This is a genomic window from Parabacteroides sp. TM07-1AC (assembly GCF_003480915.1).
In the GTDB taxonomy this organism is placed as follows: domain Bacteria; phylum Bacteroidota; class Bacteroidia; order Bacteroidales; family Tannerellaceae; genus Parabacteroides; species Parabacteroides chongii.
Map to the genome: position 1 here is coordinate 1 of NZ_QUKD01000003.1, position 57,671 is coordinate 57,671.

Here is a 57,671-nt window from a genome sequence, read left to right on the forward strand (position 1 = left end):
ACCATTTCAGATCTTCAACAGATAATTTGTTGTAACCAGCAGTATAAAGCCCCCAGCTGTATGTATTGTTGGCTGTATTTAAATTATTGCCATCTACCTTGAAGTAAACACCATTTTCGCTATAAGGGATATTCTTTTCCGGATTGAAGATACCGTTTTGACCAGTACCGCTACCAGCTGCTACTGTAGATACCAACTTAGTACCTTCCTGGTTTTCAAATTTATACCAAACTGACCCATCCGCATCCTTACCAGAAGTCATCTTCCACAAATAAGCCGGTTGTGTTGCACAATCTACCAAGTTCACAGTAGCCAAGTCTGCAACAACTGCTTTTCCATCCCCATCTGCAGATATAATCCAATTGGCCTTACCGTTATTATTCGTAAGGATAATCATGGCATATTCGCTTGTAGTCCCCGGATTAGTAATCAACTGATAGTTATCTATCGATTTCACCGCAGGAGAAATATTATTTATAACACTAGTTTTCCCGTTGTCAGGATTTTCTGCATCGCCATAAAGTACATTTACATCAGAACAAACAATAGCAACATTTGCAGAAGCAACAGTCTCACCTTCCAAAGCCTTCTTCAAATCAGTACTTGATCCATTGAAAACCATATTTGAAGTTTCAGTAGCACTAGTAACAATAGATTTAATATAAGACTTGTTAAGGTATTCACCTTCCTTATTCTTAATCGGTGTTACCTGAGCAGCCTTATAAGAGCTACTTCCTTTGTCAGTATTCACTCCATCATTTTTATATAAGTAATCAATAGCACAATTTACATAAGTGTTATTGCTGATGGTTGTCACGTCAAAATCCTCTATTGCTTCAGAAGATGTGAAACCTTCTAATGATGATGTCGATTGTCCATTTTCTGCAACTTTAATACCAAATGATTGCCATTTATCAACTACATTACTTGCATTCTCTATGGTATTTCCCTGTACCAAATAATTAACTTTTGTTTTTGTTGGAAAAAGAATGATACCATTGGCTAAATAAGTTTCTGTTCCTTTACATTTAATAGTATTTCCTGTAATAGCCACAGAAGAAGCAAATACTGAAATAGCAGACTTAGTGAAAGTTTCACCACCACCATTGTGTACGATTGTCAAATTCTTTACTGTCACATTCTCTCCAGTAATAACCAAATGGCCAGTAAATGTTTTGTCATTACCATCAATAACCAGATTGTTCTGATCAATTAATAAATAAGGAGTTGTTTCATCCAAAGCTATATCAGCCAGAAAAACAATCTTGTTATCTCCAATATTAGCTACCTGATGAGTTTTCGCATCAGCTTTGAAATCAGCTAATGTCTTCACATCCGTAGCATTCACAGAGATCAACGCACCACTAAGCAGTAACGTTGCTACAAGCGTAGAAAACTTTTTGTTCATAAATCTTTAATTTAATATTAATAATAGTGTTACTTAAAAGCCTTTTAACCTTAGATCAGGAACGTCTCCGAGAGTGAATGACTAATTTAAACGTTCCTTTTTTCTCGTCATTTTTTGGGGATTCGTGAGTTGAAGTGGCTATTTCGTACAAACTTTGCTATTCGGTTGATAAGAAAGGATATAGGAAAAGGAAAATTATTTGGGAAAGTATTGGCGGTTTGGAAAAATGCAGTAACTTTGCTGACGAATTTAAAGGAACGTTAAAATTAGTCATTTCGACCATTTCGTAATAAACTACTTCACAATCCATTATACCTCATTTTACGCCATTTCACCTCCCTGGATTCTAGGGTTTTTAACTTTTGCAGAAAGCTTAATAATCAATACGTAGGATTTCGGCTTCGAGAAAGTAAATGTTAAAAGGCCTTATTCAGCCCTTTTCGGAGAATAAAAAAGGCCATCGCGAACCACGACAGCCTATATATAATAAGAAGAAAATCGAACGATGCAGGATTTGGCAATTTCAGCAGACAACCGCTTTCCATTCTCCGATATTACGGGTAGCAGGATCGAAAGAAGCACCCACTTTCACCAATTGGCGACCATCGGCAGTATAAGGAATCAGATACCCCTTATCGTCAATCTGACTGAGGGCTTCAGCTAAAGAGCCGTTCAGCTTAAATTCAAATACGTAAATACGGTCAGCCGTTTTAACCACCGCATCGGCACGCCCGAAAGCGCTGCGCACCTCCGTTTCGACAAACTGTCCCAACAATTTGAACACAAGATAGAAAATCACTTGATAATGCCGTTCCGTCTGATCGTTCAATTCATAAGGTACGCCTGCAAAGAAAGCACGCAAACGGGTCATAAAGGCTTCAACATCTCCATCACGTAGTTCTCTTGTGAACTTACCGATGTAGAAAGGCGTTTCCAAACTCGATACGGGAGTATAGAACGGAGCGATAAAGTTCAACCAGCCATATTTCACTTCGGCGTTTGGGTAGCCCAATATATAGTAATTCAAATCAGCATCATATCCTTTTATTGTCAGATAACCGCTCTGATAAATTACCGGTATCGGGTTTTTGAAGTCCATCCGGTAGTCGGTCAGCATGGCGGTAGATACTTCCATTCCGTCCAGTTGGCGCAGGTCGTAGTCGGTTTTCTTCAGCATCTCCACCAGCGAAGTAGGGGTACCGGTGGCAAACCAGAAATTCTCAAACTGTTTTTGATCGAGTGCATTCAGTAGGCTGAAGGGGTTGTAAAGACCTTCACTCTGAAACTCGGAAAAATAATACCCGTCGTACCGACGAGTCAGTTCATTCATTGTCTGCTCATAGGTCAACCCATTCATTTCTCCCAATGCGGCTAGGTCGGGTTGGAAGTTCTGCTCGATCTCTTCGTGGGTAAGACCACAGATCAAAGCATATTCGGGAACCATACTGATATCTTTCAGCTGATTGAGATTACCAAATACATCCAGTTGCGAGAACTTGGTCACGCCGGTGATGAAAACAAAACGCAGGTAACGGTCGGCATCTTTCAATACGGTATAGAAACCGGTCAGCATCTCGCGGTAAAGACGGTGCAGGCTGTCGTCGGTCAGGCTACGGAGCAAAGGTTTATCGTATTCGTCGATAAGAACGACTACTTTCTGTCCGGTCTTTTCGTTCGCCTGCCGGATAATCTGCATAAAACGTCCGGCATACCCCAGCTCTTTATCAGTGGCACCATACAGTTTTTCCCACTCGATAAAATGACCTTCAAAGACCTGTTCCAGGCTTCGTCTATCTTCATAAAACTGAGCATTGAGACTCAACAACAACACCGGATATTCCGTCCAGTCCTTTTCGAGCCGTTCCATGGCCAGTCCTTTGAACACCTCTTTTCGACCGAGGAAATAGGCTTCGAGGGTAGAAAGCAGCAAGCTTTTACCGAAACGACGCGGACGGCTCAGAAATATCTGTGCCCCGGTAACCGCCAGACGGTACACCAACGCTGTTTTATCCACGTATAAGAAATCAGCTTCACGCAAAGAGGTGAAGTCCTGTACCCCGATAGGGAATTTTCTGATCGGCATCGTTTCCATATATCCGCTGTTTTAAAAGTATGAATACAAAGATATAAATAATGCGCCAATTAAAGAATGTGCCCATAGGATAATTGGAAAAGAGAAGCCGCGGACGAGTTTGCCTGTAAAAAAGGGTGATCCCTTTTGGAAAGGAACCACCCCGGATAAGATATGTATGTATTATCTTCTTACTTCAAATCAGCCGCTTCCAGTATCCGGTCGACAGCCTGAGCCAGACCATCCGAATTTTTACCTCCGGCAGTTGCGAAGTGAGCCTGGCCGCCACCGCCACCCTGGATCAGTTTGGCAGCATCTTTCACTAACTTGCTTGCATCCAGGCCATCGGCTACGAGCGGTTCGCTCAACATAACCATCAAAGCACATTTGGCACCGTCCTTAATTCCGGCTACGAAGCATACTTTTTCATCCGTATTGCTTTCGCCCTTGATCTGGAATGCCAGGTCCTTGATCGCATCCACATTGGCTTCGCCACGGTAGACAACCACTTTCACTCCGTGACGTTCTACCGCTTTCGCAATCAGTTCTTTCTTCAACGTAGCGACTTTTTCCTTCACATAATCGCCCACCTGTTTTTTCAGTTCCGCATTTTCTTCGATAGATTTGCGGATCGTCTGCGCCAGGTTAGGTACATTATTAAATAAAGCACGCAGTTCACGCATTGAATCCTGTAACATGAATGTATAGTTCTCTGCACCTTCGGCCGTCACCGCTTCGATACGGCGAACACCTGCTGCAATGGAACTTTCTGCCACTACACGCAAGGAACCGATCATACCGGTTGCCGGGATATGCGTACCACCGCACAACTCGATAGAAGAACCGTATTTAACCACACGTACTTCTTCGCCATACTTTTCTCCGAACAGAGCCATAGCACCCAGGGCTTGTGCCTGTGCGATCGGCATATTGCGGTGTTCTTCCAGCGGGAAGTTGGCACGGATCTTTTCACTCACCAGCTTTTCAACCTGGCGGATCTCTTCGTCTGTCACTTTCTGGAAATGAGAGAAGTCGAAACGCAATGCTTCAGGAGAAACATACGAACCTTTCTGCTCGACATGTGTGCCCAGCACCTCGCGCAATGCTTCGTGCAACAAGTGGGTAGCCGAGTGATTGCATTCACACTGGATACGTTTCTTTTCGTTGATCTTAGCAGTGAAAGTAACCGTTACATCTTTCGGCAAGCGAGTGACGAAATGTACCGGCAGGTTGTTTTCACGCTTGGTATCTATTACATCCAGTTTCTCATCGTCAGCGATCAACCATCCGGTATCACCGACCTGTCCGCCCATCTCTGCATAGAACGGAGTCTGGTCCAGGACGATCTGGAAAAGTTCTTTATTCTTCTGTTTGATCTTACGGTAACGCAGGATCTCGGCTTCACATTCGAACAGGTCGTAACCGACGAACTTGGCTTCGCCTTCTTTCAGAACCACCCAGTCGCCTGTCTCGATAGCGGCAGCATTGCGGGCACGTTCTTTCTGTTTCTGCATTTCGGCATTGAACTCTTCGATATTTACCTCCATACCGTTTTCACGCAGGATCAGTTCAGTCAGGTCCAACGGGAATCCGTAAGTATCATATAATGTAAAGGCATCCACACCGCTGATAACGGTTTTACCGGCAGCCTTTGTTTCTTCCATTTTCTTATCCAGCAGACGGATACCTGTTTCCAGGGTGCGCAGGAATGATTCTTCTTCTTCCTTGATCACTTTCTCGATCAGCGTCTTTTGGGCAACCAGTTCAGGATAAGCATCTCCCATCGTTTCGATCAGGACAGGCAGCAAGCTGTACATAAATGCTTCGCGACGTCCGAGGAAGGTATAACCGTAACGAACGGCACGGCGCAGGATACGACGGATCACATAACCGGCTTTGGCATTCGACGGTAACTGACCGTCTGTGATAGAGAATGCGATCGTACGGATATGGTCGGCAATCACACGCATAGCGATATCCTGTTGTCTGTTCTCGCCATATTTTGTTCCGGTCTTTCCGGCAATGACCTGGATAATCGGCTGGAAGACATCGGTATCATAGTTGGAAGTCTTGCCCTGCAGGGACATACACAGACGTTCGAATCCCATACCGGTATCGATCACCTTGGCAGGCAGCGGTTCCAGCGAACCGTCCGCTTTACGGTTGAACTGCATGAACACCAGGTTCCAGATTTCGATCACCTGCGGATGATCTTTATTGACCATTTCGGCACCGCTCTTGGCAGCACGTTCTTCGTCCGAACGGAGGTCTATATGGATTTCAGAGCAGGGACCGCAAGGACCGGTATCACCCATTTCCCAGAAATTATCATGTTTATTACCGTTGATGATATGATCTTTCGGCAGGAACTGCTCCCAGTATCCGGCAGCTTCATCGTCACGCGACAAACCTTCGGCGGGACTTCCTTCAAATACGGTTGCATACAAACGTTTCGGGTCCAACTTCAGAACATCTACCAGATATTCCCATGCCCATCCGATCGCTTCCTTCTTGAAATAATCACCAAACGACCAGTTTCCCAACATCTCAAACATGGTGTGATGATAGGTATCGTGTCCTACCTCTTCCAGGTCGTTATGCTTTCCGCTTACACGAAGACATTTCTGCGAGTCCGCGACGCGAGAATACTTAATAGGTACATTTCCCAGGATTATATCTTTAAACTGGTTCATGCCCGCATTGGTGAACATCAATGTCGGGTCACCCTTCACTACCATTGGAGCAGACGGTACAATCTGGTGCTGCTTGGAAGCGAAGAACTCTTTAAACGATTCACGGATTTCTTTTGCTGTCAACATAATCTATTTATATAGTTCTCGTTAATATTCTGAAAAACAATTTGCAAAAGTACTGCAAATTATTATTTTTGCACGTATCCAAGCAATAAAATATTCAATGAAACTGTTTAAAACAAGAAAAACATATTACTTATATAACCCGAACACGCTCAGTTATGAGCGCGTTTACCCCTCCGCCAAAGACCGTTTCTTCATTGTGCTCCGTCATTTGAGTATCGGTGCGGCAATCGGTATCGGTGTCTTTTTTATCCTGATGTACACGATCGACTCGCCGGTCGAATCACTGCTGAAGAAAGAGAACAAACTGCTGCAAACCCAATACGAAGTACTCTCCCTGCGTCTGACGAATGCCCTGGATGTACTGGACGACATCCAGCAACGCGATGAAAATCTGTATCGCGCGATCTTCCAGGCGGAATCCATTCCGGAATCGGTGCGCAAGTCCGGTTTCGGAGGAACCAACCGTTACGAACATCTGATGAGCCTGCCCAACCCGGAACTGGTAGTCTCTACCGCACAGAAGATGGATATGCTGTCCAAGCAGCTATATATACAGTCCAACTCCCTGGAGGAACTGATCAAGCTGGGAAAGAACCAGGAAGAACGCAGCCGGTGTATACCTGCCATACAGCCCATATCCAATAAGGACCTGCGCCGTACGGCTTCCGGTTACGGAGTGCGTATCGACCCGATCTACCGTACCCCCCGTTTCCACTCGGGGATGGACTTCTCTGCCAAAGTCGGAACGGAGATTTATGCAACCGGTGACGGCGTGGTTACTTTTGCTGCCTGGAAACAAGGATACGGAAACTGTCTGATGATCGATCACGGCTACGGATTCCAGACTCTTTACGGACACATGAGCAAATTCAAAAAACGTGTCGGCCAGAAGGTGACGCGCGGAGAAGTGATCGGCGAAGTCGGAAACACCGGAAAATCAACCGGTCCACACCTGCATTACGAAGTGATAGTACGTGGCAAACATGATAACCCGTCCAGATATTACTATATGGATCTTACTCCGGAAGAATACGACCGTATGATCCAAATCGCAGAAAACCATGGACAGGTAATGGATTAAACATCTTTAAGACGATGGCATTAAATAAAGATAAAAATCTGAAGCTGTATTTCTCCATCAGCGAGGTGGCACAGATGTTCGACGTGAACGAATCGACCCTGCGCTTCTGGGAGAAAGAATTCGATATTATCCGCCCGCGCAAGACGGCCAAAGGCACCCGTTTCTACAAGCAGGAAGATATCGACGCGGTACGTCTGATCTTCCATCTGGTCAAGGAACGGGGCATGACGCTGGCGGGTGCCCGGCAAAAACTGAAAGATAACAGGGAGACAACGATCCGGCAGGAAGAGATCGTCAATAAACTGAAACAAATAAAGGAAGAGCTATTGTCGATGAAAGCCGCGTTCGATGCCCTCGACCCTTCCGAAATCCCCCAGGAAGAGAAAATCTAAGCCAAACAATTAGCAGGTTACGCCGGAAAAGTGTACCTTCGCCGACAATTTAATAGAACAATAAATATGGAAATTACGGGAAAGATTATTGCCGTACTGCCAGTACAGGGCGGCACAAGTAAAAACGGAAACGAGTGGAAAAAACAGGAGTACGTATTAGAAACACATGACCAATACCCTAAGAAAGTTTGCTTCCAGATCTTCGGTGCCGACCGCATCGAACAGGCAGCGATACAACCCGGAGAAGAATTGACCGTATCATTCGATATAGATAGCCGTGAATATCAGGGACGTTGGTTCACAAATATCAACGCATGGAAGGTAGACCGTCCGATGACGATGGCTCCTCAGTCTGCACCGGGTGCTATGACTCCGGATAATTTTGCACCGGCTTCTGCACCGACAGCACCGGCTGCTCCTGATTTCGGTCCGGCTAATCCGATCGACGACCTGCCATTTTAGGTGACAGGTGACAGTTGACAGTTATTTCGGCTTTCAGCCGATTTATTTCGAAGCTAAAATTGTCACTTGTCAACTATCAACTGTCACCTGTCAACTGTTAGAACGGATACCCGATTGCCAGGTGCCAGCCCGGAGTATATTTGGGAACATTGAAATAACCGTTTTTATCCGTTTCGTAAGGGACATGCAGAGGGATACCCATATCCAGACGGATAACGATAAAGGTCAGGTCGTAACGCAAACCGACACCGGCATCGAGTGCCAGGTCTTTCAGGAAACGGCCCCATTTCAACTGACCGCCGGGACGTTGATCGTCGTTACGGATCAGCCAGATATTACCGGTATCGATAAAAGCCGCCCCGTGCAGGTCGCCCAGGATCGGGAAACGGTATTCGAGATTGGCTTCGAACTTCAGGTCGCCGGTCTGATCCAAATAACTGTATGCATTCTTTTCCTCCGGACGATAGCGGCCCGGACCAATCGAACGGATCGTGAAAGCACGCAGGCTGTTCGCCCCACCAATATAGAACTGCTCGTTGTAAGGAGATATGCGGGCATTTCCGTAACTATAGATAGCTCCCGCCATCATACGGCCGACCAGGTGCTGGTTATGACCGATCTTATAATTGTAACGGACCTCCGCCGTTCCTTTCACGAACTGGGCGAATTTATTCCCCAACAAATGCTTTCCTTCCTCATTGAATTTCTGTCCGGCAATAGCATAACCGGCAGCCAACAAGTTACCCGCCTGTGAAACGGACAGCTGCAGCCAGGTATGATTCCGCTTGGAAGTGATCGGGGCATCATCGTAGGTATAGGTATACCCCATTGCTGGTACGAACTGATTCTCCAAACTCAGCTTCAGGGCACGGTTATATTGCGTTATACTGTCAAACTCATGCGTCGTCGACTGGAGCAGATTGTATGTCAGCTTGAACGGCGTGATCGAATGGTGGCTGGTGGCAGACGACTGGTAATCGTACGAAGCATTCCCACCAAAGGCCAGCATCTTAAAGAAACGCGCCCGGTTCAATTGGTCGACATACAGGCGGAACGAGGTACTCGAAGGATACAAGCCATCCTTTTTCATCATTCCGGGGAACAACAACTGCGGGAATGTCAGCGTCCCGCTCAATCCCATCTCCCAGCTATTGATAGCCGATTTGGCACCGTCCACCCGCTTACCGGTCTGCCATTCATAGGAACCGCGCAAACGTACGCCGAAGGTCTCACCTCCACCGAACACGTTTCGCTTGGTCACACTGAAGATAGCTCCCGGACCTAGCTGGTCGTTACTTTTCGATGTCACGTTCACTTCCAGCTCGCCATCGAGCGGCAGGTCGTAAACGGTGTTGATCTTCAGGTCGAGGGTATCCTGGCGACGAGCCGTATCGCGCGGGGTATATTGCATTTCGGAATACCGGAAAATGCCGAGACGCGAATAACTGGTCTGCGTCCGCTGCTGACTCTCCTGCGAATAGAGGTCGCCGGAATGGAAACGCAGGCGGTTGTAAAGTACCGACGGGCGGACACGCAGTTTGCCTTCGTAATAGACCGTCATATCTTTATAACGGATCGAATCGGTCGGCGGCTCGTTATTATAGCCGTTCAGCCAGACGGAAATATCACCGATCGTCCACGGACGGAGAGCCGCACGCGGCAGACCCGGCTTCGTCATGACACGGAGTGCCACTTTACCGGGGTTCATGATCGTATCCGCCTGGTAAGTGATGAACTCGGGACGGAAATAATAGAATCCGTTGTTACGCAGCAGAGAGGTGATACGCTGCCGCTCGGCTTCCAAATTCGTTACGTTGAAGTTATCCCCATCACGGAGCAGGCGGTCGCCTATCGTATTTTGTACCAGCGTATCCATCTTATGACGCATCCTGACATAACGGATACTGTCATAGGTATAAGGCTGGTTCATCTCCACCTGGTAGACCAGTTTGGCTTTCTTTGCATTCTTCGGGTTGGTATCCACCTGGAAAGAAGTCGTACCGTTGAAGTAGCCGTATTCTTTCAGCAGGTTCTGCGCCACTTTGATACGCACGTCGGGATTCACCGTCGAGATGAATACCGGCTTGGCTGCCAGCTTGTCGAAAATCCATTTTCCGACCTTTCCTTTCCTATTGACAAAAGCGTTATAGACCCACAGGCCGAAAGGGAACGGCACGCGGATGGACGAACTTCCCAACAGGGCATTGTTGGGAGGGTAGGCAAGAGCGCCCTCCACTTCAGCAAGGGCATCCTCGCCGGCGGTCGTCTGATCGTCGTGGGTAACGTCGATCTTTTTGATTCCGGTATAAAGGACTTCACCCTCGGGGAGGTTTTTGGTAGTTGAGCAGGAGGCTAATAAGAACAAGAGAAGGGAGAAGATGACACACCCCCTACCCCCTCTCAAGAGGGGAAATGAATACTGTTTGTTACGGGAACAAATGGTAACTTCCAACAATCTATATAGTATATCTTTCTTTTTCATCATTCCTCCTCATAAACCGGTTTAGGTTTATTCTTCTTAAAGTTGAACAACTCCCGCATATGAAGCATCTTGCGGCGCAGGACGATACCGACACCTGTCTCCGTGATCTCCCCTTCCAACAGACTTTCGTAGTTCTTGTCGTGGAACAACTTCACATAGCGCGTTCCGCTGGCATCCAAACGGTACTCGATCGAAACATTGTCGATAAATGCCTGTGTCTGGTTGCTGTTGCTTGCATTTTCGCCGGTCGAGATACGGCCGCCCAGCACGATACGGATACGGTCGTTCCAAAAACGTTTGGCAAAGCTGAAATTATAATCGGTCCGCTGTCCGCCTGTTCCGTCGCCATTCTCGTCGTAGCTATCCATACCGAAGGAGATATCGACCGTCTTCAGGGCACTTCCGGCAATATTACTGATCTCGCTGTTCAGGAAACTGTTCAGGGCGGCCCCCATATTCAAGTTCTGCTTTCCACCGCTGCTGTTTGCCAAATACATTCCGGTAATAATCATACCGACAGCCAGTTTCGTCCGTTCATCCTCACCCATACTGTTCAGACTCGTCTGCATGGACTGATCTTCGGGAGCCGTCAAGACAAACTGCAAGCCCAAATTCTCCAGTTGTTGCTTCAGGGCAATACCCACATCGAAGTTCACCATACGCGAACCGCTACCATCCTGGGTTACATTAGTACGGATGCGTTCGGTAGCCGTCAGATCCAAATACGGGTCCATCGGATCGCCGCTCCATTGCACATAACTGCCGTCCTGTATATTAAATTCCTTCAACGGGATGATCGGCAAAGCATATTTCACAATACCGCCCGAAAGCGTATAACGTCCGTTCAGGATCATATCACCCTGCGGGGTATACTGGAAAGAGAGGTCGCCCCCACCTTCGAGTTCCACTTTGCTGGAGCGGTCAGGAGTGATATCCGCATTCAGCCGTACGGACTGGTCGATGCGTATCGTCAGCAACATATCCAGACCGCCCAAAGGTAACGGAGCTTCCTGCCGGCGGCGGTTCACCAGTGTATCTTCAAAAGAGGTGAAAGTCACCAGGTCGGAAAGGCGGTCCTGCACAGTCAGCGGAGAATCCTTCATGACATAAGTCACGTTCGTTCCGCCCAACAGTTGCAGGCTGCCACGCATCATCAGCGCATCGAGCGGACCTTTCACCGTCGATGCCAGGTTGACGAGCAACTTGCCATACACCATACTTTCCTTATTCCGTTTCACATCGAGCAACTGCATATGGTCAGCGGTCAGTTTCAAGTCTGCCATCATCCGTGACGGATTCCGGAAATCGACCGTACCGTCTATCACAAACGGGTTCTTTCCCGCGGCATGGATATGGTATTCGTCGAACAGGATCTTGTTGTCCTTCACCACGATCTGCTTATCATCCACCCGGAAACTGGTTCCCACGGCGGTCACGAACATCGAGGTCGAATCCATCTCGATATATCCGTTCACTTCGGGCGCCTTACTGCTGCCCTTTATCGTCATATTTCCTTCCAGTACACCGTTCAATGATGCCATATTATCGGGGATAAACGGGTTCACCATATCCAGCGGCAGATGCGTCACGTCGAGCGTTCCGTCCAAATGATCTTCTTTCCCCATCTTATAAAGGGCAGTCGCCGACATCACTTCGTTCTGATCGCGAAAGAAGTGCATATCGACCTGATGCTTATTATCCGCCAGCGGGAGATAAACGGTACTGAACATCAGTTCCCCTACCCGTCCGCCTTCGTAGATCAGATTGTCGATATTCGCATCGACCACCACCAGGAATGAACTGTCCGACGGCGCGTACTGCATATCCGCACTCAGTATCCCCTGCATGGCCGGTATCTCCATAAATGCTTTCGAGATAACGTCCAGGTTGATCTGGCTCAATTCGAGATGCAGTTCCTCCATCTTATCCTTTTCGGGCAGCGAATGGATCCACAAAGAGGCATTCTCATCGCCCGACAGGCGAACGTTGGCAGCAATATCTTTCTCATTCTTATAAAGAATATAATTATCCGGATTCAGTTTGAAAGGACGGAAAGCCAGGATCGGATTGTCCGGGAAGAGATGCAGGTTGATCCCCTCCTCCACCTTGTCGGCACGCAATCCGAGCAGAATACCCGTATCCCCTCTTCCATCTGTGTACAGCACTTCGGCATCGGCAAACGTATTCCGTATTTTCCCCTTGACTCCGGCTGTGAAAGGAGCCTGCTGGCGGAATTTCGTCTTGATCACCCCGGCATCATACAGCAGACCGAGTGAGTCCTGACGGATGGCAAAACTGATCGTATCGATCCGTGTCGTGTCCTGCATCAGATTATAAACGCCCGCATCCAGCCGGAAACCCTCTTCAGGAGAGGTAAAAGCTTCCAGGCTCAGGTTATTGAACGAGATGTTCGCCTGCTGCAATATATTATAGATCGGATTATCCTTTCCCGCCGACACCGCCAGATGCATATCCGGCAACAACGGTTTGAAAGCAGGGATATTGATCATTGAATCTTTTTCAAGCTGTTTGTTCAGCCCCTCGGAAATCTTGTTGAACTTGCCGGTCATCGTTTCCAGGTCGGAGTTACCAGTCAGCACGATCCCCAGGTCGCCCGCATGAAAGGAGACACGGGTGGTATCCTTCGTGCTCTGGGCATGCAGGGTAAGCGTTTTCGGCTTATACGTGCCTGTGGTGGTGATCAGTTCCCAGTTTCCCAACGTGACATCGACCAGGTTGTTCTTCCCCATATCCGTTTCCGCCTCCGCAAAAAGCTGGAAAGAGGTAGCCAGCGAATCATTCATAAGATGCATGCCGTAGAGGTCTAAATTCGTGACATCGGCAATCACCATCGCCTGGATCTCTTTCTTCAACAACGTGGCATTCAGTGTCAGGTCCATTTCCGCCAGCGGGTATTTACTCAACAGGTCGAACTTCAGGAAATTCTTTTCCAGCGAACCGTCCATCGTCACATCGGATACATTATAATTTCCGTAGCGGATATCCGTCAGTTTCCCGTCCAGCTTCGCCCACGAAGAACTCTTGAAGGGATCGAAACCCTTTCCTTCCGCCTGTATGGAAGCGGTCAGATAATACAGCGAATCGAGCGGCATAAAATGGACCGGCTCCAAGCTATCGACTTTCAAGTCGGCTTTGTAGGCCTCCTTGCCCGGATCAAAGCTGGCGGTCAGCAGCACCTTCCCTTTATCCTCCCGCAACAGGAGGTCTGCCTGGTACTCATTATTCTTCAAGGCAGCCTCACCGGTCAGCGTCATACCGGAAGGGATATTATACCGGTGGCGTTCGGCAACCGGAAGCATACTCAAAAGGAACTCCAGGTTTCCCGTCTCCGCTTTCAGGTTCAGTTTTCCCGAACGGCGGATATTGTCGGTAAGCGACTTCATCGTACCGGAAACATCCATCCGGAAAGTACCCGGCAATTCGCCCTTCAACTGACGGAGAAGCATAGAAGATAAGTTTCCTTCCACACCTGCCGTCAACGATAGCGGTTTCTGCGGATAGGCTTTCTGAAAATCGACGGGCAGTTCACCGGCAAAGGTCATAACGTCTTCTTTTCCCACCGAAGCGGTCAGCAATACCCGCATGTTCCCTTCCGGATCCGCATCGAAAGAGCTCCAGGGAACCATCGCCAGCAAGCGAACTTCCGACGACGGGGTTTTCAACAAAAGCTGCGGAACATTGATATTCGTGCTATCGCTATGGAGACTACCGGTCAGCGACGAAATAGTCAGTCCCGAACGGTCCTCGGCAGACAGTTCGCGGATACGCGCCTTGATATCCCGTCCGCCGTAGAAAAGCGAATCGAGCGAGATCGTGACGTTGCTTAAAGCGATATGTGAAGGATCGAAACCGGCAACCGGATCCTGATAGTCGGCATCGTATCCGAGGGTGGAACCGGTCAGCGTGAACAGGTCCGCCCCGTAATGCGAAGCTCCCAGGTCGACGATACCGTCTTTCAGACTCGCCTTATCGATATAGGTTGACAGACGCAACGAATCCGCAGGCATCTGCATGGCAAACGCTACGCGGTCGAGATTGATCTTTTGCAGGCTCAAAATCCAATTGACGGCGGCAGAGGTCGTATCCGCCTTTGTCGTCGTATCGTTCAGCAACAAAGTGATTGCCGTATCCGACAGGTCGATCGTATTAAGTGTCACCTTCTCCTTCGACAGGTTAATACGGTCGGCTTTGGCATACAAGCGCCCGAGTACCCCTTTTATCTCCATGCCTTCGATAAAGGTACCCGTATTTACTTTCACGCCTTCCAGATCGATCGCGTCTACCAGCACTTCCTTTTTCAGCAAAGGCAGCGCCCGCACATTTACGGTCAGGCTTTTCAATGTCAAAAGCGTATCGGCAGGGGTAGTCAATACCTCTACACCGCGAACCGTCAGGTTCAATGGGAAAGAAAGGCGTATCCGTTCTATCCCTATCTGCATCCCGGTAGCTTTACCGGCATAGTAGGCCGCTTTTTTCACGGCAAAGTTCTGAACAGGCGGTATGTATAAAAGTACAGAGACCAACAAAACCAATACCACCGGTATCAGGCATACGATCCCTATTCGTTTCAACCAAATCCTCATTTGTTATATTTGTGTATTCTTTTTTATAATCATAACGGTTAAATACCCTGTTTTGTTTGAAAATTCTTTAACAAATATAGAAAAGAAATTCAAGAATAAAAAGCTTAACCTTCTATCTGCCGGATAACGGAGTAAGCATCCTCGATCAATGAAGCCGGATAGTCATTGATCTCCAAGATCCGTATCGCATTTCGCTGGTATAAATTTCCGGATTTTAGCTTATAATCGAACGAAAGCATCCCTTCGGATATTGTCTCGCAAAAATGGTACAAGTCGTATTCATTTGCAAGGAATGTACCCAGTTCGGTATCGTGGGTGGAGACCACCACGATATTGCGGGAAGTATTCAGGAATGACAGCACAGCCTTAGCTGCCGCTATCCGTTCAGTCGTGTTCGTCCCTTTAAATATCTCATCCAGCAGGAAGAGGTTGGTGTGCTCGCTTTGACTGTAAGAAAGCATGTCACGGATCGATTCCACCTCCTTCATATAAAAGCTCTTGCCATCGGACAGGCTGTCGGATAACATCAGGGCGGCATGTATCATAACGGGCATCTGTAGCTGCATCTGCCGGGCAAAAGCTGTATTCAATGTCTGTGCCGCAAGAATATTCACGCCTAAAGTCCGGATAAAGGTTGTCTTGCCCGACATATTCGAACCGGTAAACAGGATGGAACGTCCTTTTATGCTGATGGTATTCGAAACACAATTTTCCACCAGCGGATGATACATCTCGTCTGCTTCCATGCGCACCTCAACGTCCGGTTGTCCCGGCAGGCAATAATAAGGAAGCCCTTTGCGAAGAAAAGCCACCGACGAAAGGCTGTCGGTCAACCCGACAAAACGGAATACGGTCTCGATGGCCGCATTTTTATCTTTCAGCAAACGGACCATCTTATTATATGCCAAAGGTTCTATCAGAAAGAATATCTTTATCATCTCCGTGATAGACCACAGGATCACAGCCAGGTCGTTATCCAGCCTCGACTCTATCCGCAGGGATTTACTCGACCGCCTCAACGTCTCCAGCGAAGCCAGTGCCCCAGGCACATTCCTGCTTATCGCCGATAACAACGGATCGACAGCCAGTTTTCCTGCTGCGTCCAGCATCTTTATCAGCTGGGGCATCGATACCAGATAGCCGAGTCCGTTATGTTTGTTCCGGTAATGGAGCCCTCCATTCACCAAAAGGGCGGCAAACAACAGCAGCAACGCCGGTACCAGCTTATAAAACAGAAACAACAAAAGGAAAAACGCCGGCAGAAGGCTGCAGACCCGGAGCACAAACTGCCACCAGGCAGATACAGGCGGATGTTCGGTCTGCAACAAAGGAGCGATACTATACGCTTCCACAGCCTGCAGAATTTGCAGCTCTTTTACTACAGAGACATGTTCTTCAGAATCGGCAGAGAGCTTTTCAATGATAGCCTCGTTCGCCTTAATCTCCCCATCCTTTTCCGGGATCGTACGCATCAGGTTATAAAGGTACTGTTGTCCCACCCGAGAGGCGGTACGGTCGGTAAACATGAACAGATCATCCAGTCCCAGGTCGGAGCATGTTTGCTCAGACAGCACTCCCAAAGCCTGTTTATGGGTATCACAACGGAAGAAAGCAGCTATCTCAGAGAAATCATAAGTCTCTGCCTTCTCCTCACCGCCATAAGCGGCAGGACGTTTCCGGAAGTTAAAGATGCTCATAGGACGATCGTTTTTCAATTTGTCAAAAGTATATCTTTTTCATTAATATTCAGTACAACTCATCTTATTTAGTTCCAAAATGTGTATGTTTGTCAGACCAAAAAGAGAATATAAAGATATGTTGAACTTAGAAGAACTTTGTACCCAGGTACAACAGATAGCCCGGAAAGCCGGGGCTTTCCTGAAAGAGGAACGACGTAAATTCGACCGCGCACGAGTAGAAGAAAAAAGTGCCCACAACTATGTATCGTATGTCGACAAGGAATCGGAAAAATGGCTGATCGCACAACTCTCCGCCCTGCTTCCCGAAGCCGGTTTCATCGCCGAAGAGGGTAGCGGAAGCCTGACAGACGAAAACTACTGCTGGCTGGTCGACCCGCTGGACGGGACTTCCAACTATATCCATGATCTTGCCCCTTATTGTGTCAGCATCGCTCTGCGCAACAAAGAGGAGTTATTGCTCGGCGTAGTCTATGAAGTCTGCCGCGACGAATGTTTCTATGCCTGGAAAGGCAGCAAAGCCTATCTCGACGGTAAAGAGATACATGTATCCGACGTGTCCGACCTCGACAAAGCTTTTATCGATCTGGGATTTCCTTACAACTCGGATGCTTATCGCCCGGTAGCCCTCCGCCTCGTCGACAGGCTGTACGGCTTTGCCGGAGGAACCCGTCTGATGGGAGCGGCCGCAGCCGAAGTATGCTATATCGCAGCCGGACGGTTCGAAGCCCGTATCGAGGCTTATATCGGTCCCTGGGACATTGCCGCCGGTGCCCTGATCCTGATGCAGGCAGGTGGTAAAGTGACCGACTTCAGCGGTGGCGACAACTGGCAGTCGGGCGACGAAGTGCTTGCCACCAATGGGGCGATGCATGAAACGCTGATACGGCTGATCAGGGAATAAGCCGTTGACAAAGTGATATTTTTACTCTATAGGGTACCTTAATATTCCCTATAGAGTATCCGTTTGCACCCTATAGAGTACCTGTTTATTCCCTATACCCTGTTGCACGACAAGACATAGAACACCCTACTGTTTATCAGCTGATTAGATACAAGAAGGACACAAAAGGACAAAAAGGACACCGTCACAATTTCAAAACGGGAATGAAAATACCAGGCATTCTGCGTAGTATATATCTTTAGGAAAGTTATTTACAAACCGAATAAACTATGCCTAATATTTACCAACAAAAACCGGAAGAAAGACGAATAATATGCAGCCTTTTAAGACTGACTGCATACCCCCTCATCTCAAAATTGTGACGGTGTCCTTTTTGTCCTTTCGTGTCCTTCGCCTGTTTAGGAGATCGTTCACCAGCGATCTATACAACTGATAAACAACAAGTAACACTCATAAAACATCTTCACACATAAGAGGGGGCACGTGCAACTAGGGTATGCAAAAAGGGAGCATTTATTTCCCAAATTCTTCTGCATCTTCCGACATATAATAGTAACGTTTCACGGTAGCGGCATCGACCTTAAAGTCGAAAATAGCATACATCAGATGGTGAAGGCGACCATCGGGATGTGCCGTGTTACCGCCTTTCAGCATCCGGTCGATATGCTTCATGCCGAAAGCCACCTGCTGATGCCGTCGCACGGGTACCGGCTGGCGATCTTCAGGATAAATCACCGCAGCCCCCAGGCGTTCGGCAAGGTGCTTTTTATAGCTTTTCAGCTTTCGTTCGTTACGGAGCGACAGACCTCTATCGCTTTCTTTCTCACGACGCAACCGTTCGATCTCGTCATGCAACGCATCCAGTGAAAGGGATGCGGGGGATTCTTCTTTTTTTTCATTTGATGTTTATTTATTATATATTCATTGCCAATGAAGATGGCAACAGATTCAGTGTTTATCTACAACGAAGCCCCGAAAGACGAATCCCCCGGGGCTTGTTTTTGTCTGTTGTTGCTCTTCACAGAGATCGAACAGAAGAACTTTATTTCATTACTTTAGTATTAATACTGACTGCTTATTCACCCATCGCGGGGTACTTAGTTCGATATCACCGCGCAGTCAATTTAAATTTATTGATTATAAATAGTTTCTTATTTTACGATTGCTTTTACAGCAGCTTCACCTTCTACGGCTACTACAACTACACCCTGAGGAGCAGCGATTGTAGCGTTATCGGAAGAAAGAACTGTGTTGGCAATTGTCTGGCCAAGAACGTTGCTGATAGTAACTTTCTTACCAGCTGCACCGTTGATAACAACTTCACCTTCCTTAGCGATTACAGATACTTCAGAAGCGTTGATACCTTCATTTGCTGTCGGGTTGCCTTTTTCGTCTTCGTTCATGTTGTAAACGTCAGCATTCTTAATATTATCGACAACTACGATCACACCGTTCATCCATTTCAGATAACCCGGAGTTGTTTTGATCTTACCGTCTGCCAGGTTATAATCAGCTGTTTCGATCACGAACGACTTAGCTTCGGCATCTACATAACGGAATGCGAATTTAGCTTCGTTGAATGCAGTAGTGTTTACTGTCAGTTTTTTATTATCACTCTTGATGATCAATGTATCACCGATATGTTTAGCAGGAACGAACGCCAACTTCACATAACCTTCAGAGTTTGTATACGGATTGATACCACCATGTTTGTTAGCATCTACCCATGCACGGGCTGTATCTTTCAGGTTCACCAGGTAACGGCCTTCAGTGTAAGCCTTAATCGGTTGAGCGTGTGAACAACCAGGATTGAATCCGTGTTCCGGACACCATGTGCCAGCCGGTACGTAGTTAGGTTCAACCATCAGCATATACTGAGGACGATATGTTTCAGCAGGAGCATAAGCGCTGTCGACAACCATTGCGGGGGCGATAGCAGGGAACTGAACCTGATTGTTCATACCCAAGAACTGACCGTTTTCGAACAATACTTCCTTGTTGTTGCCTTCGCGGAAGATAGAGATCGTATCCAAAGTGGCATCCTTTACATTGTCCAGACGACGATACATTTCATAAGCTAACGGAGCTACTACAAAGCGGTCGTTTTCTTCTCTTTCATACAGGTCAGTAGAAGAAACCAAACCTTTGTTCAATGAAGAACCTGCATAGGCTTTGTTGAAGTCTTTTGTAACATCGAATGTGTTGTAACCTGTTGTTGCATCTAACACAACCGGACGTAAGTTCAATGTATTGTCTGTATCCAAACGCAGTGTGAACTGAGTAGCTTTAGTAGGATCTGCTGCATTTGCATTGGCAGAAGATACATAAGTGATCTTAGAGAAGTCTGCATCAGCTGCTTTAACATACAACGGTTCGTTATACTGGTTCTTGAATGTGTAAGAAACCACTTTCAACGTATCGAGCACTTCTGCGTAGTTGCTGATAGTTGCGTCATAATAACCGATTGTGCTAACTACATAGATAGAGTCGGTAACAGCATGGTCTTTATCGCGTTTCTGATTGTGAGCGATTGCTTCGTAGATCAAACCTTCTTCCTGGTCGATGTTCAAACCGATTACGTGGTAGCCGGCATCTTTGTCTTCACCGTGGTTTTCAGTAAACCAAGCCGTATTGTCGTAAACACCTGCATAAGAACCGATGTTGAAACGAGACATTTCCAGCTGATCCAATGTTTTGTAACCGTCTGTTGCTGCATGAGCGGCAACCGGAGTGATGATGTATTTGTCTGCACCGCTTACGTAAGTGTACGGAGAAGTTGTTGTATACAGTGCGTTTACACCAACAAATTCAAATGTAACTTCCGGAGTTTCACGGTTAGTAAGTACATACTTTGATTTATCTGCATTCAATGTCAACGCCCATTCGCCTTCCAATACGTTGCGAACTGTTTTGTTGTATGCGTGGTCAGTAGTTGTTTTTCCTGTTGCTACCAGGTAACCTTCTGCTTTTGCATTATCCGTTGAATAATCTTTGATCTTTTCTACCGTGAAGAATTTACCTTTCTGAAGAACATCCTGCCATTTAGCCAATGTACCTGTACCCAGAGAGAATGTAACAGTTTTAGGAGTAGCACCTGCACCCATATATACTGCATCCGGCACTTTGTAGTAACCTACCGTTCCTGCACTAGTCAGAGTCAAAACTACTTCAGAAGGATTTACTTCGCCTGCATACGTCTGTGCCGTGAATACAGCTAAGTCGCCATCTTTCATATCTGAAAGTTTATCAACAGTAGTGAAGCCCCAAGCCACAGTTGCAGCGCCTTCAATCATATCCTTTCTACCGATGATAAATTTGTTGCCTGATTTCAGGTTGAAATTATTACCACCCAGATCAACAACAGTCAGGAAGCCAGTAAACGGATTTCCTTTGATATCTGTTTTACCATTATCGTAAGAAGCAGCTAATGTGATACCACCGTTTTCAATTTTAGCTAAGTTTTCAGCTGTGATATCTTGCAGAGTACCTTTTGAGAAGCTAAGAACGGCTACGGATTTTTCAGCACTCAGAGATCCATCTGTAGCTTCCCATGACAGGGTAGTTCCGGTAATAGACAACACTTTACCATCAGCAGCCTTTGCTATAAAGCCATTTCCTACCTTTACAATAGAGAAAGAAGCTTCATCCTTCAAAGCAACCTGAGCATCACCGTCGAACAGCGAGTAAGTACCACTTGAATTCAGTTTGATTGTCAGGGCTGTGTTTGTTGTAGCAGCAGCTTCTGCACCTGTTCCGTCAGCTTTAACAGCATTTACTGTAGTAGCATCTCCAGCCGGAGTAACATACAACACGCCTGTTGTTCCGTTAGTCCATGCCAGTGCACCGGCAGGAACCTGGGGAGCTACAGAAGGAGCAGTTGTTATCAAAGCGAACTTCGAAGCATCGGTAGCAGCAGTTGCTGTACCATCATCAGCTGTTAAATAAAGAACTTTATTCGCAGCATTGTTTGCATCTTTATCGATAGAGGGAATGGAGCTACCAGCAAGAGTGATAGCACTAGCAGCAATCTGACTGATACCATTAGAGCCTTTCATAATCTGACCCTCAGCATTCACCGTAAACTGTGCTTTATCCTGCAAGCCCAACATAGCGATAGTTGTTCCGTCCAGATAAATAACAGTTGTCCCGGTTGTATTAACCGCATACTTACCATCGATTGTTACATAAACAAAACTACCATCAGCTGTTTTGCTATAAGCAGGAGTCGTTGCGATGTAAAGGTAAGCATCAGCGCTACCAGTACTTACAAATGCAGGACCATCCGCCAGCTTTAAATCAGGGAGAGATCCATCAGCAGTTTTCAATAAATCAGAAGTAGTGCCTAACGTCACAAACTCCACCCCGGAAGCTCCCAAGCCTACAGTAGCATCAGCTTGTGTAAGCTGGTTATCTTCAGCCAAACCAACATTTGCCAATTTAAATGCGCCAGATTCTTCATCAACAACTTGCCACAGCATTGCATTGCCAAATTCACCAGTGGCAGTAGTTGTAGTAACAGTTGATAATGTTCCTTCAGCAGCAGACAAAGTCTTCGTACCATCAGTAGTTACAATATACTTGTAACCGGCAGTGACGGCACCCGTCACTTTAATGATCCCCGCTTCCGCTGTCACAGAATAGCCGGCTGCCAAAAAAGCAGCCATCATCAGAGATAACTTTTTGTTCATAAATCTTTAATTTAATATTAATAATAGTGTTACTTAAAAAGCCTTTTAACCTTAGACCGGAAACGTTCATCATAGCCACTGACTAGCTAAAACGTTCCTTTTTTCTCGTCATTGTTTCCCGCCTTCGTTGAGTTTGTTTGGAAAACCCCTATTTTTGTACTACCTTTGCTATTCGATTGATAAGAAAGAACATAACAAAGCAAAAAAACTTAGGAAAAGAATTGCCTATTCAAAACTTATCTGTACTTTTGCTGACGAGAAAAAAGGAACGTTTTTTCTAGTCATTACGTAACATTCGTATTAATATATAATACAACACATTAATGCCAATTTAAGCACATAAATAATATAGACAAAAAGCCCTTCTCTCCGTCCCTTAACTAGCTGATAATCAATCACGCATTTTTCATAGTTTTGAGTACATCGAGAAATCTACGTTTTTTTGGCTCTTTTCCGGCACCCCTTATACATTATTATATATAGGCAATCCCCAGGTTGTAACGGAGGCTAATAAAAAACCCCGGTCATCGGTAAAGTACTACTTACCGACGACCGGGGCATTCTGCCTAAAGTTTTCTACATACTATTCTTCACTAGAAATAATATCCCAGACTGATATTGAACCGGGCATGCCACGAATTACTTCCCGTACCCGCACCGAATGCATTCCAGTCCGGCCCGAACCAGGGTTGGTGCAATCCCTGAGCGTAATCGATATAGGCTAGAATCGGCCCGGCAGTAACCAGGCATCCGGTGACATTCTGGAAACTATCGTGGAAGCTCTTGTTCCACTTCTGCATCCATCCGAAGTCATTATAGAACTGGATGCTATTCACAATCCCTTTACTGAAAGGGATCTTATAACCGGCACTGATCGAATAGATATTCGCTTTGGCGGCGACTTCATAAGGTGCATTGAAAGCCGTCATGATAACCAGGTCGCGGTCTTCGCCCGGCTTATCTTTCGGATGCATGGCGTATGTCGATACCTGCGTCTTTACACTCAGACCCCGCCAATACAATTCATGATGGATGGCAAAAGCATAATGCGTACCGTTCTTTTCCGTATCGAGGTTGTAGAGCATTCCGAACTCCGCCGAAACACCCAGTTTTTGCTTTACCTCATCCCCCCAGTTATAAAAGACCTGGCCATTGAACTGGTTTACCTCTTTATTGCGACCCGCCACATCATAACTGTAACGATCGCCCGCTGTCTCCGAATCGGAACCGAACAATTCTTCTTCCGAATTCTTAAAGAATGCCAGGGCATATTCCCATTTATCTCCTGTGTACATATATTTGATACCCATATCCGAATCGTCTTCCAATCCCAGGTAATAGGCTATCTGGAAGAAATAATTATGTGCCCCGTAAGGTTGTATGCCAAAAGGAACGCGGGTCAGTCCGACCTGTAACTGCTGTTTCTCATTGAACTGATACCCGATCCATCCGGATTTAAGCATGGCACCGCCGGAAGCTTTCGCATAGAAACGGAAGTCGACGTCCAATAGGATCTTTTTCCAGGAACCGTTCACACCGAGCTTGAACAGGTCGTATCCAAAGTCGCCCCAACGCTTCTTCGATCCTTCTTTCCAGTCGGAATAGTTGTAATTAAAACGCAGGAATCCGTTAAATTTCAGACGGGGTAATTCTTTCCGGTTAACAACAGAGAGGGTATCAGCACGCAAAGTTTCGGCACGAGCTACGGTTAACGAAAAGAACAGGCAGGCCAATACGGCAAATGTCATTTGTTTCATATCTATAACTGAGTTGAGATGGGTTAAATATATATTATCAGATTATCACTCTTTTTATAGAACTCGCCAGGATGCAAAAAGTTTACGGCAAACCCTAAAAAGTGAAGAACGATTGCAAATTAATGCTTCTGTAAAAAAATACGCAATAAAACAGTCAACCTTTTAAATCCCGCTTTTGTTATTATAAGTAAATAGCGCAACATTGTTTAATCATTTTATCTATACGTACCATGGGGAGGAACACTTTCTGTAAAAAACTGACGGATGCACTCCTGGCATCTGTGATGGCTGCCACGGCCCTTTTCATAATCAATTACTACCTGAACATACCGACAGCAGAAGCCTCAACACCGGCCACCGGAAGCCTGCCGGACAAATCTTTTGTCGCATCTACCCTACCAAACAAACCTTTCCCGGCAGAAAAACAATACTGTCTGACCTGCCACCAGGGAATCGAACCGACCCGTCCGTTGCAATCGGCCATGATGGAACATATCCTGAAGAAAGGGACCGAAATGGGTGATCCCAACGGATGTGTAGTCTGCCACGGAGGGAATCCACATGAAACGATCAATAAGGATAAAGCTCACTCCGGTAAACCAGCCGGGAGCAAACTTGCCGGTTTTACCCCTGTGCCCGGGGCACTACAGGTAAACGATAATACCTGCGGCCTCTGCCACGGTGACCATACATACAATGTACACCTCTCCAACATGAACACCGATGCCGGCAAAATGAAAGCGATCATGTGGAGCTGGGGGATCGGTACGGAAAATCACGACCATCTTTATGCAGACCATCAGGTACAGGACACAGACGGTGCGGCTCCCCGCTTCGGCTCCGATACCTATAAAGCGTATATGCAGGAAATGACGAAGAACTTCCCCGGACAATTCCCTGAAAAGTTGAAACAAGTTCCGGAGATATCATTGGATCAGCTTGACAGTATGCCCGAACAGGCTGCCTATACTTACCTGAGAAATTGTAACGCCTGCCATCTGAGTAACAAGGGGATGCAGGACAGAGGGCATTTCCGTGGAATGGGCTGTGCTGCCTGCCACAACCTTTACAGCAATGAAGGATATTATGAAGGGAACGATCCTTCCATCGATAAAAAAGAGAAAGGTCACCTATTGGTACACTCCATGCAGGGGACTCGTAAATCACCGGTAACAGTAAACGGTAAACAGTTCACCGGCATACAGGTATCTACCTGCGCTGCCTGCCACTCCGCCGGACGCAGGATCGGGCATGCCTACCAGGGATTGATGGCTCTGGATCACGGCGACAACCGCGGGCCGTTCGATGAAAAGGGATTGCCGCAGGAAGCCAACGGCGGATATGTATTCAAGTATATCCGCGACGATGCTCACCATAAGATAGATAAGGACGGCAAGACTGTTACCGGTTTGTTATGCCAGGATTGCCATACCACCAACTCGATGCACGGCAACGGGAATATCGGAACTACCACGTTGGCAACCGTCGAAATAGAATGTGCTGACTGTCATGGTATCCCGGATAAATATCCCTGGGAGTTGCCGATCGGCTACGGGGATGAGTTCGGGAAGGTGCTCGATATGAAAAAGGCTCGTGGCCTGGCAGACCAGCCGATGGATGTCACCGTACAGTTTGCGACCGTTTATCCGAAAGAAGACGGTTACCTGTTATCTGCGCGGGGAAATGCCTTGGGTAATGTCGTAAAAAAAGGGAATAAAGTGATCGTCCATTCCGAAACGGGACTCGACTTTGAGGTTCCTGTGCTCAAACAAGCGGCGAAAGATGAAAGCTGGTCTGATCCTGTCAAGGCAAAAACGGCCATGGTTGCCGTCGGGAAACATATGGAGAAGCTGGAATGTTATGCCTGTCACTCTACCTGGGCGGCACAGTATTACGGTTACAAATATGTGATCGATTACACTCAAAACTCTATCGACTGGCTTACCTCGGCTGAAAAGGTAAATCCGGACGGGACATCTGCCGATCGGAACGGTCGGTATGTCATGCAACCCGGTGCTCCGACCTACGGAGATTACAGTCATATGCGCTGGGAGAATCCGCCGCTGGGCGTTAATGGCGAAGGCCGTGTAACTCCGTTGGTAGGGGTTATACAAACTGTCGGAACGGTGATCGGCCCCGACGGAAAGACAATCACCTGGAACCGGGTAGCCAAAACAGCCGAAGGATACGATGCAATGGAACTGGCTCCTCTGAATCCTCACACTACATCCAAGGCTTCCCGCGATTGTTCCGATTGTCATGGCAGTCAGGTCGCTATGGGTTATGGCATGGATGGAGGCATGTACGATGCTGAACCGCAAACGCCCCGTTATGCGGATGTGGTAACAGCCGACCAGGAGAATGTCAGTCATTTTACCCAAGCACAGATCAGCGCGATCAAAGACTTGCACGGTGACTTTATGCAATTACTTAACGCTGAAGGCAAACAGGTACAGACTATCGATACACACTGGCCCACTTCCATGCCGCTGACTACGGATCAACGCGACCGGCTGGCACGCGGAGGTACTTGCATGGCCTGTCATCAGGATATACCGGACGGTTCCATCCCGATGAAGATGTTGGGCAAAGTAGCCAAGGTTGCCAACCTGACATTCGCTCCGGCAGACGATCACGCTCATTTGCTTAGGGAGAATAATATCCTGATAGCCTGGATAAAAGTGATTGCTATTATATGCGGTATCCTTATTATACCGGTTATTGGCATCTGTTATGCCAAAAGGAAACCGATACTGGCTTGGGTACATAAAATAACGGAGGGCAAATAAAGCCTCTCGTCATCCGAACCTGTTCACCGGATAAGTGAATGTTTCTGTTCTTATCAGAAGAACTATTTATCTGTATTGATAATAGTGAACTATCCAAAACAGTAACCCAACAAAGCTGCACCTTGTTGGGTTACTGCACAAATCGGCTAAAAGTCGAAATAACTGTCTACTGTCACTTGTCAACTGTCAACTTCCTACTACCTACTATCTACTACCTACTACCTATTACCTACATATAGCTACCTTCACCCCCCTTTTCCCCCTCTGTTTTTACCTATAATCGGTGATTGATGCGCTTTTCTTTTCGCCCGACCTTTGCATCGGTTTTTATTAACAGTAAAAAGATTAAATACATTGAAAGCGATTGTAAGAGGATTGATAATAATGTTGACCTTTGTTTTTGTTGCCCTGACAGCAAAAGCACAGAAGGAAGCTATGATCTCGGGGAAAATATTATCTACGGAAAAAGAAATAGTTGATTTTGCAACAGTCTATCTCAAAGGCACAAGCTACGGCGGTACGACGAATAAAGAAGGTATCTACCATCTGAAAGCACCTGCAGGGAATTACACACTGGTAGTATCCGCCATCGGCTATACGACCGTAGAGAAAGCAGTCCGGCTGATCGACGGCGAACGCACGAAACAAAACCTGACCATCTCACCGCAGGTAGAAGAACTGGATGAAGTAGTCGTCGTTTCCAACGGGATAAGCCGTTTGAAACGTTCTGCCTTCAACGCCATCGCGGTAGACACCAAAGAACTCCAGAACTCCACCAAGAGCCTGAGCGATGCCCTTTCGAAAGCACCGGGGATGAAACTCCGTGAGTCGGGCGGTGTCGGATCGGATATGCAATTGATGCTGGACGGTTTCAGCGGAAAGCATGTGAAGGTGTTTATCGACGGCGTGCCGCAGGAAGGAGTCGGCAATTCGTTTGCGCTGAACAATATCCCCGTCAATTTTGCCGAACGCATCGAAGTCTACAAAGGCGTTGTACCCGTCGGCTTCGGGACGGATGCCATCGGCGGCGTGGTCAATATCGTGACGAATAAAAAGCGCCGTAACTGGTTCCTCGATGCCTCCTATTCCTACGGATCGTTCAATACCCATAAATCGTATGTCAACTTCGGGCAGACGCTGGATAACGGTTTCACCTACGAGATCAACGCTTTCCAGAACTATTCGGACAACGATTATTACGTGGATGCCCCGGTGAAGGATTTCGAAACCGGACGGCTCGATACGGAAAACAAAGAACGCGTGAAACGTTTCAACGACACCTACCACAATGAAGCCGTGATCGGAAAGGTCGGCTTCGTGAATAAGAACTGGGCGGACCGCCTGTTATTGGGCTTCACCTATTCGAACATGTACCAGGAGATACAGACCGGGGTACGCCAGAATACGGTCTACGGCGAGAAGCACCGGAAAGGCCATTCGCTGATGCCGTCGCTCGAATACAACAAACGCGACCTGTTGACCAAAGGGCTCGACCTGGTCTTCACCGCCAATTACAATAAGAACCTGACGACCAACATCGACACCTCCGCCTACGAATATAACTGGCGCGGCGAAAAGCACCTGATGAATTCGCGTGGCGAGCAGTCGTACCAGCATACACGGTCGGACAACAATAACTGGAATGGTACGGTAACGGTCAATTACCGTCTGGGCCGCGCCCATTCTTTCACTTTCAACAATGTACTGACCGCCTTCCGCCGTTCCAACACCTCGCTGTTGACCAACGAGGAACTGACGGATGCCATCGACAAACAGACGCGCAAGAACATTGCCGGTCTGTCGTATCGACTGATGCCGTCGGAGCACTGGAACCTCTCCGTCTTCGGCAAGCATTACAACCAGTATGTAGCAGGTCCGATGGCGACCGACAATACGAGTTCCGAATATGTCCGCACTTCCCGCAGCGTCAGCTCCCTGGGATACGGTGCGGCAGGAACTTACTTCGTCCTACCTGGATTGCAGGCGAAACTCTCCTACGAGAAAGCCTACCGCCTCCCCACCATCGAAGAGATGTTCGGTAACGAAGACCTCGAAGTGGGTGACATCGGCATCAAACCGGAGAAGAGCGACAACGTGAACCTGAATATCAGCTACAACAAGACACTCGGCAAGCACGGCGTTTACGTCGAAGGAGGTCTGATCTACCGTAACACCAACGATTATATCCAGCGTAACATCACCGACCTGAGTGGCGGTAAGCAGGCTGCGAGCTACATCAACTACGGTAAAGTGCTGACCAAAGGATACAACCTCTCCGCCCGTTATAGTTTCTCGAACTGGCTGAGCGTAGGAGGAAACTATACGCAAATGAACGTTCGCGACAACCAAAAAACGGCGATCGGCAGCAGCGCGGAAAACATCGCCTACAAAGAGCGTATGCCGAACCTGCCCTACCGTTTTGCCGACTCTGACGTGACGCTCTACTGGCGTAATCTCTGGAAGAAAGGCAATACATTGATCTTTACATACGACAATCAATATCTGCATAGTTTCACGTATTATTCCTCCATCATCGGATCGAATAAAGGTGAATATGTAGTCCCCAACCAGTTCTCTCACAATCTGACTTTGTCTTACAGCCTTCAGAACGGACGTTACAACATCTCTTTCGAGTGCCGCAACTTCACCGATGAGAAGCTATACGACAATTTCAGCTTGCAGAAAGCGGGACGGGCATTCTACGGAAAGTTCCGTATCTACTTAGGCAATTAATTTCCAAATAAATAGTATAAATCAAATAATAAAACAAACATGAAGAAGAATTTCTTTTTAACAGGCCTGTTCGCAACCGCGATGGCCGGACTGACACTTACAGCATGTGACGACGATCCGACTAACGGCGGAGGAAACGACGGCGGAGAAGAAGAAAACAATGCAGAATATGTAATCGCCGCCTCCGTTACGGCTTCCGGAAATACAACCAACGTATTGGTAACCTCCGAATCGCTGGACGAAGGCACAGTCACCACCAAAAATAACGGTGTCGTGAACGACGGTGCAACCTACTGGGTATTCTTTAAGAACCAATACCTCTACGCCCTTACTTACAACCAGGGCGAAGCCGGAGGCACCCGTTCTTACATCATGGAATCTCCGGGGGAATTAAAGAAACGTTCTGCCGAATTTGGTGTAAAGCGTTTCACCTCCTACGGTATCTACGATAAATACATCATGACTTCCTCTACCGGTGACGGCCCGACAGACTGGAATGACGAAAACGGTTACACCCCGAAAGTATTCCTGTTGTCTTACCTCGATCCCGCAGCAGAAACATTCACCACCAACGACACACAGAACAAAGCCTATTTGTCTGAAAACTTCCTGGGTAACGGTGAATATGTAACCCTGGCAGGTATCCTGGAACACAACAACAAGATTTACAGTGCCGCCATCCCGATGGGTCTGAGCCAGTACGGTACAAAAGACCAGGGCGGCAAATGGGTGAAAGCCGGCAACGAAGACCTGGTAAAGAAAGAATCGGGTGGTTCCAATAGTAGCGCATACAAGAAAGACGAATTGCAGTGGACACAATACCCGAACGAATGTTGGGTAGCCATCTTCGACGATGCCAACATGACCAGCAAGAAACTGATCAAGACTGATAAGATCAGCTATGCTGCCGGACGTATGAAGTCACAGTATTACCAAATGGTTTGGGCTGCCGACAACGGCGATGTCTACGTCTTCTCCCCGAGCTTTGCCAAGACGATGACCGACGCACGTCAGCAGACGACATTGCCAGCCGGTGTGGTACGTATCCCTGCCGGAAGCACTGACTTCGATGATTACTACTGCAACCTGGAAGCGATGAGCAACGGTAACTCTTTCGTCCGCACCTGGCATATCACAGGCGACTATTTCCTGTTGCTGATGTACGACAGACCATTCTCCACCGCCGGCTACGTAGCCAACCAGCTGGCTGTATTCAAAGCTGGCGACAAGAAGTTGACATACGTAACAGGTCTTCCTTCAACAGATACGATCAGCGGCTTCGGCGATGCTCCGTATGTTGAAAACGGTACTGCTTACGTAACAGTAACCTTCAACGAAGGTGGCGGAAACCCGGTTATCTACAAGATCGATCCGGCAACAGCCGCAGCAACAAAGGGTCTGACAATCGAAGCCACTCAGGTGAGCGGTGTCGGTAAACTGACAGTCGCTAAATAATAACGATTAAGATAAAAGATGATCCGTATTCACCTCTTTCTTATACTCCTCCTGCTCCCGTTAACCATGCGGAGCCAGGAGGATATTTGTATAGGAAAGAAACATAGCCTTTACTCCACGGTCTTACAGGAAGAGCGAAACTACTGGATACACCTGCCCGACAGCTACGGACGGGATACAACGCAGCATTACCAGGTGATCTACCTGCTCGACGGGGATGCATTCTTCCATTCGGTAGTCGGCATCAGCCGGACATTCACCACAGTCAAAGGCAGGCATCTTCCTCCGAGTATCATCGTCGGCGTACTGAACGTCGACCGTACACGCGACCTGACACCTACCGCTTCGGCAGCAGGCAGGGACGGAAAGATCGCTCCTAATGCCGTCCCCCAGGGTGGCGGAAGCGAACCCTTCAGCCGCTTTCTGACGGAAGAGCTTCGCAGTGTAATAGACAACACGTATCGCACCAACGGCAAGAATATGTTGATAGGCCATTCCTATTCCGGATTGTTTACCCTCAACACATTCCTCCATCATACCGACCTGTTCGACACCTATCTGGCTGTCGATCCGAGCCTGTGGTGGGATCGGGGCAAGCTGTCGGAAGAAGCCGCCTCGCTGATTGCAGGAAAGGACTTCACAGGGAAAAGCCTGTATATCGGTGTCGCTTCCAAGAAACGTACCGACCGGGTGGACATCCACCTCAACAAAGTAAATCACCTCCTGAAAGAGGTCTTGCCGCAGGCCAGAAACCTGCGTTTCTTTAGTAAATCATTCCCCGAAGAGAACCACGGAACAGTCGCTATTCCGGGAATATACGACGGGATCAAACAACTATATGGTAAATGAGAAAGTTATTTGCAAAGATACATTTATGGTTATCGATACCCTTTGGTATCATCATCGCGATTGTCTGCCTGACAGGTGCGATATTGGTATTTGAAACGGAGATACAGGAAGTGTGCCATCCTTCCCGCTATTTCGTCAAAGAGGTAAAAGGAGAACCGCTTACACCTGCCGCCCTGCTCAGTTCGGCACGCCAACAATTACCTGATTCCATCCAAATAAACGGTATCCGTGTTTCACAGGACCCCAAGCGTACCTGGCAAGTGGTATTGCCGGGCAAAAAAGCAGCCGCTTTCATCAATCCCTATACCGCAGAGATCACCGGCATCGACGACGGACAAGGTTTCTTTATGCAAATGATGCGCCTGCACCGCTGGCTGCTCGACTCCTACAAACGCGACGGCAGCTTCTCGTTAGGCAAAGCCGTTGTAGGCTACGCGACACTGGTAATGACCATCATCCTGATAAGTGGCGTGGTGATCTGGTATCCCCGTAATAAGAAAGCCCTGAAGAACCGCCTGAAGATAAAAACCAAATCCGGCTGGTATCGTTTCTTCTACGACCTGCATGTCTCGGGTGGTTTCTACGCCACTCTGCTCCTGCTCGTCCTGACACTGACCGGCTTAACCTGGTCTTTCGGCTGGTACCGTGATGCTTTCTATACCGTCTTCGGTGTCGAAACTACCCAACCACAGGCACATGTTCCCGCGCCGTCCGATTCCAAAGGGAAGTCTAAAGAAAGAGGTAAAGGCGGACACTCCCCGGAAAGAGAAAAGAGCAATCGTGCAGAAGCCGATTATACCCAATGGGCTACGGTCTTAGCCGACCTGCAAAGTCGTTATCCGAAATATAACTCCATCACCATCCAGGACGGTTCTGCCACCGTATCTGCCGCCCAATACGGCAATACCCGAGGAAGCGACCGTTATACTTTCGATCCGGCAAACGGAGAAATCACGGATGTGCAACTATACAAAGACCTTCCCAAGTCCGGAAAGATCAGGGGATGGATCTATTCCGTACACGTTGGTTCATGGGGCGGTATGACTACCCGTATACTGTCTTGCCTCGTCTCCTTCCTCGGAGCGGTATTCGCCCTGACCGGTTATTATTTCTGGATCAAGAAGAAGCTCCGGAAGAAAAAGTAACCTGTTGCAGGACGATTATTCGCGAATCAATCCTACATTTGTATATTAATACATTGATTTGATGAAAGTTTATTCGCTGATTGTCCTGTGTTGTTTATTACCCATGCATCTGTTTGCCCAGCTATTGACAGGCAAGATTACAGATGTGTCGGGAGAAGCGATCCCCAATGCCACTTTATACATTCGTGAAGTAGCATTGGGGATTACTGCCGATGACAACGGCGAATTCCAGGCTTCCCTGAAGAAAGGTTCCTACACCTGCGACTTCAGTTCTTTAGGATATGAGCGGAAGACCCTCCCGCTGACAATCGACAAAGCAGAAACGCACCTCGCCGTAGCCATGGAAAAGAAAGTCTACGCCCTGAAAGAGGTCATTATCTCCGCCAACCGCGAAGACCCGGCTTATGCCATCATGCGGAAAGCGATCGGCATGGCTCCTTTTTATCTCCACCAGATAGAGAAATACGAATCGTCCATCTACGTAAAAGGAAGTGTAAAGGTTGAAAAGATCCCCCGGCTCATGACTTTCGGTTCAAACGGCAAAAAGCTGAAGAACCTCACCAACAAGCTCTTCTTAATAGAGTCGCAGAACGAAATCAGCTTCACTTCCCCCAACCGGTATGAACAGAAAGTGCTTGCCTTCTCTTCCACCCTTCCCGCCGATATCGATGCCGGACAGGTCATGTCTGTCATGACAGACAACATATACGATCCGAACGCTTTCGGCAGGATCTCCCCTTTAGCCCCGGGAGCCTTCTCATACTACAAGTTCGCATTGGAAGGTATCAGCATGGAAGGAGAACACATGATTAACAAAATACGTGTACAACCTAAAAAGAATAACCCTAAGCTGGTCAGCGGTTGGTTATATATCATCGAAAACAGCTGGAACGTGCAGAGTGCCGATTTAAGTGCCACCGAACTAGGTGTCACTATCCGTTTCACTGCCACCTATAACGAAGTGATACCTTCCGCCTTTCTCCCCACCGCCTACGACATCGATATGAAAGTAGATGCCATGGGAGTAAAAGCTACCGGCAAATATTATTCCTCCGTCCAATACAAAACCGTCGAACTCAGCGGAACAACCCAAGCCGCCAGCCCCAAATCACAGAAACAACTGAATACTTTAGCCGCCAAAGAAGAACTCAGCAACCGGGAAGCCTACAAAATGGCGAAGCTGATGAAAGAGACGACCGAACCGGAAGAAACAAAGAAAGAACGGGAGTCGCTCGAAATCAATCCGGGCAATGCAAACATCAAAGTGACAGTCGACACCCTGGCAGGAACCCGCGATTCCATCTATTGGGAAACGATCCGCAAGCAGCCGCTGAAGAAAGATGAAATCGTAAGCTATCAGGTCAGAGACAGCCTGAAAACAAAAATGGAAACCCTACGGAGCAAGGACTCTTTACAGAACCGCACTCCCGCCTATTGGATCGGCAAACTACTCACCGGCGAAAGTTTCCCATTGAACAAGAAGGTACAGTTCGGATATAGCGGATTGCTCAAGGCATGCCCGCAATATAATTTCGTCGATGGTTTCTGGTTGGGGCAACAATTCACGTTGCGCACCAGCTTTACGGAAAGCAGAGTATTAACCGTCTCCCCTTCCCTCTATTACACCACAGCGGGAAAGAGCATAAACTGGCAGATCGACGGAAGTTACCAGTACGCTCCTATGCGCCGGGGCAACGTATCCCTCTCCGGAGGACAGACTACAGCCGATTACAACGGGGAAAGCGGAACACTCCTGGCGATCAATTCCATTGCATCCCTATTCTTCGGTGAGAATCCGGTGAAGTTCTACAAAAAGAAATTCGTTGCCCTTTCCAATACCGTCGAGTTGGCTAACGGCCTGCCATTGACCACCGGTATCAGTTACGAGAAACGCAACGCATTACACAATCGCCAATCCTATAACTTCTTCGGGAATACCCCTTCCTCCAATTTACCCAACGGCCAATTAATGCCTATGCCGGATAATTCAGCGATAAAAGTAAAAATCCGGCTGACTTATACGCCTCAATACCACTATTGGAAACACCGGGGGAAGAAGATGTATATCTATTCCGACTATCCGACTTTCTCCATACAATATGAAGCCGGAATATCCACAGGCTCCAAAGAGTCCGCCTCCTTCAACAAACTGGAAGGCAATATCAGCCAGACAATAAAGATAAGTGAGTTCGACAGGATCGGTTATACTGTTAACGGTGGAAAGTTCCTTTCCAACAAACGGGTCTATTTCCCGGACTTCAAACATTTCAATACCAACGAACTGTTCATTACCGGAAGCTCGCTGGATAACAGCTTCTGTTTGTTCGACAATTATATTTACTCTACCGACAAGCAATGGTTACAGGCTCATTTGAACTACACGTCCGATTATTTGCTGTTCAAGCGGTTACCTTTCCTGCAAAAGTATATGTTCAATGAAGCGCTCCATGCCCGTACGCTTTGGATACCCGGTAAAAGTTATTCCGAGTTCGGGTATTCTGTCGGATTCAGCAATATTGCACGGATCGGTGTCTTTGTCGGCCTGGAGAAAGGAAAGTACGATGCCGTCGGCTTCACGATCAGTCTGCCGGTACTAAAATCGATGGGCATAAAATAAAGTCTCTATGCCTTTAACCGGTATTCCGAAGGAGCAATATTATACTTCCGTTTAAACGCCGTACAGAAATGTCCCTGGTAGTCATACCCGACCAGGCTGGCAACCTCGGCTATCGTCTTATTGGTATCCAACAGATAATGAACCGCCATATTCATGCGGTAATCGAACAAATAATTAAATACAGTCGTTTGGAACGCCTGCTTGAAACCGGCTTTCAACGTACACTCGTTCGTCCCGACGCGCAAAGCCAGATCACGCAATGACGGCGGGTTCAGATACTCGGTGCAGATAATATCCCGCGCCTGGTAAATCTTATCCCGGTCAGATACAGATACCGGTTTCTCTCTCGTCTCTTCCTTCCCTTCCGTCTCCCGTATAAAGAGCGACAAGCATTCGACCACCTTCGCCTCCAGGTACATCGGCGAAGCATTTCCCATCATCCGCGACAACTCGATATCGTTCAATGCCGTGTCCAGCGTTATAGGGATCGGGATATTCTCGGGAGCCATAAAGAAAGTCTCCCCGCTGTCGAGCCGCAGGTAAGCCTTCTCGAAATATTCAGGATAACGCTCCGACAGATGGCGGAAGAAATCGGGCGACACCAATACATTCGTCATACCGAAAGTCTCCCCTTTGCTGAATTGATTATGCTCTTCCTTGATACCCGAACTGACCATGATATTCGTATGCCCTTCCGCCCAGACCCGCCTGTCCCGCGTATCCGATAGAAAGCATTCAACCTTCCCCTGATGGACAAAAGAAAGACCCATAAAAGAGCAATCCGTATTCCGGGAGCGCAGGCAACAATCTTCCTTACAATAGATTTGGTATTTCGCGACATTGAAATCCCTGCATTTAAACTCGGAGATCGTATAGGTAAGCAACTCGTTCCCCATATTCCAGCTGCTCTCTTCCAGTCTGCCGGAGCCATTGGTGGAAAAGTAACTTATATCCGGCATTTCCAGGGCGATCGTGTCTCTTCCGCGAGATGAAAGTTCGATGTGTATCATTTTTTCCGTCAGATTAAAATGCAATTCCTTCTTGCGTAAATAATTCGATAGCAAATATCCCACCTTTGTATCAGATAATCAATCCCTAAAAGTAGGTATATTATGAATAAAATAAAACCCGGGATAAAGGACAACGTTGCAGAAACCTTATTCATCCCCTTACTTTCACGCGCCTATGAAAGCCGCCGGAAAGATGCGATATTAAAAGACCCGATGGCTTGCGAACTGGTTGAGAAAATAGACTACGACTTCGCCAAGTTCGGAAAGATTTCAATGAGTACAGCCGGTACTGCCATCCGTCTGCGCCGTTACGACCGGCTCGTTAGTTGGTTTATCGACCGAACGGTAGCTGAAGACCCGGTAGTGGTGCAGATTGGCTGCGGCCTCGACAGCCGTTTCCAACGCGTCGCCAACCACGACCAGGCAACCTTCTACGAACTCGACTTGCCCGAAGTGATCGAACTCCGTGAGAAGCTATTCCCCGCCTCGACAAATGATATCAACATCAAAGGCTCCATGCTCGAAATAGACTGGATGGATGCATTGAAGCAAAAGCATCCCCATAGCCGCTTCCTCTTCCTAGCCGAAGGCGTGATGATGTATTTCACCGAAGAGCAGGTCAGGTCGGTTATCCAAAACCTGGCTGGACGTTTCCCCGGTTGCGAGATCTATTTCGACTTCGTCAGCAAATGGGCGGCACGCAACTCCGATAAACACGAGTCAGTGAAACGTACGAAAGCCCGTTTCCATTTCGGGCTGAACGATCCGCACACTGTCGAACAATGGGTTCCGGGACTGAAACTGATCGAGCAGTTTTATTTCGTTAGCGAAGAGAAAAAACGCTGGGGGCTGCCCGGACTGATCATGTGGCTGATCCCCGCCCTCCATAAATCGTTCGGGATCGTAGGCTATAAAGCCAAATAAAGAAAAAACAATATGAAAGAGCAAAAGAAAAAAGGGTTATCGCGCCTGTTTGAGATCGCGGGCGAAAAGAAAGGACTATTGATCCTGGCTGGTTTCCTGTCGGCGTTAAGTGCCTGCTGTATGCTGGTTCCTTATCTGTCGGTTTACCAGGTACTGGATGAATTATTGAAAAATGCCGGGAACGTAACGGCTTCGGATAGCGGATACATGATCCACTGGGCATGGATCGCCTTTATCGGACTGGCAGCCGCCCTATTGTTACTCTACGGCGGACTGATGGCTTCGCATGTGGCAGCGTTCCGCATCCTCTACGGTTTGCGTGTCAGGCTATCGGAACATATCGGACGGCTGCCGTTGGGTTATCTGAACAGCACGTCGACCGGAGCGATCAAGAAAGCACTGGAGCAGAATGTGGAAAAGATAGAGAACTTTGTGGCGCATACCATCCCCGACCTGGTGAATGCGGCAACGACCGTTATCATTATGTTTGTCATCTTCTTCAGCCTGAACGGTTGGATGGCGGCAGTCTGCCTGCTGGCGATCGTGATCGGTATATCCGTCCAGTTCTCCATGATGTTCGGTAAGAAAGCGCAGGAGTTCTTCAAAATGTATTTCGATACATCGGAGCAGATGAGTGCCTCAGCCGTCCAGTATGTAAGGGGGATGCCCGTTGTGAAGATATTCGGGCAGACGGTGGAGTCGTTCCGCCAGTTCAGCAAATCGATCTACCGGTTTAAGGAATATGCACTGAATGTCTGCGATGCTTATCAACCAGGGATGGTGACGTTCATCGTACTATTGAACTCGATCGTTACCTTTATTATTCCCGTCGGCTTGTTACTATTGGACGGCCAGCCGGGAAATATCGCACTGGCAGCCGTCTATCTCTTCTTTATTGTATTAGGGCCGGGCGTTGCCTCCCCTTTTTATAGACTGACATTCCTGGCTTCGAACACGCGGGAGATAGACGAAGGTGTCAGCCGTATCGACGCTATCTTTGCCGAGAAGCCCGTACCGGAACCCGCCAACCCTCAACAGCCGAAGGGGCATGACATCTGTTTCGAAAACGTCAGCTTCTCCTACGAAAACACCCGGGAGAAGACCCGCACAGAAGCACTGAAACATATCAACTTCACCGCCCGTGCCGGTGAGATAACCGCCCTGGTCGGTCCTTCCGGCTCCGGCAAATCCACCATAGCCAACCTGATCCCCCGTTTCTGGGATGTTACCGAAGGGACGATCAGGATCGGCGGTGCAGATATCCGGAATATTCCTTCCGAACAGTTGTTGGATCAGGTCTCTTTCGTTTTCCAGGATACCTTCCTCTTCTTCGATACCTTGTACGAGAATATCCGTGTCGGTAAACCCGATGCCACCGAGGAACAGGTGATCGCCGCCGCCCGTGCTGCCCAGTGCGACGATTTCATCCGCCGGCTGCCGCAAGGGTATCAGACGCTGATCGGTGAAGGCGGCGTTTATCTCTCCGGGGGAGAAGCGCAACGGGTAGCCGTGGCACGTGCCATCCTGAAAAACTCCCCGATCCTGGTACTGGACGAAGCTACCGCATTTGCCGATCCGGAAAATGAATACAAGATGCAGCTCGCCATCCAGGAACTGATCAGGGAAAAGACAGTCATCATCATCGCTCACCGCCTGTCGTCGATCATTTCGGCGAACCAGATCATTGTTTTAAAAGAGGGAGAGATCGCCCAGCAAGGCATCCACAGCGAACTTTCGGTAAACGACGGACTCTATAAACAGATGTGGGATGCCTATACCGACGCTTTTCAATGGACATTAAAGAAATAAGGAGACAACAAGAATGAATGCACTTCAAAATATAACGATCGGCCATACCGAACGTCTCAGGAAACCGGTCGGATTCACCATCCTCGCCAACCTGGTCAATATCGTTCCTTTCATGCTTTCGATAGAGGCTGTGAACATCATCTTTAAAGCCTTCGACGGCAGTGGCAGCGGACTCGACACGACCCGCCTGTGGGTTATCTTCGGCATCCTTGTAGCTTATATGCTGGTGATGGCCGTTGCCGAACGCCAGTCGTACCGCCACAATTTCCGCGGTGCTTACGAAATGAGTGCCGACGGCCGGATACGGCTGGCAGAACATCTGCGCCGCTTGCCCTTAGGCTCCCTCTTCCGGCACGATCCGGGCGACCTTGCCAGCATGATGATCAGTGACTTTACATTGGCGGAGACCGGTATCTCCCACCATCTTCCCCAATTGATGGGTGCGTTGGTAATGCCCATACTCGCTTTCTTCGGGTTGCTGTGGATCGACTGGCGGATGTCGGTAGCCATGTTCATCGCCCTTCCGTTGGCGATCCTGGTTCTGACGGGAAGTACCCGGATACAATATAGCCTGAGCCGGAAACAGATCGAAGCCAAAGTGAATGCGGGTAGCCGCCTGGAAGAATACCTGCAAGGTATCCGCGTCATAAAAGCGTATAACCTGCTGGGTGGTAAATTCGAACGCCTGCAAAAAGCGTTTGCCGACCTGCGCCGGGCGAGTCTACGCCTGGAAGCGCTGATGGGACCGTTCATCCTGCTGTCTATCACCCTGGTGCGTGCCGGACTGACCTTGATGATCCTTTGCGGTGCCTATCTGTTGGTAGGCGGCCAACCCGACCTGCTTACTTTCGTCATGTTCCTGATCGTCGGCTCCCGCGTCTTCGACCCGCTGACCTCGGCGCTGACCAACTTCGCGGAGTTCCGCTATTTCTCCATCGCCGGAGGCCGTATCCTCAACCTGATGCGCGAACCGGAAATGGCAGGAAAAAAGGAAAGCCCGGAACATGGGGATATCACTTTCGAAAAGGTATCGTTCGGTTACGGTGAGAAAGAGATATTGCATGATGTATCGCTCACGTTGAAACAAGGTTCGCTGACCGCATTGGTCGGTCCGTCGGGAAGCGGCAAGAGCACACTGATGAAGTTATGCGCCCGTTTCTACGATCCGCAGAAAGGGAAAGTCTTGTTGAACGGGCAGGATATGAAAGAGTTGGAACCCGAGTCGCTGATGAAGCATATATCGATGGTCTTCCAGGATGTCTATCTGTTCCAGGACACGATCAAGAACAATATCCGTTTCGGTAAAAGCAATGCAACCGATGCCGAGATAGAAGCCGCTGCCCGCAAAGCCTGCTGCCACGATTTCATCATGCGTCTGCCGGGTGGTTACGATACGATGGTTGGCGAAGGTGGTTGCACACTGTCTGGTGGTGAAAAGCAACGCCTCTCCATCGCCCGCGCCATACTGAAAGAGGCTCCGGTCGTCCTGTTGGATGAAGCCACCGCCTCTCTCGATCCCGAAAACGAAGTGGAAGTACAGAAAGCCATCAACACCCTGATCGAAGGCCGCACAGTCATCGTCATCGCCCACCGCCTAAAGACAATCCGCAACGCCGACAAGATCATCGTACTGGAAGACGGCCATATCGCCGAACAAGGGACACATGACGAACTGCTTCGCAATCAGGGATTATATCATAAACTATGGTCGATACAGGAGAAGACGATCGGGTGGAAACTGTGATTATTTTCTGATATAAGCTTCTATAACATCAATAAACTCTACAGCTTGTGGGTACAGGTCGTCGATATCCACAACTGTATAGTTTATAACACAATGCCTTCCTTCATTACGTTATAATAGAAAAGAGAACGATTCTTTATCTCTTCCCATTTCTTCCGACTGACTACCATTGGATTAATCATCACCCCTGTATCTATCTCAACATCATAAAGCGGATAGGTTATTTCCCGTTCTTCCTTTGGAGTAAGTTTATCTTTATCAACGAGAATAAGCAAGTCAATATCGCTATCCGGTCGTGCATCTCCACGAGCCTGGCTCCCGTACAGTATAGCTGTAGAAGTCGGGGCTATACGGTGTACTATTTCCCGCAAAGTCTTTACTATTTCATTTCGTGTCATAACGGGATTCTTTTATGGGTTTATATTTGCAAATGTATACAAATAATCCGTTTACTACATTTTTTTGCCTAAGTTTGTTAGCGTATTTTTTCAAGAGATAGGACAGTAGGATGGAAATTGTAACTACTTCATATTTCTGATTTTATCAAACATAGTCCATAGTGAACTACGTTAATAATGGCTACAAATGTAGCAAAACCTTACAAACAGACATAACGTTATATATTATTTTTCATGGCTTGTTGCAAAATAGCATCAAGCCATGACTCTTTTCGGTCTAAATACAAAACTTCATTTGGTACCACCAAGGGATTTCTTCAATTCTCTTTCTAAGGGAGATATTGGTGATTTACGACTAAAAACAGGGGTATCCGCAGAAATAAAAGCTTTGATTTTTATAGGTATAACATAGTTCACTATGAACTAATTAAATCTGTATTAATCATGGCAACAACTGATCCCAAGATGCGTAGCATCACTGGCAATTTGGTAGCAAACATGCTGACAGAGCGTGAAGATGACTTCACATTCAATGTCACATACGTCGCCAACCGCACAATCGACGATTTGTGCAACATCGCTGCAAAAGGCAAAAGTAAGTTCTCCGCTTCCGAATTAAGAAGCGCTTACAACGATCTGATGGAAGTTGCGAAGGAAGAATTATACTCTGCTTCTACCGTAGAGTTCGGCTTCGCAAATAACTCTCTGGGAGTGGATGGTCCCTTCATCGGTCCCAAAGCGAAATTCGATCCGGAAAAGAACAATGTGACCCTTCGCTGTTCTCCCCGTGTCGAATTCAGGAAAGACCTTAAAGCCATCAGCGTAATCGTCGGTGAAGTGACAGAAGGTCTCCCTACCATCACCAAAGTAACCGACGTATTCACAGGCGAGGTAAACACAAAACTCACTCCGGGCAATACACTCAACGGCGAAGGTAAACGTATAAAGATCGTCGGAGCCGAAGGCAGTCCCGTCGGTTTCTTCTTCATCAAAGCAGCAGACGACACCGAAACAGCCGTCCCAATGACTTCCGTTTCACGCAACGATCCTTCTTTCTTCTCTTTTATCATTCCTACATTGGCCGACGGCACCTATTATCTGGAAGTCGCCACCCAATACGGAGGTAATCGCACAGTACTATTAAAAGAGGTTCGTCGCAATCGTTTCCCTTACCTGCTGACGGTAGGTGCCGGAAGCGATGATGATGACGATCGCCCCGTAATTGAATAAACTTTCTTGCGCAGTCGTTGCGCATTACCGTGCGCGATAGCTGCGCAAGGGTATGCGCGACCGATGCGCACCCTCGTGCGCAAAGCCTGCGCACATACATGTTCGACAAACAAAAATAAAGCAATATGAAAACAAGAATTACATTGATTACAAGCAGACTACTATACCTGCTTGCTTTTTTAACCATTTCCCATATAACGATAGCACAGGTAGACGTATGGGATGGACACACCGTTGCAGAACCTACCGGATGGGCAACAGGAAATACTACTGTCAACATCAGTTCGGCAGCAGAACTGGCTTGGGTGGCACAAATGGTCAACAACAGCGAACAAACCGGAACTACACCCAGCGATAAATGGTTTAAAGGCTGTACACTGACTCTTACGACCGATATTGATTTGGCAGGACACGAATGGACTCCGATCGGAATTGGTTCTGTGAGTGGTTATACTAGTTATATGGAAAAAAACTTTTTTGGTTCCTTCAATGGACAAAACCACATTGTATCGAATTTGAAAATAACGGGCGAATATCGATTTGCCGGTTTATTTGGCATTATAGGAGATCCGGGGTTTCCTTCCGGAAAAGAAACTGTCAAAGATTTACATGTCCGAAATGCCGATCTACAGATAACAAAACCCGAGGTATCAGATGAATATTATGAGTGGGGCGCCGGAACACTGGTTGGTTTGCAGTGTGGAACAATAGAAAGATGCAGTGCCACCGGAAAAATTGTAGGAGGAGATAATGGCTATTTCGGAGGATTAGTCGGAATGAATTACGGGGGGTATGGTACCTGTTCCATTATTTCAAACAGTTATGCATCTGTAGATGTGACAGGGGGAAATGGGAGTATTATTTCTAGTACTTATCCCTGTTACATAGGAGGATTTGTAGGAAATAACGGAACTACCTCAGGTGGTCACCCGATCATCTATAACTGTTATTCAACCGGTAATGTAAAAGGGGGAGATGATGCCTATATCGGAGGATTTATCGGACGTTGCGGTGGTTCAGACTATATTGAAGCAAACGATGTACATTCCTGCTATTCATTAGGAACTGTGGAAGGTGGTTCTAATTCCCACATAGGAGGATTTGCCGGTAATGCCGTTCCACGCTCTCCGTTGCTTAATTGTTATTGGAATAAAGATGCCTATACAAATGGAACCGGCAACGACGCCGAAAGGACAAGTGAAAATCTTTTAGCTCTCCCTCTCTCTTCTATGAAAAGCAGATTTCTAACCCAGATCATGAATGAAGGAGCTTTCAACTATTCGGGAAAAGCTGCTTCAAAAGTGACAAGATATGCCTGGGAACTGGCTCCCGGCAACGACTATCCGACATTGACTTCAACCCCGCTTGCCGCCGCACCGGGTACATCAGAAAGCGATCCCTTCCTAATAGCCAATTCAAGTGAATTGGAGTTTTTCGCAACCAGGGTAAATGCCGGAAACGATTTTGACGGCAAATATGTCAAACTAACTGCCGACATCGACCTGGAAAGTAAAGAATGGACAGCTATAGGAACAGGAAACGACCTTGACCTCAATCATTTAAAGCCTTTCAAAGGTACATTCGATGGAAATGGCTTTCAGATTCGAAATCTATATTTCGCTCGAACAGTCGGAGATGAAGAATTTGTTTATGCCGGTGTATTCGGTCGCGTAGAAGACGGAGCCATCCGAAATCTGGGAGTCGTAATTTCTGAAAAGGGATTAACCATAAGAAACATCAATTGTAGTGAAACACTAGGTCAATGCCTGGCGGGAGGTGTTGTTGCTTACTGCCTAAATTCCACCATAGAAAACTGCTATACCACAGGAGGTACTATAACAACTTCAGCATTACACTACGCCATATCCAGCGCTGGAGGTTTAGTCGCGTATGCAATTGATGCAACGATTAGAAATTGTTATTCGACAGTAGATATAAATAGTGGAAGCGATCCAATTAATGACCACCCAGCCGAAGCCTTTTCAGGAGGAATAGTCGGAAATATTTATAGTAATGATGCATCTACAACTATCAGTAATTGTTTTTCATCCGGAATGTTTAGTGCAAAAAACGGTTATTATACAGGAGGAGCCGGAGGTATCGTAGGTAATTCTTCTTCTTCATCGGCTGAAAAGACTTCATATATATCCAATTGTCTTGCTCTGAATTATAAACTGATTACACGGAATGGTAATGCTCAGCATACCGCAGGAAGAATACTCGGTTACAAAAGTACATCTGAATTTGCAGTTCCTCCTACTCTTTCAGGTAATCATGCCTATGATAACATCATTTGGGAGAATCTATCAGACGGCACATCAGACCCTATCTCAGATGTCGATGCGACGGATAAAAATGGTGCCGACTGGGATTGGAGAAACAGCGATCAGATACCCGCCGGCATATTCGATAACACAGCTATTTGGAAAAGCGGGACATTACCCATAATGCCCAAACTCTATACAACCGATGGTCGCCTAATGGCCAACCAGCCGGATGTGTCGATCCCTTATCCGCTGGAATTTACAACAACCACAAATGGTTCTGTACAGGAAAAGTATCGCAAGACGTATGCAGGTAAAGACACACGAGTAGAACTAATCATCACCCCGGAAACAGGCTTCGGATTGAAAAGTCTGACTTACCAACCGGAAGGAGAAGATGCTACTGCTATAGCAGAAAGTGACGGACACTATTACTTTACGATGCCGGGAAAAAAAGTAACAATTGCAGCCATATTTAGTGCCATATCATCCATAACGATAGCAAACGTTACAAATGGCGCCATCAGTATAGAAGGAGATAAAACAGAGGCGATAGAATATGAGAAAGTCATCTTCACAGTTACACCGGACAACGGTTACAAACTTGATGGAGAACCGACCGTTACGACAACCGGAAGTGGAAATGTAACGGTCAACAGCGAAGGCAACAACAAGTATTCTTTTGACATGCCAGCCGAAGCGGTTACAATTGCTGCCACATTCAGCAAAAACAACCCCGATCCGCAGCCACCTGTCGATCCCGACCCTGTACCACCGGTTTACTACACAGTCACTTTGCCACTCGTAGAAGGTGCCATCACCGACCCTGTTGCCGGAGAATACGATGTGGAAGCATGGAGTAACTTCCGTTTCTATCTCACGCTCGATAAGGAATACGACCAATCGGAACCCGTCATAACGACCGACCGCGGTGAAACCATCACGCCGCGCAGTAGCGACGGAGCTTATATCGTCAAATATGTCCGCAACGATGTGGAGATATTTATCGACGGCATCGTAAAGAACCCCGATCCCGTATCCAACGAAACGATAGCTACAGATGCCGTCAAGGTATGGGCAGCCAAAGGTTACCTGCATATCAGCAGCCCGACAACACAAACAGTACAGGTCTACAACCTGACAGGCTCACTGGTTAAACAGGCAGACATTCCTGTAGGCAATACCCGATGGGCATTACCGGCAAGTATCTATATCGTACAGATCGGTTCCGCACGATACAAAGTAATCTTATAAGAAAACCGATATGACGAAAACAGAATTGGTACAAAGAATTGCCGAAGATACCGGACAAAAAGCGACACAGGTAAAAAGAACTGTCGAAGCATTACTCGGTATCGTCTCCGATACGCTGAACGAAGGCTCTGAAATCCGCTTTCATAACTTCGGGGCACTACACCCCTGGATACAGATTGAACGTATGGCACGCAACCCCAAGACAGGTGTTGCAGTCAAGATCCCTCGTCGCGTATCAGTGAAATTCCGGCCCGGAACAAAACTGTTGAAGGTTCTGAACAAATAGGATACCGACAATCACGGCCCCAGTCAGAAACCGAACCCGCCGTGATCGTCTTCCTCTTTTTCCTGTTCTTTGCCCGTTAAATAGATGAAATCGTTCCCGCTCTGAATAATATCGGAGGCGGGAACTTTTTCTTTTAGCTTCTCCACCTCTTTTGCTTCCTTCACACAGACCCAGGCGCGATAGCTTTTCGAGGGCTTATCGGCTATAAACCAGACACCGGTATAGGAAATACCTTCCAGATAATGCATCAGCGAAGTACTGACGCCGGATATGCCTATCGGTCCGCGCAGGAATTTCAGTTTGCCGGAATAAGGGGATATCTCTTGCAACAGCGCCGGTATCGTCGGGTTACCTTTCCCGTCCATCGGAAGATACTGCCGGATCAACTCGTCCACCTTGCTCTTTGCCGCAGCCGAGCCGGAAGGGAACACCACCGATACGTATTTATCGCCAGCCACAGCCTGCAACTGGTAAGGCGACAGGCAATCGATGCAATCTAGCGTATCCGCCCGCTGGCAGCGGAACACATGGAGCGAATAAATACCGAAAGCATCCTCGGGTGTCGGCATCTCATAGATCTCGATCGTATATTCCTGCCCCTCGTAAACGACATCGCGGGCTGTCAGCTTACTGACACCGTATTCGAGGAACTGCTCCGCTCCTCCATTCATAAAACCGTAGAGTCCCGAGCCTGTAAACACCCGTTCCCTTTTCACTTCAACCTCCTGTGCAACCAAAAAGGCGGGAATCAACAGCTGGAAACCTGCCCATTGTATAAAATGTTTCATGCCTGCAACGTTGTTTCTATCAGTTCGATTTTATCCTTATCGGCCACACCGAGTTGAAACTCCTGCGCCATATCCATAAAGGTACGTGCTCTGGCTTTCTCTTCTTCCTGCAGCCCCTCTTCGATACGTTTGGCAATCACTATATCGTAACTGATACGGTCGACTGCCACCGCGTCGCTTCCCGCCAGGATGGTATTATAATGGCAGATAAATTGCGGATTGGCAGCCGGTCCGCCGTCAAAGCAACCGATCATTCCATCGACAATATTCAACACCACCTTATCCCGTAACGGAGGGAACGCACAAACCGAAGCACAGGTATCATGCCACATCGGGCCGTGTAACCGGGCTGTATTCGTAATAGAACCGAAAGCCAGGTTCTTCATGCAGCAGGTGATCGTCGTTCCGGCATTCTTCAAAACGGGGACGTTGATAATCTTCGTCACCATCTCCGTACATATCTTCGTGAAATAAGAGTTCTTTCCGCCATTGATCATGAAAGGCATGGTGTAAGCGTCATATTCTCCTTCGATGTCGACAGAAAAGTACTGCTCCTTATCGATCCGCTCTTCGCCGTAGAACTTACCTTCGGCATTAATGTAACTGCCGTTCTCATCGGGGTATTCCGTACCGATGATCTTTATATCCGGATAGTTCTCAGCGGTAAAACCCGACTCTTTCAAATCCGCTTCACGCCGGTCCCAGATAATAATATTCTTTCGGGGAATGCCGGCTTCTTCCAGCTGGTTGATAATGGATTGCGTCAAAGCATGCGAAGTAGATAACAGCTTACCGGCAATCGGGTTTACTTTCAGCCCAATCACATCGTCGGGATCGACAAACTGCAACCACGCCTCTTTCAGGTTGCTTTTTCCTGTCAGATTCAACATACTGTTCCGGAGCATTTCATAGGCGATTCCTTCGGAAGGCTGTCCGTCGACAATACAGCCGGAATGGGTTGTACGGGCTACTTTACCGGGATATTTACCCGGCATGGAATGTTCGTTCCGGGGGATGGCCAGGGCATCCTTTATATTGGTTGCCGGCTTCTCTTTATCTGCGTGCACCGCTGGAGCAGCTTTTACGATGGGAGAAAAAGCAACGCTTGCTCCACCGAGGGCCAGCGAACGGAAAAAGTTTCTTCTTTTCATGGTATTACTGATTAAGTCTTCAGGCTGCTAAGATATTAAAATCCTGTGGGGCTTCCGTCTTTTTTTCCGGTTATTTCCTGTACTTTTGCGACACAATTCGAGAACTCAATAAATATGCTGGAAAAAGGATTACAACACACAAGCAGTACCGTAGTCAGTGCCGCTAACTCAGCCCGTACCATGGGATCGGGCGACCTGGATGTATTCGCCACACCGTCGATGGTGGCTTTAATGGAAAACGCAGCCATGCTGGCTGTTGCCTCCGAACTGTCGGAAGGCTCGACAACCGTAGGTGCACAGATGAACACCTCACATATCAAACCGTCCCCGCTGGGAGAAACAATTTCCGCCACGGCAACCTTACAGGAAGCGGATGGCCGTAAACTCACTTTCAGCGTTGTGGCACAAGACTCCAAAGGGACGATCGGCGAAGGAACGCATATCCGTTTCATCGTAGACAAAAAGAAGTTCCTCTCCAGGATCTACCCTACCAACAAATAGGTATTTCACGGGCACAGAATGCCCATTTATGGTGATTTCACGTTCTCCGATCTCTTTCTATATTTGTTCCGTCTTAAAAATGAACAAACAATGAAAATAGAAAAGATTACAGGACGTGAAATCCTCGACTCAAGAGGTAACCCTACCGTAGAAGTAGATGTATTATTGGAATCAGGTGTAACAGGCAGAGCTTCTGTCCCCTCCGGCGCATCGACCGGCGAACACGAAGCACTGGAACTGCGCGACGGTGACAAGAAACGCTATTGCGGTAAAGGTGTACTGAAAGCTGTTGAAAACGTAAACAAGATAATCGCTCCTGCCCTGAAAGGCATGTCAGCATTGGATCAGGTAGGTATCGACCAGGCCATGCTCGAACTGGACGGAACGAAGACCAAATCAAACCTCGGTGCAAACGCCATCCTCGGTGTTTCCCTTGCAGTTGCCAAGGCTGCTGCCAACTATCTGGATATTCCTTTATATAGATATATCGGCGGGACAAACACATACGTGATGCCGGTTCCGATGATGAACATCATCAACGGCGGTTCACACAGTGACGCTCCGATCGCTTTCCAGGAATTTATGATCCGCCCGGTAGGTGCTCCTTCATTCAAGGAAGGTCTGCGTATGGGTGCCGAAGTATTCCACGCATTGAAGAAAGTACTGCATGACCGTGGCCTGAGCACTGCCGTAGGTGACGAAGGTGGTTTCGCTCCTGCTCTGGAAGGAACGGAAGATGCTTTGAACTCGATCCTTGCCGCTATCAAGGCTGCCGGATACGAACCAGGCAAAGACATCATGATCGGTATGGACTGCGCTTCTTCTGAGTTCTACAAAGACGGTATCTACGACTATACGAAGTTCGAAGGTGACAAAGGCGTAAAACGTACTTCCGACGAACAGGTAGACTACCTGGAAAAACTGATCAACGAATACCCGATCGACTCTATCGAAGACGGTATGAACGAAAACGACTGGGAAGGCTGGAAGAAGCTGACCGACCGTATCGGTAACCGTTGCCAGCTGGTGGGTGACGACTTGTTCGTTACAAACGTCGACTTCCTGTCGAAAGGTATTCAGGAAGGTTGTGCCAACTCGATCCTGATCAAAGTAAACCAAATCGGTTCATTGACTGAAACACTGAATGCTATCGAGATGGCTCACCGTCATGGCTACACGACCGTCACTTCTCACCGCTCCGGCGAAACAGAAGATGCAACGATCGCCGACATCGCCGTTGCTACCAACAGCGGACAGATCAAGACCGGTTCACTGAGCCGTTCAGACCGTATGGCTAAATACAACCAGTTGCTCCGTATCGAAGAAGAATTGGGCAACAAAGCGGTATACGGCTACAAAAGATTGAAATAATCTCACAAAACAAATCATAATCGCTAATTTGCAAGCTAAAAGCTAATTTTTAGATAAAAGCTTCCCCGTGAGGAGAGGCTTTTACCTTTTTATAGGTAATGGAAGCCTTCAATTTACCCTCTTATGGCGATTGCACATATTCCAGAGAATAATGACCTTTGACAACAGTAAAACAGAACATCTCATTTATCCATTATGACAATAATAAATAAGACATTCAACGGTCAGCTCTCCTTCTGCAAGTGTTGTAACACTTATAGCCTGGAGTTCGGTAACTTCTTCTTTTGCTTTACGGAAGCAGGCTTCCAGGGTTTCCGCAAGTACATAAACAGCATCGACGGTGACCTGTCGGAACAACGTAACCAACATTTCGCCTCCAACCGCAAGATATGTATCAAAGTACAATCCGAAAGCATTTACTTTTGCCTCAACAAAATGGAATTGGAAGAACTGAAAGAACTTCTCTCCGCCAAAAGAAACGGAAAGAAGTCCCCTTATCTGGCACAGAACTATTCGTTGAATTGAAGTCTCCTTTCAAACAAAAGCATAGTACCCATCAATAGGTATTTAATATAGATTTAATATCCCACCTATCTGACAATACAATAAAATGCCCTATATTTGCAAAAGGTGATGGAGAAGTATAGGAAATATTTGCGAATTGCACTCCCGGCATTATTCATTGCATATCTGGGATGTTTGATAGCCTTTACCCACGTTCATATCGTGAATGGGGTAACGATCGTCCATTCGCACCCTTACCACAAGACAGACGACGGACGTCCGGACCATGAACATGGTTATGCGGAGTTCCAGTTACTTCATCAACTATCGACTATTCAGATTAGCGGTGCTGCATTTGTCTCTTTATTGCTTGCCGCTTTCCTTACTGCATTATTCAGATTATCCTGCAATCCGGTCTACCCGGATTATCTGGTTCCCATACAAGGAGAACCGTCTCTTCGCGCCCCTCCTGTAGCCTGATAAATATGCACCCATGCTATTTGCCAACTTTTTTCATCACGTTGGCAAAGTTGTGCCACGCCTATGGCAAAGTTATGCCATGCCTGTGACAGAGTTGTGCCATGCCTTTGGCAGAACTATGCCATGCTTGTGGCAAATTCTTCAATTGGGAAGAAGAATCCCGGAAAGTACCGGGCATTCAATTATTGTATTACCTATTTATCAGATTAAATCAATATGAATAAGATTATAACACTTATACTATGCCTTTGCTGTACCCTTACGGTTGCATGGGCCACAGAAGAAGAGAAAATGAACGTATCGGATGCAAACGTATTCGGGCATGTATTGGATAAAGAAACCGGTGAGCATCTGCCATTTATCACCGTTATACTAAAAGGAACAACCATCGGAACGACAACCGACAACTCCGGTCATTATTTCCTGAAGAACCTGCCGGAAGGGAAGTTCACCCTCGAATTTAAATATCTCGGTTACAAGACTGTCACCCGGGATGTGAAACTGGAGAAAGGGAAAACACAGGAAGTCAATGTAGAGATGGAAGAAGATCGCATCGCCCTGGACGGTGTAGTCGTTTCGGCTAACCGAAGTGAGACATCGCGCCGCCTGGCTCCTACGCTGGTAAATGTGATCGACTCGAAAGTCTTTAATACGACCAGTGCGGTTAACCTGGCGCAAGGACTGAACTTCCAACCGGGTGTACGTGTAGAGACGAATTGTCAGAATTGCGGTTTCCAGCAGGTACGTATCAATGGGTTGGACGGACCTTATACGCAGATACTGATCGACTCGCGCCCCATATTCAGTGCACTTTCGGGTGTTTACGGGCTGGAACAGATTCCGGCAAATATGATCGACCGTGTGGAAGTGATGCGTGGAGGAGGTTCGGCATTGTTCGGTTCTTCTGCCATTGCTGGGACGATCAATATCATTACCAAGGAGCCGCTGCGCAACTCGGGCGAACTGACACATACCCTGTCTTCTATCGAGGGAAGTTCTTCCTTTGATAATAATACGACGCTGAATGCTTCATTGGTAACAGAAAACGGGAAAGCCGGCATGTATATCTTCGGACAGAACCGCCACCGTTCGGGTTACGACTATGATAATGATGGATATACCGAACTACCCAAGCTGAAAAATCAGACGGTAGGTTTCCGCTCCTATCTGAAAACAAGCACGTACAGCAAGCTGACGTTCGAATATCATCACATGAACGAATACCGTCGTGGCGGTAACCTGTTGGATCGCCCCCCTCATGAAGCGGATATTGCCGAACAGTTGGAGCACTCCATCGACGGCGGTGGATTGAAGTTCGATCTTTTCTCATCCGATTACAAACATAAACTCAGCGTCTTCACCTCGGCTCAGAACACCGACCGTGACAGCTATTACGGTACCGGACAAGACCCGAATGCGTACGGTAAGACAACCGACCTGACCTTTATGGCCGGTACACAATATTCGTACAGCTTCGACCAGTTCCTCTTTATGCCGTCAGACCTGACCGCCGGACTGGAATACAACTACGACCATCTGAAAGACGAAATGATCGGTTATAACCGCTACACCAACCAAAAGGTCCATATCGAAAGCCTTTTCCTGCAGAACGAATGGAAAAACAAACGGTGGAGCTTCTTGGTCGGAGCGCGTATGGACAAGCACAACATGATAGACAATGTGGTATTCAGTCCCCGTGCCAACGTTCGTTTCAACCCGACAGAGGATATCAATATACGCGCCAGCTACTCCAGTGGCTTCCGTGCTCCGCAGGCTTTCGACGAAGACATGCATATCTCTGCCGTCGGCGGTGAGATAGCAATGATACGACGGGCGAAAGACCTGAAAGAAGAGAAATCGCAGAGCCTCAGCACATCGGTCGACTTTTATCATCGTTTTAAGAACGGTATCCAGGTCAACTTCCTGGTGGAAGGTTTTTATACAAGTCTAAACGATGTATTTGTACTGGAAGAAATCGGGAAAGACGAGCAGGGCAATATCATCAAAGAACGCCGTAACGGTTCGGGAGCAAAAGTGATGGGACTGACCCTGGAAGGGAAAAGCGTCCTTTCTTCCTGGTTATCTTTACAGGCAGGAGCCACCTTGCAGCGCAGCCGTTATAACGAACCGGAGAAATGGAGTGAAAACGAGAACGTGCCGACTGAAAAGAAGATGTTCCGTACACCCAATACATACGGTTACTTTACCGCGACACTCACTCCGTTGAAACATTTCACAGCGTCCTTGTCCGGAACTTACACCGGCAGCATGTTGGTGCAGCATCTGGCGGGTTATATCCCTATGGATAAGGCAGTCAATACACCGGACTTCTTCGACATGAACATCAAACTGGCGTATGACTTCCATATCTACAAAGATATCACCCTGGAAGTAAATGCCGGCGTACAGAACATCTTCGAAGCCTACCAGTCCGACTTCGACCAGGGTCCGAACCGTGACTCTGCCTACATCTACGGACCGGCAACGCCGAGAAGCTATTTCGCCGGTATCAAGATATCTTACTAAGATACTTTTTACGACAAAGGGTCTTTGCCTTACCACGCAAAGACCCTTTGCACGTTCAGGCAACGACCTCTTACGTGGTAAGAAAAACCCCGCTATCCAGACAGGATAACGGGGAAAATAAACAACTTTAGGGAAAACTTTAAACAACCATATCGATCAGGCAGACGTTAGCCGCTGCTTTTTCCTTGTGCAGAAACGTTCGCATTGCATACAGATATCATACCCAAGCAAAGCTCCAAGAATAAAATCCTCCTCCGGCGTAAGTAAGTTCAACGGACGGGTCACCAATAAACGAATAGCTTCTATGCATTCAGGCCTTCCAAAATAAATATTGACACTTCTCTCTCCTGCATCCTGCTTTACATAACAAATCTGTTGACTTTCCAAGCGGTCCGTAACGACTTGCTCATACGATTTATTGATCGTACATAAAACCATACTCCGTATCCCTTTCTTATATTCATAGATATGATTAAGAAAGACTTTCACTTCTCCGGGTATCCTGTTCCTGGTTGTTACCATCTTACCTGCTGATATTATCTTAAAAACTACAATTCGAAAATGCTTATTCCAGACCTTCCTGTTTTAACGTTTCGATCCACTGGTCGATACGCGGGTTGGTCTGATCGTCTTCATTCAATTCATCCAAAGGAAGTCCGATGAATTTACCGTCAACAACAGCCGTCGAGTCATCATACGAATAGCCATCTGTCGGTACTGATCCGATAAACGTACATCCTGTACCCTGAAGATCCGTATAGATTGTTCCGATCGCGTCACAGAACGTGTCGCTGAAAGAGGAAGAGTCGCCGCAACCGAAAATAGCAACGAGCTTACCGGATAAATCCAGCTTCTTTACTTTGGCAAGAAAATCGTACCAGTCATCCTGCAAATCGCCTGCTCCCCAGGTTGAGCTACCCAAAATCAATGCTTCATAATTACCCAGATCCGAAGGAGAAGCCTTCGCCACATCATACAGGTTAGAAGCATCCACACCTAACTTGGTTGCTATACGTTTTGCAATATCCTCTGTCGTTCCGGTTGACGAACCGTAAAAAATACCTATTGTCTTCATCTGTTTTATAATTTAATTGATGAAGACAAAGGTCAGATATCCCGGTTACAAAGGCAATACCTATAAATATGTATTTTGCAGGCTGAAAATACCTACTGACTAATCGGCAACACGTCCTACCGACTTAATATTCTTGATTTTGGAGAGTGTCACGCACATCTTCTGAATGTCTTCCACATCATGCACTTTCATCTTGATCCGGCCTTCGAACACACCGTCTTTCGCTTCGATCAACAGGCGCATAATGTTCACATTGAAATCATCGGCAATCGTCTTGGTGATCGTATTCAACACTCCGATCGAGTCGATACCTTTCACTTCCAGCGTAGCTTCGAAAGAGGCATTCTTATGACTGCTCCACTCGGTATTCAGGATACGTTCGCCGAAACTACTCTTCAAACGCATGGCAATCGGGCAGGAACGTTTATGAACCACCACATTTCCATCGTCGTTGATAAAACCTAACGCATCATCGCCCGGAATCGGTTTACAGCATTCGGCAATCACATAATTGCGTTCGAATGCTTCTTCACGAAGGATATAAGGTTTCGATTTATCATATTTTGTCTTAGGCTTCTCTTCCGTCTTCTCCTCTACCGTTTTTTTAGAGCCGACACCTAACGCTTGTTTTACGTATTTAAACAAGAGGTTATCCGTCTTTTCTTTCAGCAGCTTCTTGATATTCTCAGGAAGTACCACATCTCCTTTTTCCACGGCATAATAGAACTCTTCACGCTTGGAGAAACCGAAATACATACATAGCTTATCCAGATTGGACGTACTTGCTTCCATCTCCGAACGTTTGAATGCAGAGATCACTTTCTCTTCTCCCAGCTTAGCCGCATCTTTGCGGGCACGTTTCAATACGGCATCGATCTTGGCTCTCGCCTTTGCCGTCGTGACAAAGTTTAGCCACTCCGCCTGCGGTTCCTGCGAACGGGAAGTCAGGATCTCAACCTGGTCACCACTTGCCAACGGATGACTGAGAGGAACCAGACGATGATTAACCTTTGCTCCGATACATTTATTTCCGATATTGGTGTGCAGGGCATAAGCAAAGTCAAGCGCTGTGGCTCCCTGCGGAAGTGTCTTGATATCTCCTTTCGGAGTAAATACAAATATTTCGGATGTGAACAGATTCAGTTTGATCGTATCCAGGAAGTCGAGTGCATTCGGGTCCGGACTTTCCAGGATTTCCGTAATGGTCTGCAGCCATTTGTCCAGCTCCGTATCTTCTTCTACATTATGTTCCTTATATTTCCAGTGAGCAGCAAACCCTTTCTCGGCAATATCGTCCATACGACGACTGCGGATCTGTATTTCCACCCATTGTCCGTCAGGCCCCATGACGGTAAGATGCAATGCCTGATAACCGTTTGCTTTCGGACGGCTCACCCAGTCGCGGATACGGTCCGGACGGATACGGTAGATATCCGTAATAGCAGAATAGATATCCCAGCACATATTCTTTTCATCCACACCCGGCAGCGGATCGAAGATGATACGGACAGCATACAGGTCATAAATATCTTCAAAAGTAATCCCTTTGCTTTCCATCTTGTTCCAGATGGAATAAGCGGACTTGACACGGGCTTTCATTTCATAATGCAGCCCCATTTCTTTCAGCTTCTCATCGACAGGAACGGCGAAATGTTCGAAAAGCTTATTACGGCTTTCTTCCGTCGCCTTTAGCTTTTGCTCGATGAAATCATATTCATGGGGATGTTCATATTTAAAACTCAGGTCTTCCAGTTCTGTCTTGATCGTGAAAAGGCCCAGACGATGTGCCAGTGGAGCGTAAAGATAAAGGGTTTCACCGGCAATCTTAAATTGTTTGGCGGGAAGCATCGAACCCAGGGTTCGCATATTATGCAGACGGTCGGCAATCTTAATCAGGATCACCCGGATATCGTCACTCATGGTAAGCAACAATTTGCGGAAGTTCTCCGCCTGTGCCGAAGCCTGTTCACCGAAGATACCTCCGGAGATCTTGGTCAGTCCGTCCACAATCTGCGCGATCTTCGGACCGAACATATCGCTGATATCCTGTACGGTGTATTCCGTATCCTCCACCACATCGTGGAGCAATGCCGAACAGATAGAGGTAGAACCCAATCCCATCTCACGGCAAACGATACGTGCCACAGCGATAGGGTGCATGATATAGGGTTCACCGGAACGACGTTTCACGCCCGCATGTGCCTGATTGGCAAAGTTAAACGCTTTCGTTATGCGTTCCACTTTTCTCCGGTGATTCGATTTCAGATAGTCCTCCAGCAACTCGTTAAAACCGTCCTGGATCATCTTTTCATCCGCCAACATAGCCGGTGTCATTTCACCTGCATCCTTTGTGTCTTTTGTGTCTATCGCATCGTTCATGGTTACAGCCTCTTCTTTTTATAT

38 protein-coding genes are annotated in these 57,671 nt (G+C 47.4%); 22 read left to right on the top strand and 16 right to left on the bottom strand.

Annotated features, from left to right (window positions below; translation table 11 throughout):
• From DXD68_RS07860 to alaS, 3 genes are all read right to left on the bottom strand, one after another.
• Window positions 1–1,408 (bottom strand): hypothetical protein (locus DXD68_RS07860; RefSeq protein WP_147382984.1); only part of this gene is annotated, 1,408 nt, incomplete at its 3' end.
• A 523-nt stretch (window positions 1,409–1,931) separates the two neighbouring features.
• Window positions 1,932–3,500 carry an ATP-binding protein gene (locus DXD68_RS07865; RefSeq protein WP_122361113.1) on the bottom strand — a complete coding sequence of 523 codons (1,569 nt, stop codon included), beginning with the start codon at window positions 3,498–3,500 and terminating at the stop codon, window positions 1,932–1,934.
• A gap of 170 nt (window positions 3,501–3,670) precedes the next feature.
• Window positions 3,671–6,298: an alanine--tRNA ligase gene (gene alaS, locus DXD68_RS07870; RefSeq protein ID WP_122361114.1), complete on the bottom strand. Its 2,628-nt coding sequence runs from the start codon at window positions 6,296–6,298 to the stop codon at window positions 3,671–3,673.
• 97 nt (window positions 6,299–6,395) lie between these two features.
• On the opposite strand from alaS, the gene DXD68_RS07875 reads away from it, so the two are divergent.
• From DXD68_RS07875 to DXD68_RS07885, 3 genes are all read left to right on the top strand, one after another.
• Window positions 6,396–7,379, top strand: a complete 984-nt coding sequence (locus tag DXD68_RS07875; RefSeq protein ID WP_122361115.1) for a M23 family metallopeptidase — start codon at window positions 6,396–6,398, stop codon at window positions 7,377–7,379.
• A 14-nt stretch (window positions 7,380–7,393) separates the two neighbouring features.
• Window positions 7,394–7,771 (top strand): MerR family transcriptional regulator, encoded by a 378-nt coding sequence (locus DXD68_RS07880; RefSeq protein ID WP_122361116.1) that lies wholly within the window; start codon window positions 7,394–7,396, stop codon window positions 7,769–7,771.
• A 66-nt stretch (window positions 7,772–7,837) separates the two neighbouring features.
• Window positions 7,838–8,233: a DUF3127 domain-containing protein gene (locus DXD68_RS07885; protein ID WP_122361117.1), complete on the top strand. Its 396-nt coding sequence runs from the start codon at window positions 7,838–7,840 to the stop codon at window positions 8,231–8,233.
• A gap of 97 nt (window positions 8,234–8,330) precedes the next feature.
• Here DXD68_RS07885 and DXD68_RS07890 read toward each other — a convergent pair whose 3' ends face one another.
• The 3 genes from DXD68_RS07890 to DXD68_RS07900 all read right to left on the bottom strand — a co-directional run bounded on the left by DXD68_RS07890 (window position 8,331) and on the right by DXD68_RS07900 (window position 17,016).
• A complete protein-coding gene (locus DXD68_RS07890) occupies window positions 8,331–10,715 on the bottom strand; it encodes a BamA/TamA family outer membrane protein (RefSeq protein WP_122361443.1) in 2,385 nt (794 codons plus the stop codon).
• Window positions 10,715–15,319, bottom strand: a complete 4,605-nt coding sequence (locus DXD68_RS07895; RefSeq protein WP_122361118.1) for a translocation/assembly module TamB domain-containing protein — start codon at window positions 15,317–15,319, stop codon at window positions 10,715–10,717. The genes DXD68_RS07890 and DXD68_RS07895 overlap by 1 nt, the downstream gene beginning before the upstream one ends.
• Before the next feature lie 104 nt (window positions 15,320–15,423).
• On the bottom strand, window positions 15,424–17,016 hold the full coding sequence (locus tag DXD68_RS07900) for a MutS-related protein (RefSeq protein ID WP_122361119.1): 1,593 nt from the start codon (window positions 17,014–17,016) through the stop codon (window positions 15,424–15,426).
• Between the two features lie 118 nt (window positions 17,017–17,134).
• Between DXD68_RS07900 and DXD68_RS07905 the strand changes: the two genes are divergently transcribed.
• On the top strand, window positions 17,135–17,920 hold the full coding sequence (locus DXD68_RS07905) for an inositol monophosphatase family protein (RefSeq protein ID WP_122361120.1): 786 nt from the start codon (window positions 17,135–17,137) through the stop codon (window positions 17,918–17,920).
• Between the two features lie 513 nt (window positions 17,921–18,433).
• Here the strand turns inward: DXD68_RS07905 and DXD68_RS07910 are convergent.
• Window positions 18,434–18,775, bottom strand: a complete 342-nt coding sequence (locus DXD68_RS07910) for a hypothetical protein (RefSeq protein ID WP_122361121.1) — start codon at window positions 18,773–18,775, stop codon at window positions 18,434–18,436.
• A gap of 81 nt (window positions 18,776–18,856) precedes the next feature.
• Here DXD68_RS07910 and DXD68_RS24650 point away from each other — a divergent pair, with 81 nt between their 5' ends.
• Window positions 18,857–18,979, top strand: coding sequence for a hypothetical protein (locus tag DXD68_RS24650; RefSeq protein WP_255419278.1), 123 nt, complete (start codon window positions 18,857–18,859; stop codon window positions 18,977–18,979).
• A 92-nt stretch (window positions 18,980–19,071) separates the two neighbouring features.
• Here the strand turns inward: DXD68_RS24650 and DXD68_RS24265 are convergent, their stop codons facing one another.
• Together DXD68_RS24265 and DXD68_RS07920 are read right to left on the bottom strand one after the other, a co-directional pair.
• Window positions 19,072–22,608, bottom strand: coding sequence for a DUF6383 domain-containing protein (locus tag DXD68_RS24265; RefSeq protein WP_199715592.1), 3,537 nt, complete (start codon window positions 22,606–22,608; stop codon window positions 19,072–19,074).
• 593 nt (window positions 22,609–23,201) lie between these two features.
• Window positions 23,202–24,365, bottom strand: a complete 1,164-nt coding sequence (locus DXD68_RS07920; RefSeq protein ID WP_233577049.1) for a hypothetical protein — start codon at window positions 24,363–24,365, stop codon at window positions 23,202–23,204.
• A gap of 230 nt (window positions 24,366–24,595) precedes the next feature.
• Here DXD68_RS07920 and DXD68_RS07925 point away from each other — a divergent pair, with 230 nt between their 5' ends.
• The 6 genes from DXD68_RS07925 (at window position 24,596) to DXD68_RS07950 (ending at window position 35,953) form a co-directional block, all read left to right on the top strand.
• Complete coding sequence (locus DXD68_RS07925; protein WP_122361123.1) at window positions 24,596–27,154, top strand: hypothetical protein; 2,559 nt, start codon at window positions 24,596–24,598, stop codon at window positions 27,152–27,154.
• Window positions 27,155–27,589: 435 nt separating this feature from the next.
• Window positions 27,590–29,887 carry a TonB-dependent receptor gene (locus DXD68_RS07930; protein WP_233577077.1) on the top strand — a complete coding sequence of 766 codons (2,298 nt, stop codon included), beginning with the start codon at window positions 27,590–27,592 and terminating at the stop codon, window positions 29,885–29,887.
• A gap of 39 nt (window positions 29,888–29,926) precedes the next feature.
• Window positions 29,927–31,342, top strand: coding sequence for a DUF4374 domain-containing protein (locus tag DXD68_RS07935; protein WP_122361125.1), 1,416 nt, complete (start codon window positions 29,927–29,929; stop codon window positions 31,340–31,342).
• Window positions 31,343–31,360: 18 nt separating this feature from the next.
• Window positions 31,361–32,191: an alpha/beta hydrolase gene (locus DXD68_RS07940; protein WP_122361126.1), complete on the top strand. Its 831-nt coding sequence runs from the start codon at window positions 31,361–31,363 to the stop codon at window positions 32,189–32,191.
• Window positions 32,188–33,336, top strand: coding sequence for a PepSY-associated TM helix domain-containing protein (locus DXD68_RS07945; RefSeq protein WP_122361127.1), 1,149 nt, complete (start codon window positions 32,188–32,190; stop codon window positions 33,334–33,336). Before DXD68_RS07940 ends, DXD68_RS07945 begins: the two co-directional genes overlap by 4 nt.
• A 61-nt stretch (window positions 33,337–33,397) precedes the next feature.
• Window positions 33,398–35,953 (top strand): DUF5686 family protein, encoded by a 2,556-nt coding sequence (locus tag DXD68_RS07950; RefSeq protein ID WP_122361128.1) that lies wholly within the window; start codon window positions 33,398–33,400, stop codon window positions 35,951–35,953.
• Window positions 35,954–35,958: 5 nt separating this feature from the next.
• Here the strand turns inward: DXD68_RS07950 and DXD68_RS07955 are convergent, their stop codons facing one another.
• Window positions 35,959–36,963, bottom strand: a complete 1,005-nt coding sequence (locus tag DXD68_RS07955) for an AraC family transcriptional regulator (RefSeq protein ID WP_122361444.1) — start codon at window positions 36,961–36,963, stop codon at window positions 35,959–35,961.
• Between the two features lie 102 nt (window positions 36,964–37,065).
• Here DXD68_RS07955 and DXD68_RS07960 point away from each other — a divergent pair, with 102 nt between their 5' ends.
• From DXD68_RS07960 to DXD68_RS07970, 3 genes are read left to right on the top strand one after another with little or no spacing between them, the layout of a single operon-like run.
• Window positions 37,066–37,887 carry a class I SAM-dependent methyltransferase gene (locus tag DXD68_RS07960; RefSeq protein WP_122361129.1) on the top strand — a complete coding sequence of 274 codons (822 nt, stop codon included), beginning with the start codon at window positions 37,066–37,068 and terminating at the stop codon, window positions 37,885–37,887.
• Window positions 37,888–37,899: 12 nt separating this feature from the next.
• Complete coding sequence (locus DXD68_RS07965; RefSeq protein ID WP_122361130.1) at window positions 37,900–39,696, top strand: ABC transporter ATP-binding protein; 1,797 nt, start codon at window positions 37,900–37,902, stop codon at window positions 39,694–39,696.
• Between the two features lie 13 nt (window positions 39,697–39,709).
• Window positions 39,710–41,440: an ABC transporter ATP-binding protein gene (locus tag DXD68_RS07970; RefSeq protein ID WP_122361131.1), complete on the top strand. Its 1,731-nt coding sequence runs from the start codon at window positions 39,710–39,712 to the stop codon at window positions 41,438–41,440.
• An 83-nt stretch (window positions 41,441–41,523) separates the two neighbouring features.
• On the opposite strand, the gene DXD68_RS07975 is transcribed toward DXD68_RS07970, so the two are convergent.
• On the bottom strand, window positions 41,524–41,838 hold the full coding sequence (locus DXD68_RS07975; protein WP_122361132.1) for a nucleotidyltransferase domain-containing protein: 315 nt from the start codon (window positions 41,836–41,838) through the stop codon (window positions 41,524–41,526).
• A gap of 444 nt (window positions 41,839–42,282) precedes the next feature.
• Between DXD68_RS07975 and DXD68_RS07980 the strand changes: the two genes are divergently transcribed.
• The 3 genes from DXD68_RS07980 to DXD68_RS07990 all read left to right on the top strand — a co-directional run bounded on the left by DXD68_RS07980 (window position 42,283) and on the right by DXD68_RS07990 (window position 46,872).
• Window positions 42,283–43,068: a DUF4469 domain-containing protein gene (locus DXD68_RS07980; protein WP_122361133.1), complete on the top strand. Its 786-nt coding sequence runs from the start codon at window positions 42,283–42,285 to the stop codon at window positions 43,066–43,068.
• Window positions 43,069–43,193: 125 nt separating this feature from the next.
• Entirely contained in the window at window positions 43,194–46,586 is a 3,393-nt protein-coding gene (locus tag DXD68_RS07985) for a GLUG motif-containing protein (RefSeq protein WP_122361134.1), read from the top strand.
• Window positions 46,587–46,596: 10 nt separating this feature from the next.
• The gene (locus tag DXD68_RS07990) at window positions 46,597–46,872 is read left to right on the top strand and encodes an HU family DNA-binding protein (RefSeq protein ID WP_122361135.1); all 276 of its coding nucleotides are present in this window, start codon (window positions 46,597–46,599) and stop codon (window positions 46,870–46,872) included.
• Window positions 46,873–46,895: 23 nt separating this feature from the next.
• Here DXD68_RS07990 and DXD68_RS07995 read toward each other — a convergent pair whose 3' ends face one another.
• Window positions 46,896–47,660 carry a DUF6599 family protein gene (locus DXD68_RS07995; RefSeq protein ID WP_122361136.1) on the bottom strand — a complete coding sequence of 255 codons (765 nt, stop codon included), beginning with the start codon at window positions 47,658–47,660 and terminating at the stop codon, window positions 46,896–46,898.
• Window positions 47,657–48,811, bottom strand: a complete 1,155-nt coding sequence (locus tag DXD68_RS08000) for a DUF362 domain-containing protein (protein WP_122361137.1) — start codon at window positions 48,809–48,811, stop codon at window positions 47,657–47,659. Before DXD68_RS08000 ends, DXD68_RS07995 begins: the two co-directional genes overlap by 4 nt.
• A gap of 114 nt (window positions 48,812–48,925) precedes the next feature.
• Between DXD68_RS08000 and DXD68_RS08005 the strand changes: the two genes are divergently transcribed.
• The 5 genes from DXD68_RS08005 to DXD68_RS08030 all read left to right on the top strand — a co-directional run bounded on the left by DXD68_RS08005 (window position 48,926) and on the right by DXD68_RS08030 (window position 54,193).
• A complete protein-coding gene (locus DXD68_RS08005) occupies window positions 48,926–49,312 on the top strand; it encodes a thioesterase family protein (RefSeq protein WP_122361138.1) in 387 nt (128 codons plus the stop codon).
• 90 nt (window positions 49,313–49,402) lie between these two features.
• On the top strand, window positions 49,403–50,683 hold the full coding sequence (eno, locus tag DXD68_RS08010; protein WP_122351766.1) for a phosphopyruvate hydratase: 1,281 nt from the start codon (window positions 49,403–49,405) through the stop codon (window positions 50,681–50,683).
• A gap of 195 nt (window positions 50,684–50,878) precedes the next feature.
• Window positions 50,879–51,208 carry a DUF6686 family protein gene (locus tag DXD68_RS08015; protein ID WP_082212058.1) on the top strand — a complete coding sequence of 110 codons (330 nt, stop codon included), beginning with the start codon at window positions 50,879–50,881 and terminating at the stop codon, window positions 51,206–51,208.
• Window positions 51,209–51,316: 108 nt separating this feature from the next.
• Window positions 51,317–51,667: a hypothetical protein gene (locus tag DXD68_RS08020; protein WP_122361139.1), complete on the top strand. Its 351-nt coding sequence runs from the start codon at window positions 51,317–51,319 to the stop codon at window positions 51,665–51,667.
• Window positions 51,668–51,883: 216 nt separating this feature from the next.
• Window positions 51,884–54,193, top strand: coding sequence for a TonB-dependent receptor (locus DXD68_RS08030; RefSeq protein ID WP_122361141.1), 2,310 nt, complete (start codon window positions 51,884–51,886; stop codon window positions 54,191–54,193).
• A gap of 156 nt (window positions 54,194–54,349) precedes the next feature.
• Here the strand turns inward: DXD68_RS08030 and DXD68_RS08035 are convergent, their stop codons facing one another.
• From DXD68_RS08035 to DXD68_RS08045, 3 genes are all read right to left on the bottom strand, one after another.
• Window positions 54,350–54,715 carry a DUF2023 family protein gene (locus DXD68_RS08035; RefSeq protein WP_075559068.1) on the bottom strand — a complete coding sequence of 122 codons (366 nt, stop codon included), beginning with the start codon at window positions 54,713–54,715 and terminating at the stop codon, window positions 54,350–54,352.
• Between the two features lie 43 nt (window positions 54,716–54,758).
• Window positions 54,759–55,268 carry a flavodoxin FldA gene (fldA, locus tag DXD68_RS08040; RefSeq protein WP_122361142.1) on the bottom strand — a complete coding sequence of 170 codons (510 nt, stop codon included), beginning with the start codon at window positions 55,266–55,268 and terminating at the stop codon, window positions 54,759–54,761.
• Between the two features lie 99 nt (window positions 55,269–55,367).
• Window positions 55,368–57,647: a RelA/SpoT family protein gene (locus tag DXD68_RS08045; protein WP_122361143.1), complete on the bottom strand. Its 2,280-nt coding sequence runs from the start codon at window positions 57,645–57,647 to the stop codon at window positions 55,368–55,370.
• Between the last annotated feature and the right edge of the window lie 24 nt (window positions 57,648–57,671).

Excerpts from the sequence above, each read along its gene's own strand:
- fldA (WP_122361142.1), bottom strand. The coding sequence starts at position 55,268 with ATGAAGACAATAGGTATTTTTTACGGTTCGTCAACCGGAACGACAGAG.
- DXD68_RS07990 (WP_122361135.1), top strand. The coding sequence starts at position 46,597 with ATGACGAAAACAGAATTGGTACAAAGAATTGCCGAAGATACCGGACAA.
- DXD68_RS07940 (WP_122361126.1), top strand. The coding sequence starts at position 31,361 with ATGATCCGTATTCACCTCTTTCTTATACTCCTCCTGCTCCCGTTAACC.
- DXD68_RS08045 (WP_122361143.1), bottom strand. The coding sequence starts at position 57,647 with ATGAACGATGCGATAGACACAAAAGACACAAAGGATGCAGGTGAAATG.
- DXD68_RS08030 (WP_122361141.1), top strand. The coding sequence starts at position 51,884 with ATGAATAAGATTATAACACTTATACTATGCCTTTGCTGTACCCTTACG.
- DXD68_RS08035 (WP_075559068.1), bottom strand. The coding sequence starts at position 54,715 with ATGGTAACAACCAGGAACAGGATACCCGGAGAAGTGAAAGTCTTTCTT.
- DXD68_RS07960 (WP_122361129.1), top strand. The coding sequence starts at position 37,066 with ATGAATAAAATAAAACCCGGGATAAAGGACAACGTTGCAGAAACCTTA.
- eno (WP_122351766.1), top strand. The coding sequence starts at position 49,403 with ATGAAAATAGAAAAGATTACAGGACGTGAAATCCTCGACTCAAGAGGT.
- DXD68_RS07880 (WP_122361116.1), top strand. The coding sequence starts at position 7,394 with ATGGCATTAAATAAAGATAAAAATCTGAAGCTGTATTTCTCCATCAGC.
- DXD68_RS24265 (WP_199715592.1), bottom strand. The coding sequence starts at position 22,608 with ATGAACAAAAAGTTATCTCTGATGATGGCTGCTTTTTTGGCAGCCGGC.
- DXD68_RS08015 (WP_082212058.1), top strand. The coding sequence starts at position 50,879 with ATGACAATAATAAATAAGACATTCAACGGTCAGCTCTCCTTCTGCAAG.
- DXD68_RS08005 (WP_122361138.1), top strand. The coding sequence starts at position 48,926 with ATGCTGGAAAAAGGATTACAACACACAAGCAGTACCGTAGTCAGTGCC.
- DXD68_RS07890 (WP_122361443.1), bottom strand. The coding sequence starts at position 10,715 with ATGAAAAAGAAAGATATACTATATAGATTGTTGGAAGTTACCATTTGT.
- DXD68_RS07980 (WP_122361133.1), top strand. The coding sequence starts at position 42,283 with ATGGCAACAACTGATCCCAAGATGCGTAGCATCACTGGCAATTTGGTA.
- DXD68_RS07985 (WP_122361134.1), top strand. The coding sequence starts at position 43,194 with ATGAAAACAAGAATTACATTGATTACAAGCAGACTACTATACCTGCTT.
- DXD68_RS07895 (WP_122361118.1), bottom strand. The coding sequence starts at position 15,319 with ATGAGGATTTGGTTGAAACGAATAGGGATCGTATGCCTGATACCGGTG.
- DXD68_RS07970 (WP_122361131.1), top strand. The coding sequence starts at position 39,710 with ATGAATGCACTTCAAAATATAACGATCGGCCATACCGAACGTCTCAGG.
- DXD68_RS08020 (WP_122361139.1), top strand. The coding sequence starts at position 51,317 with ATGGAGAAGTATAGGAAATATTTGCGAATTGCACTCCCGGCATTATTC.
- DXD68_RS24650 (WP_255419278.1), top strand. The coding sequence starts at position 18,857 with ATGGCAACAGATTCAGTGTTTATCTACAACGAAGCCCCGAAAGACGAA.
- alaS (WP_122361114.1), bottom strand. The coding sequence starts at position 6,298 with ATGTTGACAGCAAAAGAAATCCGTGAATCGTTTAAAGAGTTCTTCGCT.
- DXD68_RS07995 (WP_122361136.1), bottom strand. The coding sequence starts at position 47,660 with ATGAAACATTTTATACAATGGGCAGGTTTCCAGCTGTTGATTCCCGCC.
- DXD68_RS07965 (WP_122361130.1), top strand. The coding sequence starts at position 37,900 with ATGAAAGAGCAAAAGAAAAAAGGGTTATCGCGCCTGTTTGAGATCGCG.
- DXD68_RS07875 (WP_122361115.1), top strand. The coding sequence starts at position 6,396 with ATGAAACTGTTTAAAACAAGAAAAACATATTACTTATATAACCCGAAC.
- DXD68_RS07975 (WP_122361132.1), bottom strand. The coding sequence starts at position 41,838 with ATGACACGAAATGAAATAGTAAAGACTTTGCGGGAAATAGTACACCGT.
- DXD68_RS07865 (WP_122361113.1), bottom strand. The coding sequence starts at position 3,500 with ATGGAAACGATGCCGATCAGAAAATTCCCTATCGGGGTACAGGACTTC.
- DXD68_RS07955 (WP_122361444.1), bottom strand. The coding sequence starts at position 36,963 with ATGATACACATCGAACTTTCATCTCGCGGAAGAGACACGATCGCCCTG.
- DXD68_RS07935 (WP_122361125.1), top strand. The coding sequence starts at position 29,927 with ATGAAGAAGAATTTCTTTTTAACAGGCCTGTTCGCAACCGCGATGGCC.
- DXD68_RS07925 (WP_122361123.1), top strand. The coding sequence starts at position 24,596 with ATGGGGAGGAACACTTTCTGTAAAAAACTGACGGATGCACTCCTGGCA.
- DXD68_RS07905 (WP_122361120.1), top strand. The coding sequence starts at position 17,135 with ATGTTGAACTTAGAAGAACTTTGTACCCAGGTACAACAGATAGCCCGG.
- DXD68_RS07885 (WP_122361117.1), top strand. The coding sequence starts at position 7,838 with ATGGAAATTACGGGAAAGATTATTGCCGTACTGCCAGTACAGGGCGGC.
- DXD68_RS07920 (WP_233577049.1), bottom strand. The coding sequence starts at position 24,365 with ATGAAACAAATGACATTTGCCGTATTGGCCTGCCTGTTCTTTTCGTTA.
- DXD68_RS07945 (WP_122361127.1), top strand. The coding sequence starts at position 32,188 with ATGAGAAAGTTATTTGCAAAGATACATTTATGGTTATCGATACCCTTT.
- DXD68_RS07930 (WP_233577077.1), top strand. The coding sequence starts at position 27,590 with ATGATCTCGGGGAAAATATTATCTACGGAAAAAGAAATAGTTGATTTT.
- DXD68_RS07900 (WP_122361119.1), bottom strand. The coding sequence starts at position 17,016 with ATGAGCATCTTTAACTTCCGGAAACGTCCTGCCGCTTATGGCGGTGAG.
- DXD68_RS07950 (WP_122361128.1), top strand. The coding sequence starts at position 33,398 with ATGAAAGTTTATTCGCTGATTGTCCTGTGTTGTTTATTACCCATGCAT.
- DXD68_RS08000 (WP_122361137.1), bottom strand. The coding sequence starts at position 48,811 with ATGAAAAGAAGAAACTTTTTCCGTTCGCTGGCCCTCGGTGGAGCAAGC.